This window comes from Streptomyces sp. NPDC002144 (assembly GCF_053593695.1).
In genome coordinates this window covers 1-43,830 of sequence record NZ_JBSFDB010000061.1, presented here as the reverse complement: position 1 = coordinate 43,830, position 43,830 = coordinate 1, and the positions used below count along the sequence as shown (strand labels likewise).

The window sequence follows — 43,830 nt, the reverse complement described above, 5'->3', positions numbered from 1 at the left end:
CAGCGGTCGCCACGTGAGGCCGGCCGGTGATGTCGTGGCCGCGGCTTCACCGGCCGGGGCGAGGGTGAGCCCGTCGCGCAGGTCGCGCTGAGACATGTCGAAAGAGACTGCGGAGGTGTGCAATCGGAGGTCTGGCCGGGTGTCGCGGAACAGTGCGGACAGCTGATCGTGGATCACGGGGTTGGCCGTACGGTCGGGCAGCCGCAGCGGATACGCGGCCGCGTCGGCGATCTCGATCTCCGGGTGTTCGGCCAGCGGATGATGCTGTGCCAGTTGGACCCCGACGCGCTGACGCCGCAGCAGGAACCGGCGCACGCCACGCCCCGGCTGTTCACCGCGGGTGATCCCGGCATCGATGCGGCCGTCGGCGACCGCGGGGGAGATCTCCGGTGTCGCCATCGGGACCGCGCCGACCTCGAGTCCCGGGCTGCTGCGCATGAGCCTGTCCACCAGGGCCGGTGTCGTCTCGGCCCCCGTGCTGAGGCTGTATCCGATGCGTAGCGTGCCCAGTTCCCCGGCCCCCGCATTCCGGGCGGTGTCCCATGCCTGGTCCAGCGCCGCCAGTGCGGGCGGCGCGGACTCCGCCAAAGCCGCACCGGCCGGGGTCAATACGACGCTGCGCGTGTTGCGGACCAGCAGGGCCGTACCGAGTTCCGCCTCCAATCGGCGCATCCGGGCGCTGAGTGCGGGCTGCGCGATACCGATCCGTGCGGCCGCGCGGGTGAAGTTCAACTCCTGCGCCAGCACCAGGAAGTACCGCAGGCTCACCGTGTCCGGCGCCACGTGCCCTCCCTGCCGATTGATAACGATGCGTTCTGAGTCTATGTCGAACCGGTCTTTCCCTCGGCCACACATCCGGCCCTAGCCTGCGCATATGACGATCCAACCGACCGCATTACCCCTCGCCGGGATCGATCGATCTGAGTGTCGATTCGAAGTCGGACCTCTCCGGCCGAACACAGGAGGTTTCCATGGCTAAGGGCTACTGGGCCAGTGTCTATCCCGCAACCTCCGACCCTGAGAGCCTGACTGTCTACTTCGAGCTGGCCGGTCCGGCTGTCCGGGCTGGGGGCGGGCGCACCCTGTCCCGTGGGGGTCGAGTCGTCGCCCACGAGGCCGGAATCACGCAACGCGTCGTTCTGATCGAGTTCGACAGCTTTGAAAAGGCTGTCGCGGCATATGAGAGCGAGGCCTACCAGAAGGCGCTGGTGGCCCTCCCCGACGGCTTCGAGCGCGACTTCCGCATCATCGAAGGCGTCGACTGACCGGCGGGCCCAGCCGGCGGGTGGCCGCCGACCACCGGCTGAGGCAGGACGCCACGCCCCGGGACGCGTTCGGTCGGCCGCCTCGGCCAGGTCCGGTCATCGGCGGAACGCCACTCGTGGTTGCCAGTTTGGTTGAGCGTCAAAGGGGGGGGCCGATGTCCTGGCCGGATATCACGGTGGTTGAGGCGTGCGTGCGGCACGACGGCCGGGGTGGCAGCCCCACAGCCGTCACCGACGACGACCCGGCAGCGACCGACGCGGACCGGCGTGCGGTCGCCGCTGCGGCCGGCACCTCGCACACGGCGTTCCTCGGCCCGGGGCGGACGCCGGACGGCGGCTGCCCGGTCCGCTTCTTCACCGCCACCGCCGAACTGTCCGGCTGCGGCCACGGCACCGTCGCCGCGCAGGCCGTCCGGTTGACCCGCACCGCGCTGAGCGAGCTGAACGACCGCCAACACACCGGCGGGCGCACGTTCGACACCGTCGCGATCCGCCGCACCGCCGGCATCGAAGTGTGGTTCGACCAGGGCCTCGTCGCGCTACGTCACCCGGCACCGGACGAGCGCGCCGCGATCGTCGCCGCGCTCGGGCTCACCGCGGACGCCTTGCATCCGACCGACGCGCCACGGATCGCCTCGCCCGGCGCACCACGCATGCTGGTGCCGGTCCACGACCGGCCGGCGCTGCTCCGAGTCAACCCACACCTGGGCAGGCTGACAGCGGCGTGCCGGCGGTACGGGCTCCTCGGCTGTTTCGTGTACGCACCGCCGGTGGGCGACCGACCGGGTGCGGCCCGGATGTTCGCGCCGGCGATCGGTGTCGACGAGGACGTCGCCAATGCCAACAGCACCGGCTGCCTGGCCGCCCACCTGCTCGACACGACAGGGGCACTGACGGTCGCGATCGAGGTGGAGCAGGGTGACACCCTCGGCCGACCGGCCAGCGTGCTCGCTTCGGCCCGACGCGGGCCCGCGGGCATCACGACCCGGGTCGGCGGGTTGGCGGTGGTCCGCGACGGACACCGAGGCGACCACTAGACCGTCCTCTTATGCGATCCGCGCATGGGCTGGGGCTGTCCGCTGCCGTCAAGCGTTGGCACCCGGTGGCGACCGTCAGCGGGACGACACGGTGTCGAGGGCGCGGCTGAGGGTCCATCGGCAGACGCGCAGCTTGGCGGCGACGGCAGTTCTGGTTTGGCGGGCACCGAGCAGCATGCGGGCGTCGGCGATCCGTTCGCAGGCCAGGGCGCGAGGACGACCGCCGACGCGGCCTTGAGGGCACATCGCCCAGTTGGCAGGACAAGGGGTGGTAGGGACACGCCTGTTCGCCCGCCGCCCGGAGGTCTTCGGGCTGTGCGGCAGGCGGGTAAGTGCTGGAGTCCGCGCTGGAGGGCGAGCTCACGGATCACCACCTGGGACAGGAGCCCGGTGAGCGGGCCGAGAGCAGCCGTGAGAACCGCCGTAGCGGGCACCGGACCCAGGATCGTGCAGTGGCTGAAGGCGTTGCGCGCGCGTGCCCTCGCGTCCCCTTGATCCCGCCTACAGCGATCGACTCGGCGCTGGGGTATGGACCCGGTGGCAGGTGGTCCATAGTGTCCGGGGAAAGCCAGCGGGCGGTCGGCCAGGGGGCGGGCGTGACGGATCCGGAGCGGCACGAGCACCAGAGCGAGCGGGCGGCATCCGCGACAGGCGCGGTCGCGCCCGGCGACGCGGTGACGGCATCCCCGGTCTGCCCGCCCGCACCAGCAGCACCGCCCGGCGGTAGTTCACCGCCCCTGCCCGCCTTCGCACCCCTTCCGGTTGCCACTGTGTGCGTCGCCCTCGCGGCTGTGCTCACCCTCTTGTCCGGCCGGTACGGCTACCACCGCGACGAGCTGTACTTTCTGGCAGCGGGACACCATCCGGCCTGGGGCTATGTGGACCAGCCGCCGCTCACCCCGCTCATCGCCCGCACGGCGAGCGCGCTGTTCGGGAACACACCCGCGGCGCTGCGGGTCCCGGCCACGCTTGCCTGTGCGGCCACGGTGTTGGTGGCCGCTCTGCTGGCCCGGGAGTTGGGCGCAGGGCGCCGCGCTCAGGTACTCGCCGCGGCGCTGACCGCCGTGAGCGCCCAAGTGCTGGCGGTGGGGCACATGGTGTCGACGGCCACGTTCGACCTGCTGGCCTGGCTGGTGCTGAGCCTGTGCACCCTACGGCTGCTGCGCACCGGCGAGGGACGCTGGTGGCTGGCTGTCGGCGCCGCGCTCGGGGTCGGGCTGCTCAACAAGTATCTGGTGGCGGCGCTGCTCGTGGCCCTGCTCGCCGGGATCGCAGCCGTCGGCCCACGGCGAGTCCTGCGCGGTGCATGGCCCCTCGCCGGCGCCGCCGTCGCGCTCACGGTGGCCGGCGGCAACCTGTGGTGGCAGGCCCAGCACGGCTGGCCCGAACTCACCGTGGCGCACGGCATCAGCGCGGACGACGGTGCGGACAACCGGATCGCCTTCATACCCGAGCAACTCGTCTTCCTCTCCCCGCTGTTCGTGCCGGTTTGCGTGGCCGGCTGGCGCCGCCTGTGGCGAGAGCCCGCCCTGCGCTGGGCCCGCCCGGCGGCGGTCGCGTATCCGTTGCTGTGCCTTCTTGTGCTGGCCGCCGGCGGCAAGGGCTACTACACGGTCCCGCTGCTGATCGTGCTGCTCGCGGCGGGCTGCGAACCGCTCGCCGCGTGGCTGCACGTGCACCGCCCGCTGGTGTGGGTGCCGGCGCTCGTCTTCGCGGCGGCGATCAGCGCGGTCGTGGCCTTGCCGCTGCTGCCGCCGAGCGCGTTGGCGCTGCCCATGGCGGTGAACAAGGAGCAGGGTGAGCAGATCGGCTGGCCCGCCCTGGCGGACGCGGCCCGCCAGGGCTGGTTACTGATCCCCCAGGACGAGCGAGCCCACGCTGTCGTCCTCGCCCAGAACTACGGCGAGGCCGGCGCCCTCGACCGCTACGGCCCTGCCCGCGGTCTGCCCCGGTCCTACTCCGGCCACATGAGCTACGCGGACTGGGGCCGGCCCCCGGACTCGGCCGACGGCCCCGTCCTCCTCGTACGGCAGCGGGACGCCACGGACATCGAACGGCACTTCACCGGCTGCCGCGAGGTCGCCCGCGTCGACAATGGACACAACGTCGAGAACGAGGAACAGGGCGCGTCGATCGACCTGTGCTCGGGGACGGCACAGCCGTGGTCAAAGCTGTGGCCACAGCTGCGACGCTACTACTGACGGCCTACGACAAGTCCTCCCTGCCGATGCGTGGGTGGCCGAAGACGTGGGCAGCGTCGTCGAAGGCGCGGCCCGCGTACAGGACCGGGGTCACGGGCTTGGCGGTGAGATAGGTACCGCTGGGCTGAGAACCGGTCGACGCAGCTGAAACCGGCGCGTCCCGTGGGTGACAGCGGCCTGATCAGTGCCCGTTGTGCCGTCCACGATCAGGACAGTGTCCCGGCGGAATCGCTTGCGTGGCTGGATCGCGAGCGCCGGGCCGAGGCCGTCGACCAAGCGGTCGGCCGTGGACTTCGACTCCCCGAACAGCGGCGCCCGTTGGCGCGGTGTGAGGTTGGTGCGCCAGTACCCAGCGAACCAGCAGAACACGGTCCTCCAGCGGCAGGCTCCACGGCCTGCCCCCTGCAGCTTTGCATCGAGAAGAACGTCGACCTCCTCTTCCGCTGACGTCGGCCGGCACCACCGGCGCACTGTGACCAGCCGGCTCGCACGGACCTGCCTGCGGGAGGTACAGCGACCCAACTCTGGGCCCAGCCAGGATCGATCTCGTCCAGTGCCTCCCTGCGCTCTGCGGAGAGCTCTCCGGCACCCTGGGTCATCCGGGGCAGGGCTACGGCTGCTGCGGCCTGATCCGGCAGATGATCAAGGCGCAGCCGATCGCCGCGCCCGCGGCGCCCGCACGAGCGGTGGCTGCTGCTGGACCCGGCACCCCTGAAGCGTGGTCCCCCGTTCTACGCCACCGGATCGCGCCAGGCGGCGACGAGATCGTGGAAGCGTGCGAAACGGGTGCCGGGTACGGTCTCACCGGTGAGCGTCTTGCCGTTGAGCCAGCAGATGTCGAAGATGTCGGTCTCGGTGTCGAGGAGGCAGCACACGCCACCGGTGGTGGCGGTGAGGTCGGTGAACGTCTTCCTGACGCTCGTGGACTGCACGAACATCCGGCTCATGCTCGAAGTGGCCGCCGTGAACTGCAGCGATGCGAAGTTCGGGTGCCATGCGGGCGAGAATCTCACCGTCAGATAGATGTACCCGACGGCCGCGCGCCCCTCCTCATCGATACCGTCGCGGGCGAACTCGCGCAGGGCGTCGTCGACGCCGATGAGGATCGAGGTGTCCAGTTCGAGCGGGCCGCCTGCTGAACAGTCGACCGGTTCGGTCTCGTAGGCCGAGGTGAACGGCAGGATCAGTTGTTCTCCGCCCGGCAAGGTCACCGGAAGCCGGGGCATGTCGCGGCGTGGGGAAGCGAGTTCGGCCAGCCGGGTCAGTGCCCTCGGGACGTTCTGAGGGGGCATGAAGATCTCGTAGCTGTAGTCCAGTCCCATACCGCCCCGCCTCCCCTGACCTGGACCGGCATCCTTTCACGGTGTGGACCGGTGGCTCAGTTCTTTCCGGGGCGGCCGGCTCATCCGGGCGCGGTCGGCGGACGGGCGTGGACGTCGGCTCTTCTTCGAGGAGGCCAGGTCCAAGCGGACACCGCCCCCTGGGTGGTCACCGAGGACCTGGCAGCGGATGGTGACGCCGATGTCGCGACCGGAGGCTGAGGCGGGGAGTCCGGCCTGCGCGGAGTTCTGTTCGTGGGCGTGCCGGTCCGGGCGGTGGTGTCGGGAGCGGGGGTAGCGCCGGTGTGTGGCGGTTGTCCGGGGCGGTAGAGGCGACGCGGCGGGTCCGGAGTGCGGGACTCCTTGCGGCGGGTGCGTACGTGTGTGTTGGGACGGGCGGTGCTTTGCCGTTGGCCTGTCAGCCCGCGATGGCTATGCCGGCGATCGCCACGGCCAGGCCTAGAATGATCATTGGCCAGCGGTTGTGCGGTGAGTGGCCGCCGTACGCCTCGCCCCTGAAGTGGATCATTAGGCCTATCCCGAGGCTCGTGACGGCGAGACCCGCCGTCAAACGCAAGATCGCTACGGTCATGGCCCCTCCTGCAGCACGGTGACACGGTTTCGGCGCCCAGTTGTCTGCTGTCCGGGCTTGGGCTTGGCCCGGACAGTGTCGTAGACCGTACCGGGTGATCTGCGGCTGCCGGCCGCCAGCCGCCGGTGCCCCACGCGCGTGAAACTGGCGTGCGGCACAGATGGTGACGGCCCACTGGTTGGCCTGCTGCTGGCGAGGGCGGTGTCCAGGCGTTTGGGGTCCTGGATCGTGCACCTGCGGGAGAGGGCCGGCGAGGTGGTGTTCGGGGGCCGGGTCCTGTCGTCCTGACGGGGCTGGGCGGGCGTGTGCTGGCTGATGTGGTGGCATGGGGGTGGGGCTGCTGGTGTCGCGGGTGGGGTGACGTCGCGTCAGTGCCTGCAGATCTGCTGTACAGCGTGGTCGATGTCGGCGGACTGGGCCGCGGTGGGGAGGACCGGGGCCTGGCCCTCTCGGCGGGTGTTGCGCACGGTGACGAACAGCAGGGGCGTTCCGGTCGGGGGGAGGGGCAGCTGGCAGTAGACGTTGATACGTGCGTGCAGGAAGAGAGCTTGGCCGGGCCGGAGCGCGGCGCCCGGGGCGGGCCGGGTCTGCAGGAAGCCGTCGTAGCCCTGTCTCGTTCCGGTGAACGTCACGGGGGAGGCGGAGGCGATGCGGACGGTGATGCCGAAGTCCAGGCTGTACCGGTGCGGCATCTCGACGCCGGTGATCCGGACGCTCGTGGCGGCGACCGGGTCGGGCGGTCCGGGCTGGGGGCGGGTGGCCGCGGCGTAGCCGAGGAGCATGCCCAGGGCGAGTGCGCCGGACGACACGGCGATCGTCGCCTGGGCGCGGCGCGAGAGCGCCTGCCAGCGCTCCCGGAGCAGCGGACGGTCCGCGCCCATGTTCTCGACGACGTCGCTGTCCTGGCCCTCGGACGGAGTCACCATGTCCGCAGCGTAGAGCCGCGTGCCGGCGATGGGTACCGGCCGGACAGCCCTTCTCAGCCCTTGCTCGGTCCTGCCCCCGCACGGCCGGGGGCTGGGGTTCTGCGGCGTACCGGTAAGCCGCCAGGCGGAAGCGACCGCCAGGGCAGCGCGGACGGCGATGCGCCTCGCTGGGCGGCGCGAGGCGGCCACAGGCATACCCCTGTCGGCTGCGGCCCGCGTGGCTCGTGCCGTGTTGAGTTCCCGGCGTCGTCTGCCCAGTTGCCCACTGTATTGACATGAGTCTCTGCGAGCACCTGGTCCACAGTCGCCCTTTCCCGGCGATGCCCCCGCAACAGATACGCAGGTGCCATCTTCTCGAGCGGGCACCGAGCAGCGCATGGACTGTGTTCCGCCACCGGCCTGTCACGACCTCGGAAACTTCGGCGGAGGCATTCAAGAAGGCAGCCCCTTCCTTGGCAGTGGAAGGGGCTGCTTGTGTCGTCAGCGCTCAGCAATGCACTTGCACTCGCTCGACGTAGTTGTTGCCGTCCAGGGTCCGCTGTCCTCCTGCCCAGACGTAATCCCAGGTGCCGTTCACGTAATACACCGTGAAGCTGTTGCCGTGGGCCCTGGCATAGTTGAAACGGCCGTAGATCCAGTTGTCTCCGCAGCCGTCCATGTTCCAGACGCCACCGGAAGTGTCGTACACGCAGGCCCGCCCGGCATCGCACTTGTAGGTCACGTACTGGGGATGGACGTCGGCAGCTGAGGCAGTGCTGGAGCCCCCGATGAGCGCGCCGGCTCCAAGGGCGAGTGCCACAGCTGTACGGGTGACGTGCTTTGTGAGCAACTGCATCCAGAAGTCTCCCTGCCTGGGGCCTCACCGTGACGCCAGTTCGAGCAGACGCCCGTGAGGACCTGCCACTCGGTCGACCGGTACAACTCGCCGTGATCGACCTCTTTGCGTCACACGGTAGGCGCCGCCCGTAAAGACCAGCCATCCTTTCGAACGCCATCGAAACGCCCTGCAAGCTGGCAGATCGTCAAGGTCTTGCTCCCCGTGCTGAGGCTCGTTGGGGTGGAATGCGCATGCGGGACGAGGTTCGCGCCCACATCGCAGGCCACCGCCGATCTCGATAAGGCACGCCTGCGCCAGATCCTGCCCGACCTCCTCGACGACGCCCTGCGCCATTGCGGCCCCGGGCGCTACCGCGGTGTGCGCGAAGCGCACCACATGGTCAGCCGCTCCTCGGCCGCGGCGCTCGTCACCGTAAGGGTGTCTGTACTGCATGGCCCCGCATCACAGGGACGAGGCGGGATGCTGCGGTGCGCGCGGGGGAGACGGGACGGGGCTCCTGACGTGTCAGCAGTACGGTGCACGTCCGGCGGAGCGGCTTTCCAGGCCGGCCGTCCTGTGCCGACGTCGAATGGCGACTTGATCGTTTTCCGTCGGCGCCCTTCAGGAAAAAAATCACCGACCCCTCCATCAGTGGCGGGCTTTCGTGTATCTTCACGACCGTCACACAAATTACAGAATGGCGTATTCGTTCATTTGTGCGCTTTTTCGGTAGCGATGGAGCGTCATTCGTTCGATTTATGTGAGGTAAGGGCCGTGATACGAGTGTCGTGGTCCTTTCCTGGGGGGCATGTGAGAACGCAGCACGACGACGGGGTGTTTGACCGTGACGACATTCTGGCGGCCGCTGCCCGTGTGGTGCATGTACTGGGCAACACTGCGGCAGGTGACCTCGAGCGGGGTTCCGAGCGGGCGTTTGAGCAGTTCGAACATATGGTCAGGGATCGTCTGACCGAGGTCGGCCGTCATCCGGCCGAGCGATGGCAGGCGGCGCTGCGGGAAATCCGTGACCAAGAGCGGCGGCACCTCTTTCCGGCAGGACGGGGTTGGCTCGCCACGGCACTCGCCGGCGGGGAGATGGCAGTGGCGACGTTCTTGGAATTCGGCTGCGAGAGAATTCGGCTCAGTCGCGTCACGGGTGACACTGGTGACGCTTTTCCGAGCAGTGACGTCCTTTTCGAAGCCGAGTGGAACACCTTCGCCGGAGAGGCGGACCGTACCTTCGGTCGAATACCACGTCTGTTCGACCTGGCGACCGGGAAAATCAAAGCCGAGGAATTCGACAGGACTCTGGGCCAGGTGCTGGCGCGGGGCCTGCGGCGGCTGCCCGAATCGCAGGCCGGCGACGCACCGCTCGTGATCGCGGTGCGCGCGGCCGGCTGGAGCTGCCTGGAACAGGCCGTCGAACGGCTCGCCCCGCGCACGGCCCTGCTGCGACTGCGTCTGCCGGCGGGGTGGCCGGACAGTCCGGACGACCTGCTCGCCCCGACACCACTGCGCCGTACCCTGTGGTTCGCCGCCGTGCGGGTCCGGCCGTCCACCGGCGCCGTGCAGCTGGTACGCCAGCCGCTGTTCTGGGCGGGCAGTACGGCATCGGTGCCGGGGCGGGGGTCCGCGGAACAACTGGCCGAGGTACGGGTAGGGGTCCACCCCGACGACCGGGAACAGCCGCATGCCTGTGCCGTCGTGGTCACCGGGCCCACCGAGGACGCCCCCGCCGACTGGCATGCCGTCCGAGCCGACCATGTGGTGCTCCCGGCCGGGGGACAGGCGACGCTGCGCTACCAGCTCGACGGTCCCGGGCGGGTGCGGCTTCTGTACGAGGGCGGTCAGTGGCCGGAGAGCATCGCCTGGACCTCGATCGTCGACAGACTGCCGCGCAGGCTCGCGCCTCCACGGCCCGTCGACCTGGTCCTCGCCGTGGAGACGGCGGTTCGGCGTCGTCAGGGAGCTGCCCAGCTGGCCGCGCGCGTCCGCCGGGCGCAGGCCGTGGTCGAGGCAGTGCGGGACGGCACCCGCCATCCGGAGTCGCTGCGGGTTGCTCTCATCGGCTACCGGGACCACGTGCCGCTGGCCGGTCCCGGCGACGTAACTCCCATCCAGTACCGCACCGGATTCTGCCCCGCCTCCTCAGCGCTGCGGATCCTGGAGGAGTGGACGCCGAGTCCGCTGCACCATGACTTCGCCACCGGCCTCGAACACGTCCCGTACGAACTGGACGCCCGGCAGGGCTGGTGGCGCCCGGGCAGCCGGCGTGCCCTGATCGTCGTCGGATCACGTCCGCCCCATCCCTATGGCCGGCCACCACAGGCGGTGCGCCGACGGGCGCCCGTACGGGTGTGTCCCGACCGGCTGGACTGGCTGACCGCGTTGCAGCGACTGCGTCACGAGCAGCAGCTCGTGTGTCTGGCGGTGGTGGACGAGCCGGACTGGATGGACGACGACGGCGAGCCTTTCGTGGCCCGATGGGCCCGCCAGGCATGGGCCTACGTCGGTGCTCAGGGCTGTTTCGACGCGCAGGAGGACCCGGAGCGGGTGGTGACGGGCCTGCTGGCCGACACCGGCCAAGGCAGCCGTGAGGCCGGGCATCCGGTGCTCGCGCTGGCGGCGGGCCGAGCGGAGCGTTGGCTGCCGTAAGCGCCGCCCAGGCGTACCGACGGGAGGTCGGGCGCCGTAACGGGCTTCCGTGCCGCGCGGAGGCCACTGACCGAGGGGGGAACATGAACGACCGAGACGAGGCCACGGAGTCCGAGGTGCAGCAGGCGGGGCGCAGCCGCGCCGACAGCGGCCGCAAGAGCCCGTATGCCGCCTTCGAGCAGCACCTCGCCCTGCCAGGCTCCGCACCCTCGCCCGCCCCGCCGTTGACGTTCCCCGTGCAGGAGGACGTGGCGGTGGCCGAGGGTGTGGAACAACTGTCGCCGCCGCTGCCCCGTACCCGGCCGGGGCCGGGCAAGGAGCCGCCGGCGAAGTGGTCCACGGCGGAGGAGGATTCCCTCGCCCCGGCCCCGTCCGTCGAGGGGGACGAGCAGGTCGCGTCCACGATCACGCTGTGGGGCGGCATGGGCAGCGGCAAGTCGACCCTGCTGGCCGCGCTCACCCGAGCGCTGATGGATCCCGCGTACGGCTCATGGAACGTGTTTCCCGAGGACCACGCCTCCAAGCAGTACCTCAGCGATCTCGCCCACACCTTCTACCGCGAACGTGTCTTTCCGAGCGCCACCCAGGACGAGCAGTTGCCCGTCGGGCTGACGTTGGTCGGAGATGTCGGCGGAACTCCCTACTCCCGCAGAACCGGTGGCAAGCGGCGGTGGCGCCGCGGCGTCCAGCCGGGGGCGGACGTCCTCGAGTTCCGGGTCTCCCTGCGGGACATGCCCGGTGAGGCCTTCGACCTGCGCTCGGAGATGGGTGCGCTGATGGGGCCGCGGCTGGTCACCGACCTGGCCGACTCACGGGCGATGGTGTACGTCCTCGACGTGGCCCGGGAGTGGCGGGTCAACGGCGAGAACGGGCCCGTGGACGAGGACGAGCGGCAGAGTGCCGACTTCTTCACGGAGGTCCTGGACGGGGTGGCGACCGAGATCGCCATGCGCGGGCACCGCGAAGGGCACCGGCTGCCGCACAGCATCGCCGTCTGCCTGGCCAAGTTCGACGACGACGACGTGTTCCGGTTCGCCTGCGAACACGGCAACGTGCGGCTCAACCCGCGCACCGGCCAGCCGGAGGCCATCGATGCCAAACGGCTCTTCGACGACCTGTGCGACCGCTTCCCGCACGGCAGTCTGGGCGAGATCAGGAACCAGATCAGCCGCTACTTCGTGCCTGAGCGCGTCGGCTACTTCGTGTGCAGTGCCGTCGGCTTCTGGGTCGATCCGGACCGGGGCTTCGACTTCGACAACCCCTCGCTGGTCAACGCCGTCGACGACAAAGTCAGGTTCGTGGCTCCGCCCCGACCGGTCAACGTCATGGAACCCTTCCTCTTTCTGCGCGGCCTTTCCGGTCAGCGATGACGTCCCGAGCGAGAGAGGAAGGTCCGCTCATGTCCTCCGACGGCGCCGGACTGACCGCGGGCTGGGCGGTCTGGGGCAAGCGTCCCCACAGCACGGCGGGTTTCCACGTGATGGCGGCCTGGCCGCCGGAGTGGAGCAGTGACTACACCAAGGCGATCCAGCACTGGTCTCCGGGCACACCCTCACCCGCCGACCAGCTGCCGTGGGTCACGGTCGGCCCGGGCAGGACCCCGGACAACCGGCTGTCCTTCGGGGTCTTCGTCCTCGACCGGACCGCGACGGCCGACGTGCACAGCCGGCCGATCAACCACGTCACACACTTCTGGGTCTCCTATGAGCAGGCGGCCTCGCACGGTCTGGGCTGGAGCTCCCTGGCCCGGGCGGCGCTGGCAGGGCGGAGCGGACTGTCCAGGATCGCCGCCGGTGGCGAGTCCGGCGCGCTCCACGGCCCCGTGCACCTGCCGCTGTCCACGGGCGGACACCTGATGAACGGCTTCGACGAGGAGTTCGTCTCCGCGAGCGACACACTGCTGCACTGGCATGCGGCGGTCGCCGCCCTGCTGCTGGACGGGCCGGTGGTGGTGACCGGGGCGCCGGAGGACGATCCGTTGGAACGCCTGCGGCTGCTGGACAACATCGCCGCCATGTTGCCGTACGTCCTGCGCACCCGTCTGTCGGCCGCCACCGCGACGTCCTCCGGTGCCAACCACCGCATCTGCTTGTCCTGGGGGCGTCCTGCCCCCGGGCGGGCCTGTGCTCCCTGGGGTGGCGCCGTCGGCATCGAGGGGCTGTCCGCCATGGCGCGCCATTACCACGACCTGCTGATCCATGCCTGGGAGTCGCGCGGGGGCCGTCTGGTCCTCGACCATCTGGCGCGGTGCACGGCCCTGCCCGACAGCGCCCACGCCGGACTGTCCGCGGCGCATCATGCGCACGGGCTGCTGTCCGCGATGGACGGTGAACTGCACGTCGAGGCGGAGGTGTTGCGCGGCGGGCCGGTGGCCGACGACGTGGTCGACGGCTTCCTGAGCAATCCGCACACCAGCCACAGGACCGCCAGAATGATGGCCCGGGCCAAGCTGTCCGGCGCCTCCACCGACCTGTCGCTGCTGCCCCCGCACCTGAGCGATCCCCAGGTGGCGGCCTCGCTGCAGCAGCGTCTGCGCGAGGACCTGCGCGCCGGACGCCTTGCGTCCGCGCAGGAGAAGGTCAGCAGCCTGCTGCGGGCCACCCGCGTGGAGGGCACCAACCTCGACGTCGTCGACCAGGCCCTCGCCTACCTCGTGGACCCCGCCGACGGCTCGGGCGAGGACATCGACATCACGGCCACCTTGAACCTCCTGCCGTCGCTGGAGCCGTTCGTTCCCGGCACCATGCCCCTCGCGCGTGGCGCGGTGGCCGCCCGCCCCGAGCTGACCTGGATCCTGTTGGACGGTGCAGCCGGCACCCCCGAGCCGGCCGGCTCGGTCCGCCGCTGGCTGGAGTGGCTGGGAAGCGGCGCCGGTGACGAACTGGCCCGGGTGTACGAGGTGTTGCTGCCGCAGGTAACTGTGTGGCGGCCGCAGCCCGCACGGTGGGCCGTCAAGCATCCCGACGAGGCCGCGCGCCTGCTGGGCCTGGCCGTCGCCTGCGGACGGGGCGACGTCGTGCTGAGCGCGTCCTTCTTCGAGGAGCTGAGCGAGGCACTGGGAGCGAGCGGGCCGGGCCGCGTCCTGCGCCTGCGCGGGGCGCGCACCGAATCCCAAGGGCTGCGGGCCACCCTGGCCGCCGGGCCGCGCGGTGCCCTCGGACTGGCGCCGCGAGCCCGCTGGGACCTGTTGTGCGCGCTGTCCGGCGAGGCGCCGAGCGCGCTGCCCCGCGATGCAGAGGAGCTGACCAGAGCGGAGAGGGACCGCTACGCCGACACGCTGAAGCACCACTTGGACGCGCTGCCCCAGCATCGGCGCAGGACCGCTGCGAAGACCCTGCTGCGTTGTCTGCTGCGGTTCGACCCCACCACCGGACAGCGTCCGGCCGCGGCGGCCCGGGCCGTGACCGAACGGATGGTGCAGGAGCCGACGGACCCCGTGACGCGCCGCATCACCGCCGAGGCGGTCTCCGACCTGCTGACGGCGCCCGGCTGGCGGCCGCAGGGCGAGGAGGCGGACTGGCTGGAGCGGCTGGCGCAGTCCGTACCGCAGATCGGCGACACACTGCGCCTGTACGCACTGGGCGAAGCCGCTCGCGACGGGACGTTGAGCGCCGAGGAGTTCGGTCGGCGGCTGCGCTCGGCGCGGCGCGCCGGAGCGACCCGGGCGGAGCTCTGCGGCCCCCTGGCCGCGTGGGCGGAGCGCCGGTCGCGCCCCGGAACGGCGGTGCTGGAGCTGCTGGACGCCTACCGGGAGGCCCACCGAGAGCAGGGCGACCCGGCAGGACCGGAACAACGGGCCCTGTTGGAGCAGGAGGCCTGCGAGCGCCTCGGCGAGCGGCTGTGGACCGAGTACTTCGAGGCCGCCGAGGCCCGACTGCTGGCCCAGGAGGATCAGGCGACGCAAACCATCCGCCGCAACGAGCAACTGCGCGAGGAGGCCCGGCACCGCCGGGAGCTGCTCAGAACGCTGCACTTCACCCGCCGCTGAGCGACCGACCCCGTACTCCCCGTCCATCCGTGAACCGCCCGCCCGCGGGGGTGTTCATCACCCGCGGATCTCGACCGGGCCACGCCCAGGAAGAGTTGGCACCCCATGCTCACATCCACCTCGTCCGCGCTGCGCGTTCGCGCGAGTGCCACCGCCCTGTTCCTCTCCGCCGCGCTGCTCCTCGGTGCCTCGGCGCCCCGGGCCGACGATCTGCCCGCGGCTCCGTCCCCCGACGAGATCTGCCGTTCCCTGCACGTCGACGACGTACCCGCCTCCTACGTCGTCTTGGTCGACACCTCCTCCTCGATGGAGGACCGCGGCCCCGACGGCGCCACCCAGTACGACACCGTGAAGAAGCGGCTGCGGACGTTCCTCGCTGGTCTCGCGCCCTCGGACCAGGTCGCGCTCGTCTCCTTCGGGCGCTCCGTCGGAGTGGTCCATCCGCTCGGCCCGGCGGCCCGGGCACGACACGCGGTCGACGACCTGCCGGCGCGGGCAACGGAGAGCGCGAGCGATCCCGGTAGCGCCCTGGAGGCCGCGGCCGACCAGCTGCGCGACAGCCGTACCCCGGTGGCGGCGGTGCTGTTGCTCACCGACGGCGCGATCAACGCCCCCGACAGCGATTACGCCAAGCTGGGCTCACCGAGCTGGCGCAAGCTCGCCGAACGCTACCGGGCGCTCGGTCAGGACCGCACCGTGGTCGGCTACGGGCTGCCGCTCGCCGACGACACGCATGTCTCCGACATCCTGGGCGCGGTCGTGGCCACGCCACGCATCCTGCCCGTAGGGGCGGCAGCCCTGGGAACACAGCTGAACAGCGCCAAGGACCGGGTGCGGACCGACAAGGCGGTACGCACCCTGCGCGACGACGCCGACGCGGGAGTGCGGCTGTCCCTGACCGAGGGCACCTCCGGCAATGGCTCAGGCGTGCTCGACCTCGCCACCGGCGACCGCCAAGGCGCACGGCGGCAGACGGTACGGCTCACCGTCACCTCCACCGCCCACCACGTACCGCTGCAGGTCGTGCTGCACGCCCGCACCGACGGGGGCGGCCCGTCCGTGGCCTCGGCCGGGCTGCCCGAGCGGGCCGTCGTCCTGGGACCGGGAGCACGGCGGACCTACCGCCTCACCCTTGTCTGGCACCAGGACGCGGTACCTGCCCTCACCACGTCGACCGAGCCCTTCGAGACGCGACTGGCCGTCTCCGCCGACGTGACGTCGTCCTGGACGCCCACGGTCCACGGGGCACTGGGCTACCCGGAATTCCGGCTCGCCGCCCCCGCCGTGGCGCGGGTGCGACTGCACGGTCAGGTGCCCGGGGAGCCACCTGTGTGGCTGTACCCGTTGCTGCTCGTGCTGGTGCTCGGTGGAGCGCTGGCGGGGTGGACGGCGTACCGGAGGCGCAATCCATTGCTGCACGGGACCCTCGTCATCACGGACCTGCGCTCCGGCGACCGGGTCCACCACCCGCTGGGCGGGCGTCTGTTCACGAAGGACGTCGAGGTCGCCCAGGTACGCGCCCGCGTCAGGGTCCGGGGACGCGGCTCCTCCGGACGCAGGGTGCTGGCCGTGGAGTGTGTGCGCGAGCCCGTACGCGCCAACGCTCCCCGTCTCGCCGACCGCGGGGAGTGCGAACTCGGCAAGTCGACCGTCCTGTGCGGGATCGGCTTCTCCCACACGTCCGACCGGTGACGGGAGCGCAGGTGAAGCAGCCCTCCGCCTCGCACCCCGCCCCGATCGTCCCCCTGGAGCCGTCCGACCCCGCCGAGGCCGCAGGCTTCCGGCTGGTGGGCCGGCTGGCCACCGGCGGCTTCGGCCACATCTACCTGGGCAGACGGCCCGTTGACCATGCCGTTGCGGCAGGCGCCGAACCGTACACCCTGGCGGCCGTGAAACTGCTCAAACAGGAGTACTCCGGCAACGACCAGCACCTGCAGCGCTTCCGCCAGGAGAGCAAGGCGCTCCTACGAGGGGCGGGCGTCCGTATCCCGGAACTGCTGTCCGTCGACTTCGACGCGGACAGGCCGCCCGCCATCGCCACCCGGTTCATCCCGGGCCCCTCGCTGTACCGGGTGGTGGCGGCACACGGCGGGGCGCTGCCGGCCACGACCGCTCACGCGCTGGGTGCCGACCTGGTGGACACCCTCCTCGCGGCACACGACCAAGGAGTGCTGCATCGCGATCTGCACCCGGGAAACGTCCTGCTGACGGCGGACGGGCCGTGGATCATCGACTTCGGCCTGACCCGGATCCGCGGCCAGCAACTGACCCGGCCCCTCGACCAGGCCTTCGGCAATCCCCACTATTGCGCGCCCGAGCAACTGGAGGGCCTGGCCGAGACGGACGCCGCCACCGACGTCTTCGGGATCGCCGCGGTGCTGCTGTACATGCTGACCGGCCACGCGCCCTATCCGGGGCCGCGCACTCCCTCCCGGCGGGCGGCGGATGTGTCCGCGCTTGCGTCGGACCCGGCGGCGCGGACGCTCGCCGCCTGTCTCGCCGAGCGTGCCACCGACCGGCCCTCGCTCGGGGAACTGCGCTCGGCGCTCGGCGAGCCCGGCGATGTCACCTTGCCGGCCGGTGTGCGGCAGGCACTGGACACACACCGCGCCCTCCTGGCGGAATACCTGCGCGGCGCGGACAACGAGGCCGACATCACCGTGCCGTTCCGGCCGGGCCGGCACAGCTGGAGCAGACGTGTGGGGGAGTGGGCGCACGCCGTGGCGGCCGTCGGGAACGACACCGTGGTCACCGCCGACGGAGCCGGCCGACTGCACTGGATGCACCCCGGGACGGGCGAGGCCCAGCGCACCGATGTCGGATTCCGGCCGCCGGTGCGGCTGCGCGCGGGAGAGGGGCTGATCCTCGTCCAGGACGCCGCCGGGCGGCTGGAGGCCTGGGACAGCGCGTCCCGGACGCGCCGCTGGGCGGTACCCGAGCCGCAAGGCAGCGGTCCGGCTCCGGCGCTGCTCAACGGACGCAGTGTTCTGTTCGGCGACACGGAGGGAAAGGTGCACCATTTCGACGCCGACACCCGCCGCCTGTGGTGGCAGGGCGAACTGCGCCCGGGCATCACCGCGTTGGTGGCCGGCCGGCAGCGGGTGTACGTGCTCACCGATCAAGGACGGACTCTGCACGCTCTCGACGACGCCGACGGCAGGGCGGTCTGGACGGTGCCGGTAGCTCTGCAGGCGCCGGTGCGGGCGGCGCCGCTGCCGGTGCGGGACGCTGTGTACCTCGCCGACATGCGAGGAGCGTTGCACTGCGTGGCGGCGGCCGATGGTGCGGTGCGGTGGACGGTACGGCTGGGGGCGCCGATCGTCGCCGCGCCGGTGCGGATGGGTGACACGGTCGTCGTCGGCGACACAGCCGGGGTGCTGCACGCACGGGCCCTCGCCACAGGAGCGGAGAAGTGGCGCAGCACCGGCGGAGGAGGCGACGAGATCTTCGCGCTGCACGCAACCGGATCCAGCGTGGTGTGGGGTGGGTGGCAGGGCCGGCTGCATGTCGTCGACGGGATCAAGGGCATTGCAGGGCAGAGTTTCGACCTGCGCGGCCAGGTGCTCGCCGTGGCCGGTAACCCGACGCAAGAGGCCGTGTACGCGGCGACCGCGAGCGGCGAGGTGCACGGCGTACCGCTGTGACCGAGTACAGGCCTCCCGCGGCCGCCGGCACCTCTGGCCCGTATGAAGATCCACAACTGCGGACGGGGATGTGTCGACCGTCCTCAGAAGGAACCGACCGAAGCCAGTCCGGCCCCAGGGCCGCTCAGGCTGCCGTCAGCGCTGCCAGGGCACGGTCCATCGCGGCGTTGAACTCTTCCGGCGTCAGCGGCAGCCGGGACTTGACGTCCCGGCTCCACTGATCGGCGAGGACTTCGGCGGAACCCGACTCGACACCGTCGAGCGCCGCGTCGGCCAGGTCCGAGGGCGCCAGCTTGTCCACGGGCCAGCCCGCGGCCATGTCGGTGTCGGCCAGGCCGAGGTGCACCGCTGTCACGAGTGTGCCCTGCTCGGCGAGTTCCAGGCGGACGCCGTTGGTCATGGCCCAGGCGGCGGCCTTGGTCAGGTGGTAGGCATTGGCGCCCTTGCCTCCGAACCACGACATGGCGGAGAGGACGTTGACGATCGCGCCCCCGCCGTTCCTGGCGAGCGTCGGCGCGAACTCCCGGATCATTCCCAGGTGGCCGAACATGTTGGTCTCCAGCTCGTGCCGTACCGCCTCCAGCGAACCGGTCACCAGGTCGGTCCCTGTACTGATTCCCGCGTTGTTGATGAGCAGCGAGACGTCCGGGGCGGCCTCGGCGGCGGTCCTCACGGATGCGGGATCGGTGATGTCGAGGGGCAGTACCACGGCCCCGGGCAGGTCCACGGTCTCCGGCCGGCGGGCCGTCGCGTAGACCTTGCGGGCGCCCCGTTCGAGCAGGCGCTGGGCGAAGGCGCGGCCCAGGCCGCGGTTGGCTCCGGTGACAAGGGCGACTGAGTTGTTGATGTCCATGCCCGGTACGCTAAAACCTGACGCTGACGTCAGAGGCAAGTGCCGGCCGTCAGGACCGGGGTGAGAGGACCACCATGACCGTCACAGAGGCCGCGACCGAGCGGCTGATCCGCATCGGCGAGGTGGCGCGCGGTGCCGGCGTCTCGGTCCGCGCCGTGCGCTACTACGAGCAGCAGGGGCTGCTCGTCGCGGAGCGCAGCCCGTCCGGCCAGCGCCTCTACCGGCAAGACGTCATCTCCCGGATTCGCTTCTTCCAGCAGATGTACGCCGCCGGCCTGACCAGCCGAAGGATCACAGAACTCCTTCCTTGCTGGGACACCGGGCACACCGACGCCGAGCAACGCGCCATGCTTCGCGCCGAGCGCGATCGCATCCAGGCCAAGGTCGACGAGCTGCAGGCTGCCCTGGACCGCCTCGACGAGGTCATCGCGATCACGGACACGCACCCGTAGACGCAATGCCGTGACGCTGTTGGTGATCTCTGTCGGTCAGGTGATCGTGGAGGTGGCCGCGACTGCCGCCGCGGTCATCTGCCGAGCGGTGGTCGCGAGGCTGGCGATCGCGTCGTCCGGGGTCAGGCCGCAGAGGTCGATCAGGGCGAACAGCGACTCGGCGCTGATCACGAGGGCGAGGCCGCGGACCAGTTGTTCCACCTCCGCGCGCTGCGCGGAGCCGCACCGGGCGGTCCACGGGGCGAGAGCGTGCTCGATGAGTCCGAAGCGGTGGGCGGGACGGTCCTTGGACGTCGAGGGTTTCGCGATGGTCGAGGCGACGACCACCCGGACGGCACCCTGCCTGCGCAGCACTGCCCGGCCGAGGATCTCCGCGGCCTGACCGACCCGTTCGACCGGGTCGTCGCTGCGCGTCGCCGATCGCAGGACCGCGACCAGATCTTCCGTCATCACGGCGGCACGCAGGAGCGAGAGGAGGTCGGGGAAGTAGCGGTAGGCGGTCGCTTCGGAGACCCGTGCCTCGGCCGCGACCGCCGGCATCGTGATCTCCGCTCCGCTGTCGGCGAGCTCGCGGGCGGCCGCGACGATCGCCGACCTGGTGCGTTCCGTCTGGTTGCCGAGCCCGTTCGGGCGACTCCGCTCGGCCGTGATCATCCTTCCGTGCCGAGCGAAAGGCACGACGACTACGACGCCGGAGCCGGTACGTGGGTCATGGTCCCGCCGGGCGCACCGCACACCTTCGCCAACGTCACCGACGACACGGCGGTCATGCTCAACACCTTCACTCCGGACCTGTACGGGCAGTACTTCCGCGACCTCAAGGCCATGGTCGAGTCCGGGCAGCCGTTGTCCCGCGACGCCGTCGCGGAGGTCTGGACGAAGTACGGCACCGAACCGTCGACCGAGAACGCCTCGTGAATCTTCTCCTCGGGGCCAACACCGTCGCCGCGGTCGCCGGCATCGGTTTCGCGCTGGTGGGGGGTGTACGCCCGGCGGCGCTCAGTGAGAGCGGTACGCCAACCGCCGGGGAACGCTTCTACGGCTGGATGTACGCGACCAGGGGAGTGCCACTGGGGGTGGCGGCCCTTGTCGCACCGCTTGCGTGGCCGGGTCTTGCCGGCTCGCTCATCCTGTCCGCGGCCGCCGCGGCCCAGGTGGGCGACGCCGCCATCGGAGTCGCCACTCGGAAATGGACGATGATCGCGGGCGCCTCGCTCCTGACCGCCATATACGTCGCAACGGCCGTCGCCACCGCGTGAGCGCGGCCGGGCTGGCGCGCTTGCGGTGGCGCCGGGCGGGACTGCCTGGCCGATGTCGGGATGCTCCGGGCCGAGCAGGCCGTGTTCGTCCGGCGCGAAGTACGCGAACGCGTAGGGCGGTTGGCCGGTGACACGGCACCGGACCGCGCCATCCTCCAGCACCGGCATGAGGTAGAAGAGGGGGGGATCACAGATCTATGAATTGCCAAGTTTCGCAATTCATTAGATGCTGAAGGCTGTGGTCCCGTGGTAGCCGCGGGCACAGCCTTTCGCATCGGCTCCGGGCGGGGCGTGTAAGGAAGCAGAGGGATCGTGACCGTTCCACCGAACCAGGCCAACCTGCTCGTACGTGCCTGGGCTCGCACCGCTTCCCTGCTCCCCTCCCGTACAGACATGGCAGAACTGCGACGCGACCCGCGCCGGGATCTGCTCGCGGGCCTGACCGTGGCGATCGTCGCCCTGCCGCTCGCGCTCGGCTTCGGCGTCTCCTCCGGACTGGGCGCGGCAGCGGGCTTGGCGACCGCCGTGGTCGCGGGAGCGCTCGCAGCGGTCTTCGGCGGGTCGAACCTGCAGGTGTCCGGACCGACGGGCGCCATGACGGTGGTGCTGGTGCCCATCGTCGGCCGGTACGGTCCCACCGGCGTGCTCACCGTGGGGTTGATGGCGGGTGTGATGCTCGTGGCGCTGGCCGCGGCGCGGGCGGGCAGGTACATGCGCTACGTGCCCGCGCCCGTCGTGGAGGGATTCACTCTGGGCATCGCCTGTGTGATCGGGTTGCAGCAGATCCCCAACGCTCTCGGCGTACCCAAGCCTGAGGGCGACCGCGTCCTGGTCGTCGCCTGGCGTGCGGCGGAGGAGTTCGCCACGTCCCCCAACTGGACGGCCGTAAGTCTCACTGTCGCTGTGGCGGCCGTCATGCTGGCCGGCGCCCGATGGCGTCCCACGGTGCCGTTCTCCATCCTGGCCGTGATCGCGGCGACGATCACGGCGCAGGCGGCCGGTCTTGACGCAGCCAAGCCCATCGGTGATCTGCCCGCAGGTCTGCCCGCACCCTCGCTGGGCTTCTTCGAGCCCGGTGCGCTGGGCACGCTCCTTGCTCCCGCTGCGGCGGTCGCGGCACTGGCCGCGCTGGAGTCCCTGCTCTCCGCCTCGGTCGCCGACGGTATGACGGTCGGCCAGAAACACGACCCCGACCGGGAGTTGTTCGGCCAGGGCCTGGCGAACATCGCCGCCCCGCTGTTCGGCGGCGTTCCGGCGACCGGTGCGATCGCCCGCACCGCGGTCAACGTCCGGACCGGTGCGAGCTCCCGGCTCGCCGCCCTCACCCACGCCGTCGTTCTCGCGGCGATCGTCTTCACCGCCGCGCCCCTCGTGTCGAAGATCCCGCTCGCGGCGCTGGCGGGCGTGCTGCTGGCCACGGCGATCCGCATGGTCGAGGTCGGTTCCCTGCGAGCGATGGTGAAGGCCACCCGCTCCGACGCGCTGATCCTCGTCCTCACGGCCCTTGCCACGCTGGCACTGGATCTCGTCTACGCGGTCGTCATCGGACTGCTGGTCGCCGGCGCCCTCGCTCTGCGTGCCGTCGCACAGCAGGCCCGCCTCGATCAGGTACCGCTGGACGAGGGTGACCACACCGCCGAGGAACACGCGCTGCTCGCCGAACACATCGTGGCGTACCGGATCGACGGACCGCTGTTCTTCGCCGCCGCCCACCGGTTCCTGCTGGAGCTGACCGACGTGGCGGACGTGCGCGTGGTCATCCTGCGCATGTCCCGCGTGTCGACCATGGACGCCAGCGGCGCCCTGGTCCTCAAGGACGCGGTGGAGAAACTGAACCGGCGCGGCATCCTCGTCCTGGCCTCCGGCATACGGGCGGACCAACGACAGGTCCTCGACTCTGTCGGCGCGCTGGAACTGCTGCGGCACGAGGGCCGGGAGTACGACACCACTCCCGAGGCCATCCAGGGCGCCCGCGAGCATCTGGAAGGAGCCGGAGTCCTCCCTGCCGCCTCCGCTCAGCCGCAGACGGGTTCTTCCTCCGAGAGCGCCCTTCGGTGAGCAATGCCCCACCGACACGTGCTCTGTGCACCCCGGTCCGGGGCCGGGCCAGGGCGTCCGGGTGATCCACCGAGTTGCTAATCTCGGCAATTGATGAGGTCGTCACTGGTTGTCATCGTGGGATCCGATGCCCCGGTCCCAGTTGTGCGGTTCGGACCTAACTGACGTCGCGGGTGAGGATGGGCGCATGTCTTTGACCAGTGAGTGGCTGCGGAGTACGGCGGGCATCCGGGCGTGCCCGGCGCGGGCGCGGTCGCTTCCTCGTGCCGAGCAAGGGTCGCCTCGATGACCGCGCCGCTGTACCAGCTCAAGGCCGAGTTCTTCAAGACGCTGGGCCACCCTGCACGCATCCGGGTACTGGAGTTGCTGAGCGAGCGCGAACACGCGGTGGCGGAGATGCTTCCCGAGGTCGGCATCGAACCGGCACATCTGTCCCAGCAACTGGCGGTGTTGCGCCGGGCCAATCTGGTCGTGACCCGCAAGGAGGGGTCGACGGTCTACTACTCGTTGACCAGCCCGCACATCGCGGAACTCCTCAGGGTCGCACGCACCATCCTGTCCGGCGTCCTGGCCGGCCAAGCAGAACTCCTCGCCGACCTACAAGCCACCCAGCCGTCGGCGAAGCCCCCTTCCTAGGCTCCGCGCCGTACGCTTCCCGCACAGCCGCGTCCCGGACCGCGGACGTCAGCGGACGCTCGATGCTGTACGGGCTGGTGCTGCGGTCCATGGTGAGCCGTCGCCAACGAATGGCGCACCACCGGGGGTGTCGCCCAGCCCGCCCGGATCTTCCGCTACGACCTCGCCGCTCCCGGCGGTGCCATGCCGGGGGTGCACGCCATCATGTGGAAGATGAGCACCGGCGGCGCCGTCACAACGCACACCTGTAGCGGACAGGTCCAGGCGAACGCATGCTGGGCCAGCACAGCGAGGGCATGGCGCTGTGGGAATCAACCGGCCATTCCCGAAGGGATGTTGCCCCGGAAGACACCCGCCGTGACCCGTGTTTCCGGCGTCCATCCGGCGCGTGAGGAGCCGGTTTCGAAGAGTTCACCACGGTCCTGGGCGAGGCGGAGTGCCTTCTGACACCCCCGAAACCGTCTGCTCACGGTCCGGCAAGACGGCGGCGCAACGCTGACACCATGACCGACACCACCTCCGGCACGCCGTCCGCGGCCACTTCCCCGACTCTCTTCGAGCAGCTCGGGGGAGAGGACGCCGTCGGGGCCGTCGTCGACATCTTCTACGACAAGGTCCTCGGTGATCCCGACCTCCAGCCGTACTTCACCGGAGTGGACCTGGACCGTCTCAAGGAGCACCAGCGGCGCTTCATCGGCCAGGCCTTGGGCGCCACTCGTCCCTACTCCGGCCGTTCCATGCGCAAGGCCCACGAACGCCTGTCCATCACGGACGACGCCTTCGGCAAGGTCCTCGACCACCTGGCCGGCGCGCTCACGGAGGCCGGGGTGGACGAGGCGACCATCGGCACGATCGCCCAGGCCCTGCTGCCGCTCAAGGCGGACATCGCGGTGGCTTGGCCACCAGCTGCTCCGCCGGGACGGCGAGGTGCGTAGCGTGCGCGCGGTCACGACGACCCCGGCGAGGTCCCTGCCCTGGCCGGCGGGGAACTGCACCGGGACCAGATCCCGGATCACCCCGGAGCGGAGCATCGCGTCGAAGGGGTTGACGCCCGCAGCCCGAATCTTGACGTCGACTTGCCCCGGTCCGGGTTCGGGCGTCTGGAGCTCGGTGATGCGCAGTACGTCACGATCACCGTACTGGTCGAAACGAACGGCTCGAGCCTGGTGGTCCATGCCTCCTCGGTTATAATTCAAATTTGAATGTAGGCGTCAAGGTAGGGCTAAGTTCTAATTTGAACAACTGGTAAAGTGGTGATATGGGTCATACGCGATGGTTGAACGATGAGGAGAAGCGCGCCTGGAACGCCTTCACCAATGCGCACGCGCTGCTGTACCGGCGGCTGGAGCAGCGGCTGAAGCGGGACTTCGGCCTGTCCGGGCTGCAGTACGAGATCCTCGCCCGGCTCAGTGAAGCACCGAACCGGGAGTTGCGGATGGCCGAACTTGCCGGTGCCCTGGTCAACTCCAAAAGCGGGCTGACCTATCAGATCGGGCAGCTGGAGAAATCCGGGCTGGTGCGCCGGCGGTCCTGCCCGAGCGACGAACGCGCGGTCTACGCCGTACTCGAAGACGCTGGCATGGCGCTGCTGGAGCGGGCAGCGCCCGGACATGTGGAGCTGGTGCGGGAGCTGCTCTTCGACGCGCTCAACCCCGAGCAGGTGCGAGCGCTGGCCGACGGGCTCGGCGAGGCGAGCCGTCGCATGTCCGGGGCTGCGGGCGATGTGGACCCTGTCGCGACGGACGGCGGTGACTGCGCGGGCGCTGCCGAGGATGCCGCTGCCGGAGCCCTCGCCTGAACGCGGATCGAGGCCTCGCCGTCCTCTGGGCGGGCTCAGCGCGCCGTGCCGGCAGGCTGTGGCCGCTCGGCTCGGTCACCGTGGCGCTCTCGCCGTCCCGTCAGGGATGCAGCCAAGGCCAGAAGCGCGGCGACGGCGATGAGTGCGCACACGGCACCCCGGCCCACTGCGGCACAAGCGCGGGCGCCGAGGAACGCGCGGGTGATGTAGCCGGTATTGAGGCGGCTGCGGGCCTCGGGCCGGAGAGCGAAGATGCGGGCCTGGCTGACGCCCAGGGCGTTGTCCCAACCCTCCGGGGTGTGCGTCGCCAGGGACGACCAGGGTGCGGTTCTTCAGCGTGAGCACCTGGAAAGATACCTTCTCGCCTCCCTCGGCCATCTCCAGACCGGACCGTTCACGCGGCAGCCCAGCACCGAGGACGACACGATCGCCGGTGAGCAGGGTGACTTCGCGAGGTGTCGGTCCCGTTCTCGGAACCGGCTGATGCCGGACCCCTCATGCCTGCCGCGAGGGTCACCGGGGTCGCCGTGGCGACCACGGCCGCGCATCTTCTCCATCGGGGTTGGGTTCCCGGGTCGTTGCTCACCCCGTGGTGTATGCGGGCAGGGGCCCTGGCAGTGGCTGCTCCGTCCAAATGCACTTGCCGTCCGGCGTGTAGCGCACACCCCAGCGCTGGCTGAGCATGGCGACCAGTTGCAGCCCGCGCCCCCCTTCGTCGGTGTCCCGGGCGCGGCGGATGCGGGGAGTGGTGAGGCTTCCGTCGGAGACCTCGCAGATGAGGCTGCGGCTGCGGATCAGGCGCAGTCGCAGGGGACCTCTGGCATGGCGTACGACGTTGCCCACCAGCTCGCTGGCAAGCAGTTCCGTCGTCATCGTCAGCTCGTCCAGCTGCCATTCGGCCAGCCGTCGACGGATGTGGGAGCGGGCCTGCCCGGCCGCGACAGGATCTTCGGGGAGCGTCCAGACCGCCACGTCCTCGTCACCCAGGGCGTGGACCCGACCGACGAGCACGGCCGCGTCGTCGCCGGTCTGCTCGCCCTGAGGCAGCAGGGCGTCGGTGAGCGAGGCGCACATCCGGTCCAGGCGGCGCGCCTCCTCCGTCTGCGCCCGATGGTCCCGCCGGCTGCCCGGTCCGGTCGAGAGAATCGGGGGCGCAGTGGCGCCCGCGATGGTGGCGAGGAGGGTGGTCAGCTGCGCGATGCCCGTGTCGATGTCGCGGCGGGCGGACTCGACGAGCCCGTCGGTGTAGAGCACCAACAGGCTCCCCTCGGGCAACACAAGCTCCGTGGTGTCGAAGGGGGGCGTGGCCGCCCCCAGAGGCGGGTCGGCCACCAGATCGAGGAGACGGACCGTACCGTCGGGACCGACCACGGCCGGCGGCGGGTGCCCCGCGCTGGAGACAGTGCAGCTACCGGTCGCCGGGTCGTACAGGGCGTACAGACAGGTGGCGTAGAACTCGTCCCCGAGATCGCTGACCAGATCGTTGAGGTGCGAGAGCAGCTCGTCGGGTGGGAACTCCAGTCCGGCGAGGGTGTGTACCGCGGTACGCAGCCGTCCCATGGTGGCGGCCTCGGACAGGCCGTGACCCATGACGTCTCCGATCACCAGCGCGACACGGTCGCCGGACAGCGGAATGACGTCGTACCAGTCGCCGCCGAGCGTGCCCTCACTGGCCGGGAGATAACGGGCGGCGGCCGTGACCGCCGGCACCAACGGCAGCGCCCTCGGCAGCAGACCACGCTGCAGTTCCTGTGCGCGGTGATGCTCGGCGTCGTACAGCCTGGCGCGCTCCAGGGTCTGCGCGATGAGTCCGCTCAGCGCGATCAGCAGTCCGCGCTCGGTGTCCGCGAGGCGGCGCGGCCGTTCGAAGGAAATGATGCAACCGCCGACGACGCGCCCGGAGACCGTCAGCGGGAGAAACGCCCAGGCCCGCTTTCCTCCGATGGCAGCGAACGAGGCGAGTCCCGGATAGCGGGCCTCCAGGTCCTGCGGCGAGTCGACGAATCGCGGCACACCGTCGCTGAGCACCTGGTCGAGAGGGTTGTTCCCGGGCCGGTCGGGGAGCTGGGCGATGTAGGAGTGTGGGTAGCCGACCGACTGGAGCGTCCGTCCGCCACCGGGGCCGGAGGCGTGCACGATCAGCCCGGTGGCTCCGACCAGCGGCAGCAACCGCTCGGCCACGGCGTCGATCACGTCCTTCACCGTGAGCGCCTCGGCGAGTGCCCTCGTCAGGTCCCCGATACGGGCGGTTCGCTCGGCGGCCGCCCGCTCCTCGGCGGCGCGTCTGGCCTGCATCTCCCGCTTGTCGGTGACGTCGGTCAGATAGACCGTCAGTCCGTCGGGCACCGGGATGATCCTCAGGTGGTACCAGCGCCCGTCGGTGGGCGACCGTACATCGAGACCGGTGGCCACGCGGTCCGCCATCGCGGTGTGGCACCGTGCTTCGAGGGCGGGCACGGCGACCGCCGGCAGTTCCCACAGCGCGCGGCCGATGAGGTCGTCCGAGGGGCCGAGGAGGTTTTGGGCCCGCTCGTTGACGTACATGATCCGCCCACCGGAGTCGACGGCGAGGAAGCCGTCGCTCATGTGCTGCAGGGCCCGTCCGACCGAGTCCATCGCGGCCCGCGTCTCGGTGGTCTCCCACAGGCGGCCGACCATACGGGCCGGACGGCCGTCGTCCCCGTCCAGGACCTTGCCCCTGGCCTCCACCCATCCGACGGTGCCGTCGGGGCGGAGCACCCGGTGCCTCACCCCGTACTCGCCGTCCTTGCGCAGGGACTGCTCCGCTTTGGTCACCACGGCCGGCAGATCCTCGGGATGGATCAGTCCGCGCCAGGTCTCGATCCGCCCGTCGAAATAGTCAGAGGGTATGCCGAGTACGAGTGGCATCTCGTCGTCCCAGACGATGTCGCCCGTGCGGATGTTCCAGTCCCACGCGCCGATCCGCACGGCTTCCCGAGCCGACCGGAGGGGCGCTGCCGTGTGCGGGTTCGCGGCTCCGGCCGCCAGCAGGTCGGCGATCCACCGTGCGGCCACCTCGAGCAGGGCTCGCTGCGCGGCACCGAGTGGCTCCGGTCGACCGGTCACGACGGACAGCGCACCGAGCGTGCCGCCGTCGCGGCACAGCGCAACGGCCGCCACGCCGGAGTGCGAGGCGGACGCCTGACTGGGAGATGTCGGCAGCCACACCACCGTGCGTGTACGTACCGCCCGAGCGGCCGCCGCCGCAGCATCGGCTTCGACCTGCTCCTCAGCGAGACCGAATCCCTCCGGATTTCCGCAGGTCAGCGCTGGTTGCAGTGGCAGACAACCGCCGGGCCCGTCGAAGAGGTACACCATGCCGACCAGGGCGTCGAGCGAGGCCACCGTCTGCTGCAGGGCTGATCGCAGTGGAGCGGTTTCCGATGCTTCGTGCACTTTCATATCCTCGCACCGGCGGGTTGATGTGGCGGTGTGGTCCTCGGTCTTGCGCGACGGCATCGGGTGGCGCCCGGCGGCTGCTCGGCGGGGAGGAGCGCGTTGGCCACGGTCGGAGACGTTGCCGATAGGCCGGTGCCCGGGCCGAGACGGGCGCGACTGGGACCGGCACGCGGCTGCCGGGACGGCCCGCGGACGGACACCGGCGGCCCGAGGACGGACAGAAGCCCAAGTCCTCCCTTCGGCAACCATCCCGTCCGGCTCGACGACTCCCGCGTCCTCGGCCACAGAGCACAACCTGCTCATGGCCATACGTGTGGCGCAACCTCACCCACCTCACGGTGGAGACCGTCAAGGCCGCGTGTCCTGCCGTGTGAGAACGCCTCCGGTGGCGCCGCCTACTCGCGCGGCGCCACCGCCTACGTCGCGGTCGACGGTGCCGGGAGGAGCGTATCCCCGCGGCCCGACGCCGCTGCCGTCTGGTCCCGTGGGCTCCGTAGGTTGCCTGGTTCGGGTTGGGCCGGTGTGGGTTGGTCAGAGGTCGCCGTAGTCCTGCCAGCCGCACGCACCGCAGATGACGAGGCGCAGGGCACGGTCGTCGTGGTGGTCGACGGTGACGTAGGGGCGCAGCCGGTCACTGCCGACACCGCACTGCGGGCACGTCTCGTACTGGCCCAGGGAGCCGAAGTCGCTGATGACCAGAGGGTGTTCGGGTTCGGTTCCCTGGTCGCCGGAGGGCGTGTCGATCAGGGCGAGGCGCACGATCGCGGCCGCTGCCGCGTCCGTCACGCCGACGGCCAGGCGTACCTGGGGCAGTCGGTTCAGCGGGGGCGGCAGGGGGCAGTCGTCGAGGCGGACGGGTATGACGCGTTCGCTGTCCGCCTGGGCGGCGACCCAGGCGGCCTTGGCGGCGTATGACCACAGCAGGACGACGGCGTCGGTCCCGGCCGCGTCGGCGTGGGCATCGGGCACGACATCGGCGCCGGCCCGCCCGAGTGCGGAGGCGAGGGACGCTGCCTGCCGCTCGTCCTTGGGCTGGTACGAAAGGTGAGTACGCACGATCTCATAATGCGACAGGGCGGTACGCCGTTGTGCAGCGACAGGTTGGTGCGTTATGAGGCTGCAGTTGCGCTCACTGCGAGCGAACCGCTCCTGCGAGCCGTGCGGGGCGTGAGCCCTCGGGGGTGCGTGCCGAAGGCCTTATCGCCGGGCCGCCCGGCGGCGTGCGAGCAGTACCGTGCCCGCACCGGCGGCTACGACCGCGGCCGCAGTGCCCGCGAGGGGCAGCGCAGGAGCGGAACCGGTGGCGGCGAGGTCACCGCCGGTGGTGGAGGCGCTCCCCGAAGAGCCGGTGGCCGAGGAGCTGACGGTGGTCCCGGATCCCCCTGTCGTCCCGCTGCCGCCGCTGGAAGGCGAACCGCCCGCCGACCCGCTGCCCAGGACGTCGAGCGGGATGTCGGCTTTGTCGTTTGCCTTGTTCACGTCGTACGGGCGGGATTCGGCAGTGAGGGCCACCGAGCCCTTGGCCCCCACGACCGCCTTGTCGATCTTCAGTCTGAAGGAGTAGGTGTTCACCTGGTCCTCCTCCACCCAGCCCTGCGCGATGTAGCAGTCGTAGGTCCCGGCTGCCGGCTTGTTGCAGTTGGGTGCCTTGACCGCGGTCGTACCCGAGGGAAGCTTGATCAGGACTCGTGTCGGCACCGGAGGGCCGGGTTCCACCAGCACCCAGGCGGGGCCGGCGTTGATGAACTTCACCTGCAGGTCGATCATGTCTCCGACCCGGCCCTTCAGCCGGGCTCCCGACACCTGGAAGTCGGCCGTGTTCGCCGTGTTCACCCGCACCCGGGCCTCGGCATAGCCCCCCGAGCCACTGCCAGGGAGAACGGAGCCGGACCGCTCCACCAGCTTCGCCGCGGGAGCGGTTCCGCGCACGGGCCCGCGGGCGCCTTCGTCGGGGCCGAAGTCATAGTCCCCGACGGCGACATCGAGATCGTCGTACAGTGCCCGGTCGAGAGCCTTGAGGTTCAGCTTCTCGGGCGCGTAGACGACACCCGGCTCTACGGCCTGGTCGAACTCGCACATCATCTGCGATCTGGCCGGCAGCTCGTCGTAGGGGTGGATGTCCCACCGCACGCAGTTCGAGGGCACGTCGGCGTAATCCAACCCCTTGGTGACGGTGTACCGCAGCCAGACCTTCTCCAGCGTCTTGGTGCCCTTGTTGCCGAAGGTGACCGGCGCCTCGAAGGTGCTCCCCGGCTGAACTCCGCTGACCGGTGAGCTGGTCCCCAGCACCAGCTCGGTCCCGGAGCCATCGGCCACGGCGCAGGGAGCGGTGCTCAACGTGATCAGGGCGCCGACGCCGATGGTTCCGACGGTCCTGCGGAGTGTACGAAAGCTGTGATCGGAGCGGAGCATGCAATAACCCCTGGGAGAAGTGACGAAGATGGGCGGTGAGCCGGGAAAGAAAAGTTCCCTGCATCAGACACACGCCGACGTCAAACAGTTGTACCGGCGTCCGTCGAATCGGGCGCAGGGGCGCCCAGTGGTGAGCGTGATTTCCGCGGGCCTGCGGGCGACCCTCCTCTCCGCCGCAGCGGTGCAGTGTGCTTTCCGGCCACAGGGGCTCCGCAGTGAGTGGTGAGGCGCTCGGACGGGACTTGCTCCGCGGCGGTGTGCTGGAAGGAGCACGAGACAGATACGCCGACGGGCCGGGTTCACCCTGCACCGCCACCGCATCGTCTGGTTCGTCCTGCAGGTGCTGCCGGGCCCCTTTCCCTGCTGCAGGGCCCGGGTGGGCATGCTGTCCTGGGCGTGGCGGCGGAAGCCGGTCTCCTACGTCGTGATGCAGTCGCGGCCCCCGGTGGGGTCGGCATCAGCTGCTCGGTAATCGCCGGCGAGTGCGGGATCAAGGCGCACCACGTTCCCGGTGGTCCGTTCGCCGTGGCGTAGCGCCGCACCGCCGGGTCTTGTCGGGCCTCGGCCGGGTCACGTGGCGAAGTGGTGGTTTTCGCCAGGTGGGTCTTTGCGGTGAGCGGGGCTCAGGTCGTAGCGCGGGTCGTGAGTTTTGAAGCGGTAATGAACGATGTCCGCCATTTGCACGCATATGTACTTGTTGTTGCTCTATGTAGTGTCTAGCGTTCGTGGTGTAGAGAACGGCTGCGGGATCCGACTCTCGTAATCACCGACCCGGAAGCGAGGTGTGGAGCGCGTGGACGCGAGGCCCGGCTTTCGGCCCCTTCCGGTCTGGAGGCGCCCCAAGGGGAGGATGCGACGGCTGCGTGCGCTTGCCGTGCTGCCTCTGTTGGCGTCGGCACTCGCCGCGTGCGGCAGCGGGGAGGGGTCCGGCCGACCCACTTTGAACTGGTACAACTTCCCCGACGACTCCGGCGCGCTGCAGAAGGCGGCCGATCGGTGCAGCCAGGCGTCCCATGGCCGCTACAAGATCAGCTACAACAAGCTCCCACGTGCCGCCGACGGCCAGCGCCAGCAACTCGTCCGCAGGCTTGCGGCCCACGACAACTCGCTCGACATCCTGGGACTGGACGTCACCTGGGCGGCGGAGTTCGCCGAGGCGGGCTGGATCCGCGAGTGGACCGGCGCGGCGAAGCAGCATGCCATCGAGGGCACCCTGCGCGTACCGCTGCAGACCTCGACCTGGAAGAACAAGCTGTACGCCGTCCCGTACAACACCAACACCCAGCTCCTGTGGTACCGCAAGGACCTGGTGCCCACCCCGCCCAAGACCTGGGCAGAGATGCTGGACATGGCCCGTAATCTCTCCCGGCAGGGCAAGCCCCACTATGTGGAGATCCAGGGTGCTCAGTACGAGGGCCTGACCGTCTGGTTCAACACCCTGATCAACAGCGCGGGCGGCTCCATCCTCAACGCGACAGCGACAAAGCCCTCCCTCGGTGCGCCCGCCGTGCGGGCCGCCACGATCATGCGTGACCTGGCGCACTCCGTGGCGGCGGACCCCTCCCTGTCCAACCAGATGGAAGACCAGAACCGTCTCGCCATGGAGGCCGGGGATGCAGCGTTCGAAATCAACTATCCGTTCGTCTATCCGTCGATGAAGGCGAACAATCCGGCACTGTTCAAGAACTTCCGCTGGGCGCCGTATCCGAGGGTCGATGCGAACCGCCCAGCACGGCCGACCATCGGCGGCATCGACCTGGCCGTGAGCGCCTACTCGCGCCACCCGCAACTGGCCTTCGAGGCAGCCCTGTGTCTGCGCAACAGGGAGAACCAGCTCACCGCCGCGCTCCTGGGCGGCCTGCCGCCCACCCTGCGTGGCCTGTACGACGAGCGGCCGTTCGTCAAGGCGTATCCCTTCGCCAAGGAGGTGCTGGCCTCCCTGGAGTTGGCGAGCGTGCGCCCGCTCACCCCCGCCTACCAGAACGTGTCGATCGCCGTGTCCCACACCCTGTCCCCGCCCTCCGGGATCAAGCCCGTAAGTTCGGTCGCCACCATCAGGGGCGAGATCGACGATGCTCTGCAATCCAAGGGAGTGATCCCATGAACCACTACCCCCTCGGCCGGCGCTCCCGAGTGCTGGTCCCATCCTCAGGCGGCCCCCGATGAGCATGCAGGCGGAACCGGCCGGAGCCCCGCCGCCTCCTGAGGCGAAGCAGGCCAGGCAGGACCGGGCGGCGCTCTCGGCCGGCGCCAGGCAGGAGCGGAGGCTCGGCTGGCTGCTCTGCTCGCCGGCCGTGGTCGTCATGCTCGCCGTGACCGCGTACCCGATCGGATACGCCGTCTACCTGTCCCTGCAGCGCTACGACCTGCGCTTCCCGGGACAGGCGAAGTTCGTGGGCCTGAGCAACTACGGTGCGGTCCTGTCCTCCACGTTCTGGTGGGAGGCCTTCTGGGTGACGCTGTTCATCACCGGCGTGTCCGTGGCCATCGAACTGGTCCTCGGCATGGGCCTCGCTCTGGTGATGCACCGCACGATCTTCGGTCGCGGATCCGTACGCACCGCCGTCCTGATCCCCTACGGCATCGTCACCGTCGTCGCCGCCTTCTCCTGGCAGTACGCCTGGACCCCGCAACTCGGTTACCTCGCGGAGCTGCTGCCCAGCGGATCGGCCCCGCTGACCCATCAGTGGTCCGCCCTGTGGCTGATCGTGCTCGCCGAGGTGTGGAAGACCACCCCGTTCATGGCCCTCCTGCTGCTCGCGGGGCTCGCGCTGGTCCCCGAGGAAACGCTGAAGGCGGCCATGGTGGACGGCGCCACCGCCCGGCAGCGGTTCTTCAAGGTCGTGCTGCCACTGATGAAACCGGCCATCCTGGTGGCGCTGCTCTTCCGCACGCTGGACGCGTTCCGGATCTTCGACAACATCTACATCCTGACCTCGGGCGCCCACGAGACAGGCTCCGTGTCCATCCTCGGTTACGACAATCTGTTCACCGCGCTGAACCTGGGCATCGGTTCGACGATCTCGGTCCTGATCTTCATCTCCGTCGGGATCATCGCCTTCGCCTTTGTCAAGCTCTTCGGTGCGGCCGCACCTGGCGCGGAGGTGAAGCGCTGATGGCCGCCGTGGGAAAGACGCACGCCACCCGCTGGGGTGTCATCAACGTGGTGGTGGTGCTGTACGCCCTGTTCCCGGTGTGGTGGATCGCCGCGCTGTCGTTCAAGAAGCCCAGCACCCTCACCGACGGCAACTACATTCCCAGGGAATGGACCTGGGAGAACTACCGGGGCATCTTCAAGACCTCCGAATTCACCCGCGCACTGATCAACTCGATCGGTATCGCCCTGATCTCGACGGTCATCGCGGTGGTGTTGGGCACCATGGCCGCCTACGCGGTGGCAAGGCTCCGGTTCCCGGGCAAGCGGGTCCTCATCGGCATGTCGCTGCTCATCGCCATGTTCCCCCCGATCTCCCTGGTGTCCCCGCTGTTCAACATCGAGCGCATCGTGGGGATCTTCGACACCTGGGTGGGGCTGATCATCCCGTACATGACCTTCTCCTTGCCGCTGGCGATCTACACCCTGTCGGCGTTCTTCCGGGAGATCCCGTGGGACCTGGAGAAGGCCGCCAAGGTGGACGGGGCCACGCCAGCGCAGGCCTTCCGGCTGGTCATCGCGCCGCTGGCCGCCCCGGGCGTGTTCACCACAGCCATCCTCGTCTTCATCTTCTGCTGGAACGACTTCCTGTTCGCCATCTCGCTGACCTCCACCCGGGCCGCGCGCACGGTGCCCGCCGCCATCGCGTTCTTCACCGGAAGCTCGCAGTTCCAGCAGCCCACCGGGTCGATCGCCGCCGCCGCCGTCGTGATCACCGTTCCGATCATCATCTTCGTTCTGTTCTTCCAACGGCGGATCGTCGCCGGACTGACCTCCGGCGCGGTCAAGGGGTGACCGGGCCGACCACACAGGCAGGCCACCGCTAGGGCACACCGACCGCGGCACCCGGACCGCAAGGCATGAAGGCAAGGAGGCACCAGCATGGCCGAGATCACCCTCGAGGGAGTCACCAAGCGTTTTCCCGACGGATCCCTTGCCGTGAAGGGCGTGGATCTCGACATCGCCGACGGCGAGTTCGTGATCCTGGTCGGACCTTCCGGTTGCGGCAAGTCCACCACCCTGAACATGATCGCCGGACTCGAGGACATCACCGAAGGCACCCTGCGCATCGGTGACCAGGTCGTCAACCAACTCGCTCCCAAGGAGCGCGACGTTGCCATGGTGTTCCAGAGCTACGCCCTGTACCCGCACATGAGCGTGCGGGAGAACATGGGCTTCCCGCTGAGGTTGGCCAAGGTGGACAAGGCCACCATCAACTCCAAGGTGGAGGAGGCGGCCCGGATTCTCGACCTCACCGAGCACCTGGACCGCAAACCCGCGAATCTCTCCGGTGGCCAGCGTCAGCGGGTGGCCATGGGCCGGGCGATCGTCCGCGATCCCAAGGCGTTCTTGATGGACGAGCCACTGTCCAACCTGGACGCGAAACTCCGGGTGCAGATGCGCACCCAGATCTCCCGCCTGCAACGGCGCCTGGGCACCACGACCGTGTACGTCACCCACGACCAGACCGAGGCGATGACCCTCGGCGACCGGGTTGTCGTGATGCGGCAGGGCGTGGTCCAGCAGATCGGCACGCCCGCCCAGCTCTACGACCTGCCGCGCAATCTCTTCGTCGCGGGCTTCATCGGCTCGCCGGCGATGAACTTCCTGAACGCCACCCTGGAGGGCGGTGTGCTGCGCTCGCCCTTGGGCGACCTGCCCCTCGAGGACCGTACGAGGCAGGCACTGGAACGGCAGAACGCACCCCGCGAGGTCATCGTCGGCCTACGGCCCGAGGCCTTCGAGGACGCAGCGCTGTCGGCTCGACCAAGCCAGGGCGGCCCTGTTTTCACCGCCAACGTGGACGTACTGGAGTCGCTGGGCTCCGACGCATACGTGTACTTCACCGCAGAGGGCGGGTCCGCGACGACCGCGGAACTGGAGGAACTGGCGGCCGACTCCGGTCTGCGCGACACCGGCTCGGAGGTCCAGCAGATCGTGGCACGCCTGGACGCCGCCACGCGCGCCCGCGAGGGCGCACCGGTGGAGCTGCTCGTCGACATGACCAAGGCGCACGTATTCGACCCGGCGACCGGAGCGAACCTCACCCATCCCGAGCGCCAATCCTGACGATGCCGCAGGGCCGGACGGAGACAACACGGGACCAGGTCGTGCCTCCGCCCAGAACCGACAGCGGTCCTTTACTCCGTGGCACGGAGGGAGCGAAACCGACCTGGCACTCGCAAGCTGGCGGAAGCGGCGGTCGTCGCGGACGGCCAGTTCCTCGGACAGGACGAGGGGCAACTGCTCGGCGTCCAGCGATGTGGCGTCGAAGAGAATGACGAGATGGACCATCGTTTCGTCGGTATTCCGCAGATGGCTGGCGTGCCGCGTGTTGCGGTCGTCATCGACGTGATGCGGGCCTTCACTGTGGCTGCCTGGGTGTTCTCGCGTGGTGCAGAGAAGATTGTTCTGGCCTCGTCCGATGCTGAGGCACTGGCGTTGAAGGAGCGTCGTTCGGGTTGGCTGGCTCTGAAGGACGGTGCCCCGGCGTCGGGCTTCGACGCGGTGAACTCGCCCGGTGTGATCAGGGCGCTCGATCTGGCCGGTCGCACGGTGGTGCAGAAGACGACGGCGGGAACCGTCGGTGCGCTGGCTGTCGCGAGCGCGCCGCTCGTCCTGTGCGCGAGTTTCGTCGTGGCCGGCGCGACTGCGCGGTTCCTCAAGACCGATGGTTCCGGGCCGGTGACGTTCGTTGTCACGGGCGACGACGGCCAGGCGGCTGAGGACCTGGCCTGCGCGGAATACATCGGTGAGCATCTCGCCGGAGGTGATGCCGAGGTGGGCCCGTATCTCCACCGTGCGAGGAGTTCCCGGGCAGCCGCCAACCTTGCTGACGGGGTGAGACACGGATACAAGGGTGTTCATCCCGACGACGTCGACCTGTGCCTGGAGGTGGACAGGTTCACCTTCGCGATGGTCGCTCGTCAGGAAGGCACTCTGACCGTGTTGCGTCCCGTCGCGGCGCCTGACGAATCCGCCGAGGCTCGCTGACAAGCTAAGTCCCGCACGGTGGCGCCGTCGACTGACGGGCTGGTGTCCTGCGTCCTCACAGTTGAGTCGCATGGGTCACCGAAGGTCACTGGCGTCGCGCCAGGAAGACGAACTCCCTTCCTGGGCGGTCGGGCGCATCGCGAATGCCCTCCACCACGTATCCGTGTGCGTCCAAGTCCTCCTCGACTTCGTCCCGTTCTCGAAAGCGCAGCGTCGAATCCGATGTCAGCACCTGTCCGTCCGCTGCAAACCGGTAGGTCCAACGGAACGTCACCAAAGGCATGCTCACCGCGATGAGTTCAACCCAGCTCGCGACGGAGCCGACGCCTGGAATCTCGGTCACGCGGTAGGACTTCTCTCGGGTCCACTCCTCCCAGGCCCGTCTGGACGGATCGCGCGTCTCGAAGATCAGACGCCCGCCAGGCCGCAGTGCTCCATGGGTTCCTCGTAGGGTCTCCTGCCACGTCTGCGGGTCGGCGATGGCTTGAGCGACGTTCGCTGTCATCGTCGCAATGTCAACCTGCAGCGGTGGAAGGGTTGTCGCATCGCCGCTGATCCATCGCACTCGTCCACTTCCCGGTTTGGTCCGGGCGACGTCGATGGATGCCTGAGCGGGATCCACACCCACGACCTCGATTCCGCGGTCGGCCAGGAGGAGGGCGAACACCCCGGTGCCGCAACCGATGTCCAGTACTCGTTGAGCCTCGAACTCGTCTGCCATCTGCAGATATGCAGTGAGGTCGCTGCGGTCGGGGTCGAGCGGATCGTAGATCGCGGCGAGTCGTGGATGCGCGAAGCAGTCGTCAGCCATGCGGCCGAACGTATGCAGACCTGGTCCGAACAGCTACTCAGTTTCGCGCGGTCCCGGGTCCGGCGCGCCCGGCATGCGCTACACCTGGGTGCGGGCGGAGGTCCGTGTCGAGAGTGGCACCGGAGGACTGGAACGGCGCATTGGACCCGCGGCACGCGCTGCGACTGGAGATCGCGGACGGGAGAGTACAGGCCACCGCGCCGGCCGGTTCCCTGCACTCGCTCCTGGCCCTTCGCCGAACTCGGCTGTACGGACGGGCGGTACTTCTTGACGGAGGTCGAGGTCGGCAGGACCGGACGGCTCATCGGCGTGTTCTGCGAGGGCGACGGGATGTCGGTGCGGTCGCTCACGTGCGAGAGCTGCGACGACGCGGACGAGTTGGCGCTGGCACCGAGTCGCTGCCTCCTGCGACTGCTGGCTCGGCGCCCTGACGGAGCAAGCGGGGTGCGACATGTGACATCCCGGATGCCCGTTCCAAAGGTGCCTTCGCGGACCGTTGACGGCTCGTCGTCGGCTGCCTACCGTCCAAGCGCAGCGATGCCGAACAAAGTTCGGAATATCGATCGAAGGAAGGTCCGGATGGATGGCATGGAAAGGTCACGGCGGTCGCTGTCCGCACTCGGTCTGCCGGAGCGGGACCTCGGGGAACTGCCCGACTCGGACAAGCGATTCCCGGACGGCGCGCAGTACCGGGTGGAGATCCCGTCGGTCGAAGGCCCAGGGCCGTTCCAGGCGGTCATGGATGAGGCCGAGCGGCGCGGGATCCGGATACATCGCATCAGCCAGGGCAGTGGCATGATGCTCCTCGCCGACCCGGAGATCGAGCAGATGGTGGCTCTCGGCCGCGAACGCGAGGTGGAGGTCTGCCTCTTCGTTGGACCACGCGGCGGCTGGGACATCGGCATCCAGGCCACGTCCGCCGCGGGTGGCGGTGCAGCCGCGGTGCTGCGCGGCGCCGACCAGCTCGCGTACGGGGTCGAGGACGTCATCCGGGGCTGCGACCTCGGCGTGCGCAGCGTCCTGGTGGCAGACATCGGCCAGCTGTGGGTGCTCGGCCGCATGCGGCAGTCCGGCGACCTGCCGCCGGACCTGGGGATCAAGGCGTCGATATCGATGCCGACGGCCAATCCTGCGGCGGCACGGGTGCTCGAGGACCTCGGGGTCACCACGATCAACCTGCCGATCGATCTCACTCTTGCCCAGATAGCGGCGATCCGGGCGGCAGTCGACGCGCCTCTGGACGTCTATGTGGAGGGCGCCGACGACTTCGGCGGCGTGGTCCGCTATTACGAGATCCCGGCCCTCGTGCGCGTGGCGGCTCCTGTCCACCTCAAGTTCACGGTACGGAACGCGCCGTCCCTGTATCCCTCCGGAGCGCACCTTGCCGACCTGGCCGTGGCGACCGCACGCGAGCGCGTACGGCGGGCGGCGCTCGGGTTGTCCGTGCTCCGCCGGTACTATCCGGAGGCCGAAGCCAGTCCCGGACCGCTGACGACGTAGGTCCGGCGCAAGCGTGGCGGGATGGACGATCCAGGCACAAATATTGACGAAACCGTAGTCTTCTCAAGGCCTTGACGACCTATCAGGCCAGTTCTACGTTCAGCCCCACCAAATGTGCCGAACGTCGTTCGAAATACCGGGCATCATGGGCCGAACACGCCGGAGTGATCATGAAGAAGATCGATCCGCAGGTGGAAAGGGCCGTCGACACGCTCAGCCTGAACGGGCTGACCAGGCGGCGACTGCTGAGCGGCACGGGAATGGTCAGCGCCTCGGCCGCCGCGGCGGCCTTGCTGTCCGCCTGCTCGGCCAGCAACAAGAGCGACGACAACAAGACGGGCGACGGCGTCGGCGACTTCCCGAAGACACCGAAGTGGAAGTTCGTGTTCGTCAACCACGTCACGACCAACCCGTTCTTCACCCCGACGCAGTACGGCGCAGCCGACGCCTGCGCGCTCCTGGACGCCTCGTTCCAGTGGACCGGCTCGAAGGACTCGAGCGTGCCTGAAATGGTCAGCGCCATGACCTCGGCCATCTCCGCGAAGGCCGACGGCATCGGGGTGGCGGTCGTCGACAAGAACGCCTTCTCGTCACCCGTCGACAAAGCCCTCAGCGCCGGCATCCCCACCATCTCGTACAACGCGGACGGGGCCAAAGGGGATCCGGGGACGAGCCGGCTCTGCTACGTCGGGCAGGACCTTTACCAGTCAGGGGTCGAACTGGGCCGCCGCATCGCCTCGCTGATGCCCTCCGGCGGGGACGCGGTCGGGTTCATCGCCACGCCGGGAGCGCTCAACATCCAGCCGCGCATCGATGGGGCCACCGATGCGATCAAGGCATCCGGCAAGTCGATCAACTTCAAGTCGGTCGCCAGTGGCGCGGAACTTCCTCAGGAGTTGTCGACCATCGATGCGTATGTCAGCGGACACAAGGACCTGAAGGGCTTGTTCGCGGTCGACGCGGGCTCCACGGAGAGCATCGGCAAGGTCATGAAAAAGTACGGCCTCAAGAAGAAGGGTGTGGTCGCGGGTGGCTTCGACCTGAATCCGAACACCCTCACCGCGATCAAAGCGGGCGACCTTGATTTCACCATCGACCAACAACCCTATCTGCAGGGCTTCCTGAGCGTGCTCTACCTGTGGCTGTACAAACTGTCCGGCGGACTGGTGATCCCGAGTGTCACCGACACCGGCCTGCTCTTCGTGACCAAGGACAATGTCGACCCCTATCTGGAGACCAGGACCCGGTTCGAGGGCTCCAGCACGAAACAGCAGTGGGTCAAGCGCTCCGGCCCCATAGCACACGCATGAGTTTCCTGAGTCGACCGCTGTGCCGCGAGGGGCGTCTCGGTGACCGGTTTGACCTTGTTGTTCGCCTGGTGGACGGCGGGGGTGTGGCAGGCGCCGTCGCGCCAGCAGGACCACATCACGCGGAGCCAGGCGCGGGCAAGGATCCGGACGGCTTGCGCGTGGCGCTTCTTGCGTGCCTGGGCAGCGGTGCAGATCTTCGCGGCCCAGTCAGCGCCGTGTCGGCTGTTGTCGGCGAACGCCGTGATCGCCACGCGGGCGGGCCGGCTGGTCGCGTAGCGGAAAATCACCGCGTGGGTCGGCACCACCGGGTGACTGGCAGCCAACAGCCGGTCCACGACCAGGCCGCGGATGGTCGCGATGTCCACCGGCAGGCCGGCCGGGTCGCCGTACCGGCCCAGCCGGGCCGGCGTCACGTCGATGCCCTGCATCGGCCCTCTGCGGGGCGGGTCCCCGGAGCCGAACAGACGGCCTCGGCCCGGCGGGGCCGACATAACTCATGCCGGCCATCGCGTAGAACGCGAGCGCGGCCGCACACTCGCCGGGACCGAGAGGTCACAACCCCACCCGTGAGGGCTGCAGAAGGGATGGTCCTCCAATGAGCGAGCGAGCCGTGCAGGACACGACCGGAGGGAAGACCATCACGGCCGGCACCCCGCCGGTGCGGCGGCACGGTCCGCTGCGCCTGGCCTTCGAGGCGTTCGTCATCCGCCGCGAGGCCACCATCTTCATCGTCGCGGTGGGCCTGCTGCTGTACTTCTGGTCCAACAACTCCGACTTCCTGGCCCGCAACAACCTGGTCAACCTCTCCCAGCAGACGGCACCGTACGCGATCATCGCGGCGGGCATGGTGCTGCTGCTGGTCAGCGGGGAGATCGATCTGTCGGTGGGCGCCGTCTTCGCACTGTCGCCGTTCCTGATGCACTACATGATCGACTACTACGGCACGTACCCCATCATCGCGATCATCGGCTCGATACTGGCCGGCGCTGTCATCGGACTCGTCAACGGCTTCGTGGTGGTCGTGCTCAAGGTACCGTCGTTCGTCGCCACGCTCGGCATGCTCTTCCTCATCCTCGGCATCATGCTGACCACGTCGCACGCCTACCCGGCACAGATCCCCGAGGCAGCACACGGGGTGCGCGGCTGGTTCGGGCAGTCGGACTGGTCGGAACTGATCTGGTGCCTGATCATCGTCGCGTACTTCCACGTGGTACTCACCCGCTCGCGCTGGGGCCTGCACACGATCGCCACCGGCGGCAACCCGCTGGGCGCGAGCGAGGCCGGGATCAAAACCGGTCGCATCAAGTTCGGCAACTTCATGGCCACCAGCGCACTTGGGGCCTTCGCCGGCCTCCTCGAGGCCTTCCGCGTCGACTCGATCGACCCGACCGCTGCGGGTGCGGATGGCGCGTCCCCGATGTTCACCGCCGTCTCCGCCGCGGTCATCGGCGGTACGGCGCTGGCCGGCGGCTCGGGGACGGTCGTCGGCGCGCTGCTCGGCGCGCTCGTCCTCGCGGAGTTGCGCAACGGGTTCAACCTCATCGGTATCAACGCCAACCCGTTCAACATCATCCTCGGTGCGGCGATCATCCTCTCCATGGTGCTCAACGTGCACCTGGCCAGACTGCGAAGGGCAGGCCGCCGATGAGCGGGTCGACCGGGCCGACACCGACACCCGCGCTCTCCGTGGAGCATATTGCCAAGGGCTTCGGCGCGGTCACCGCGCTGCGGGACGTGAACCTGCGCCTGAACAAGGGCGAGGTACTCGCCCTCGTCGGTGACAACGGGGCTGGAAAGTCAACCCTGTTGAAGATCCTCTGCGGCTTCCACCGGCCCGACGCGGGCCGCATCCTCCTCAACGGCGAGGAGGTGACGCTCAAGTCGGTCGACCATGCCCGCTCGCTCGGCATCGACGCGGTGTACCAGGACCTGGCGCTGGTCAACGAGCTGACGGTCTACCACAACATGTTCCTGAACCGGGAGATGATCCGCCCCACTCGGCTGCTGCACAATCGCGCGATGCGTAAAATCGCCCAGGAGCACCTGGACGAGATGGGAGTCAACATTCCATCGGTCGACGTCGAGGTCGCCAAGCTCTCCGGCGGCCAGCGCCAGGCCATCGCCGTGGCCCGCTCGGTCTATTCCGAGGCCAGGGTCCTCCTTCTCGACGAGCCCCTGGCCGCGATGGGCGCCAAGGAAGGCGCCCTCATCCTCGACCTGGTCAACGACCTCAAGGCCCGCGGCGAGGTCTCCGTCATCATCATCGCTCACAACTACGCCCAGGTCTTCGAGGTCTGCGACCGGGTCAACCTGCTCCAGCACGGCGAGATCACCTTCGACAAGCGCACGTCGGAGACATCGGTGGCCGAGCTCACCGACCTGGTGGTTGAGGAGTACCGGAGGTCGCGAAGCACATAGGCGTCTTTCTGCGCGAGCGCGGCCTCGATGGCGGCGCGGCTTGCGTAACCGCGCCGCCCTCCCTCTTCTTCGGAGGGAATCCCCGCCTTGCGCCCGGACCACGGGCTGCGGCCGTGCCCGCCTCTTCCCGCCCTGACGGCCACCCAGCGGATGTTGCGTCAGGTACCTGCGAGGCCGCCGACCGTCTGTGGGGGAGGGGCGGTGGCCCATGGGACTCGTTAGTCCACGTACCACTTGCCGCACAGGGTGGTGCCGTCGATTTCGGCGCAGGCGCGTGCGGCGTAGTCGGCGTTGAAGACGGACTGGGTGCG

At 69.5% G+C, this 43,830-nt stretch carries 36 protein-coding genes and 2 pseudogenes; 24 read left to right on the top strand and 14 right to left on the bottom strand.

What is annotated here, in order from left to right; genetic code table 11:
- A partial coding sequence (locus ACWCQ1_RS45180) for a LysR family transcriptional regulator (protein WP_451029239.1) occupies positions 1-783 on the bottom strand: 783 nt, incomplete at its 3' end.
- A gap of 188 nt (positions 784-971) precedes the next feature.
- Here ACWCQ1_RS45180 and ACWCQ1_RS45175 point away from each other — a divergent pair.
- The 3 genes from ACWCQ1_RS45175 (at position 972) to ACWCQ1_RS45165 (ending at position 4,503) form a co-directional block, all read left to right on the top strand.
- Positions 972-1,265: a DUF1330 domain-containing protein gene (locus ACWCQ1_RS45175; RefSeq protein ID WP_133042329.1), complete on the top strand. Its 294-nt coding sequence runs from the start codon at positions 972-974 to the stop codon at positions 1,263-1,265.
- Between the two features lie 155 nt (positions 1,266-1,420).
- Positions 1,421-2,302, top strand: coding sequence for a PhzF family phenazine biosynthesis protein (locus tag ACWCQ1_RS45170; protein ID WP_451029238.1), 882 nt, complete (start codon positions 1,421-1,423; stop codon positions 2,300-2,302).
- A gap of 596 nt (positions 2,303-2,898) precedes the next feature.
- Positions 2,899-4,503 carry a glycosyltransferase family 39 protein gene (locus ACWCQ1_RS45165; RefSeq protein WP_451029237.1) on the top strand — a complete coding sequence of 535 codons (1,605 nt, stop codon included), beginning with the start codon at positions 2,899-2,901 and terminating at the stop codon, positions 4,501-4,503.
- 192 nt (positions 4,504-4,695) lie between these two features.
- Here ACWCQ1_RS45165 and ACWCQ1_RS45160 read toward each other — a convergent pair.
- The 5 genes and pseudogenes from ACWCQ1_RS45160 to ACWCQ1_RS45140 all read right to left on the bottom strand — a co-directional run.
- Positions 4,696-4,903: pseudogene (locus tag ACWCQ1_RS45160) on the bottom strand (helix-turn-helix domain-containing protein); the annotation flags it as partial.
- 331 nt (positions 4,904-5,234) lie between these two features.
- Positions 5,235-5,825, bottom strand: a complete 591-nt coding sequence (locus tag ACWCQ1_RS45155; RefSeq protein WP_451029236.1) for a hypothetical protein — start codon at positions 5,823-5,825, stop codon at positions 5,235-5,237.
- Positions 5,826-6,240: 415 nt separating this feature from the next.
- On the bottom strand, positions 6,241-6,414 hold the full coding sequence (locus ACWCQ1_RS45150) for a hypothetical protein (protein ID WP_358607453.1): 174 nt from the start codon (positions 6,412-6,414) through the stop codon (positions 6,241-6,243).
- Positions 6,415-6,782: 368 nt separating this feature from the next.
- Entirely contained in the window at positions 6,783-7,340 is a 558-nt protein-coding gene (locus ACWCQ1_RS45145) for a hypothetical protein (protein WP_133042324.1), read from the bottom strand.
- 487 nt (positions 7,341-7,827) lie between these two features.
- Positions 7,828-8,175, bottom strand: a complete 348-nt coding sequence (locus ACWCQ1_RS45140; RefSeq protein ID WP_358607456.1) for a hypothetical protein — start codon at positions 8,173-8,175, stop codon at positions 7,828-7,830.
- A gap of 1,299 nt (positions 8,176-9,474) precedes the next feature.
- Between ACWCQ1_RS45140 and ACWCQ1_RS45135 the strand changes: the two genes are divergently transcribed.
- From ACWCQ1_RS45135 to ACWCQ1_RS45115, 5 genes are all read left to right on the top strand, one after another.
- On the top strand, positions 9,475-10,812 hold the full coding sequence (locus tag ACWCQ1_RS45135) for a hypothetical protein (RefSeq protein ID WP_358607459.1): 1,338 nt from the start codon (positions 9,475-9,477) through the stop codon (positions 10,810-10,812).
- An 83-nt stretch (positions 10,813-10,895) separates the two neighbouring features.
- A complete protein-coding gene (locus tag ACWCQ1_RS45130; protein WP_358607462.1) occupies positions 10,896-12,182 on the top strand; it encodes a hypothetical protein in 1,287 nt (428 codons plus the stop codon).
- A gap of 29 nt (positions 12,183-12,211) precedes the next feature.
- Positions 12,212-14,800, top strand: coding sequence for a hypothetical protein (locus ACWCQ1_RS45125; protein ID WP_358607465.1), 2,589 nt, complete (start codon positions 12,212-12,214; stop codon positions 14,798-14,800).
- Between the two features lie 105 nt (positions 14,801-14,905).
- Positions 14,906-16,492, top strand: a complete 1,587-nt coding sequence (locus tag ACWCQ1_RS45120; RefSeq protein ID WP_358607467.1) for a vWA domain-containing protein — start codon at positions 14,906-14,908, stop codon at positions 16,490-16,492.
- A gap of 11 nt (positions 16,493-16,503) precedes the next feature.
- Positions 16,504-18,444 (top strand): outer membrane protein assembly factor BamB family protein, encoded by a 1,941-nt coding sequence (locus ACWCQ1_RS45115; protein ID WP_451029235.1) that lies wholly within the window; start codon positions 16,504-16,506, stop codon positions 18,442-18,444.
- A 124-nt stretch (positions 18,445-18,568) separates the two neighbouring features.
- Here the strand turns inward: ACWCQ1_RS45115 and ACWCQ1_RS45110 are convergent, their stop codons facing one another.
- Complete coding sequence (locus ACWCQ1_RS45110) at positions 18,569-19,297, bottom strand: SDR family oxidoreductase (protein WP_133042316.1); 729 nt, start codon at positions 19,295-19,297, stop codon at positions 18,569-18,571.
- Positions 19,298-19,371: 74 nt separating this feature from the next.
- Here ACWCQ1_RS45110 and ACWCQ1_RS45105 point away from each other — a divergent pair, with 74 nt between their 5' ends.
- Positions 19,372-19,749, top strand: a complete 378-nt coding sequence (locus ACWCQ1_RS45105) for a MerR family transcriptional regulator (protein WP_133042315.1) — start codon at positions 19,372-19,374, stop codon at positions 19,747-19,749.
- A gap of 36 nt (positions 19,750-19,785) precedes the next feature.
- Here the strand turns inward: ACWCQ1_RS45105 and ACWCQ1_RS45100 are convergent, their stop codons facing one another.
- Positions 19,786-20,403: a TetR/AcrR family transcriptional regulator gene (locus tag ACWCQ1_RS45100; RefSeq protein WP_451029234.1), complete on the bottom strand. Its 618-nt coding sequence runs from the start codon at positions 20,401-20,403 to the stop codon at positions 19,786-19,788.
- A gap of 6 nt (positions 20,404-20,409) precedes the next feature.
- On the opposite strand from ACWCQ1_RS45100, the gene ACWCQ1_RS45095 reads away from it, so the two are divergent.
- The 5 genes from ACWCQ1_RS45095 to ACWCQ1_RS45075 all read left to right on the top strand — a co-directional run bounded on the left by ACWCQ1_RS45095 (position 20,410) and on the right by ACWCQ1_RS45075 (position 24,637).
- Positions 20,410-20,667, top strand: a complete 258-nt coding sequence (locus tag ACWCQ1_RS45095) for a hypothetical protein (protein ID WP_451029233.1) — start codon at positions 20,410-20,412, stop codon at positions 20,665-20,667.
- Positions 20,664-21,008, top strand: a complete 345-nt coding sequence (locus ACWCQ1_RS45090; RefSeq protein WP_451029232.1) for a hypothetical protein — start codon at positions 20,664-20,666, stop codon at positions 21,006-21,008. The genes ACWCQ1_RS45095 and ACWCQ1_RS45090 overlap by 4 nt, the downstream gene beginning before the upstream one ends.
- A gap of 393 nt (positions 21,009-21,401) precedes the next feature.
- Entirely contained in the window at positions 21,402-23,066 is a 1,665-nt protein-coding gene (locus tag ACWCQ1_RS45085; RefSeq protein ID WP_451029231.1) for a SulP family inorganic anion transporter, read from the top strand.
- 285 nt (positions 23,067-23,351) lie between these two features.
- Positions 23,352-23,702, top strand: a complete 351-nt coding sequence (locus tag ACWCQ1_RS45080; RefSeq protein ID WP_133042310.1) for an ArsR/SmtB family transcription factor — start codon at positions 23,352-23,354, stop codon at positions 23,700-23,702.
- A gap of 503 nt (positions 23,703-24,205) precedes the next feature.
- Positions 24,206-24,637 (top strand): group I truncated hemoglobin, encoded by a 432-nt coding sequence (locus tag ACWCQ1_RS45075; RefSeq protein ID WP_451029230.1) that lies wholly within the window; start codon positions 24,206-24,208, stop codon positions 24,635-24,637.
- Positions 24,638-24,655: 18 nt separating this feature from the next.
- Here the strand turns inward: ACWCQ1_RS45075 and ACWCQ1_RS45070 are convergent.
- Positions 24,656-24,877, bottom strand: a pseudogene (locus ACWCQ1_RS45070) (alcohol dehydrogenase catalytic domain-containing protein); the annotation flags it as partial.
- A 101-nt stretch (positions 24,878-24,978) separates the two neighbouring features.
- Between ACWCQ1_RS45070 and ACWCQ1_RS45065 the strand changes: the two are divergent.
- On the top strand, positions 24,979-25,500 hold the full coding sequence (locus tag ACWCQ1_RS45065; RefSeq protein ID WP_451029229.1) for a MarR family winged helix-turn-helix transcriptional regulator: 522 nt from the start codon (positions 24,979-24,981) through the stop codon (positions 25,498-25,500).
- Between the two features lie 582 nt (positions 25,501-26,082).
- Here the strand turns inward: ACWCQ1_RS45065 and ACWCQ1_RS45060 are convergent.
- The 3 genes from ACWCQ1_RS45060 to ACWCQ1_RS45050 form a co-directional block, all read right to left on the bottom strand.
- The gene (locus tag ACWCQ1_RS45060; RefSeq protein WP_451029228.1) at positions 26,083-28,917 is read right to left on the bottom strand and encodes a SpoIIE family protein phosphatase; all 2,835 of its coding nucleotides are present in this window, start codon (positions 28,915-28,917) and stop codon (positions 26,083-26,085) included.
- A gap of 534 nt (positions 28,918-29,451) precedes the next feature.
- Complete coding sequence (locus ACWCQ1_RS45055; protein WP_451029227.1) at positions 29,452-29,976, bottom strand: hypothetical protein; 525 nt, start codon at positions 29,974-29,976, stop codon at positions 29,452-29,454.
- A gap of 141 nt (positions 29,977-30,117) precedes the next feature.
- Positions 30,118-31,257, bottom strand: coding sequence for a hypothetical protein (locus tag ACWCQ1_RS45050; RefSeq protein ID WP_451029226.1), 1,140 nt, complete (start codon positions 31,255-31,257; stop codon positions 30,118-30,120).
- A 925-nt stretch (positions 31,258-32,182) separates the two neighbouring features.
- Here ACWCQ1_RS45050 and ACWCQ1_RS45045 point away from each other — a divergent pair.
- The 5 genes from ACWCQ1_RS45045 to ACWCQ1_RS45025 all read left to right on the top strand — a co-directional run bounded on the left by ACWCQ1_RS45045 (position 32,183) and on the right by ACWCQ1_RS45025 (position 37,480).
- A complete protein-coding gene (locus tag ACWCQ1_RS45045) occupies positions 32,183-33,436 on the top strand; it encodes an ABC transporter substrate-binding protein (RefSeq protein ID WP_358607521.1) in 1,254 nt (417 codons plus the stop codon).
- 58 nt (positions 33,437-33,494) lie between these two features.
- Complete coding sequence (locus tag ACWCQ1_RS45040) at positions 33,495-34,448, top strand: carbohydrate ABC transporter permease (protein WP_133042300.1); 954 nt, start codon at positions 33,495-33,497, stop codon at positions 34,446-34,448.
- Complete coding sequence (locus tag ACWCQ1_RS45035; RefSeq protein WP_133042299.1) at positions 34,448-35,281, top strand: carbohydrate ABC transporter permease; 834 nt, start codon at positions 34,448-34,450, stop codon at positions 35,279-35,281. Before ACWCQ1_RS45040 ends, ACWCQ1_RS45035 begins: the two co-directional genes overlap by 1 nt.
- Positions 35,282-35,368: 87 nt before the next feature.
- Complete coding sequence (locus ACWCQ1_RS45030) at positions 35,369-36,556, top strand: ABC transporter ATP-binding protein (RefSeq protein WP_133042298.1); 1,188 nt, start codon at positions 35,369-35,371, stop codon at positions 36,554-36,556.
- Between the two features lie 216 nt (positions 36,557-36,772).
- Positions 36,773-37,480, top strand: a complete 708-nt coding sequence (locus tag ACWCQ1_RS45025; protein WP_451029240.1) for a 2-phosphosulfolactate phosphatase — start codon at positions 36,773-36,775, stop codon at positions 37,478-37,480.
- An 85-nt stretch (positions 37,481-37,565) separates the two neighbouring features.
- Here ACWCQ1_RS45025 and ACWCQ1_RS45020 read toward each other — a convergent pair whose 3' ends face one another.
- On the bottom strand, positions 37,566-38,291 hold the full coding sequence (locus tag ACWCQ1_RS45020) for a class I SAM-dependent methyltransferase (protein ID WP_451029225.1): 726 nt from the start codon (positions 38,289-38,291) through the stop codon (positions 37,566-37,568).
- Between the two features lie 579 nt (positions 38,292-38,870).
- Here ACWCQ1_RS45020 and ACWCQ1_RS45015 point away from each other — a divergent pair.
- The gene (locus ACWCQ1_RS45015; protein ID WP_451029224.1) at positions 38,871-39,791 is read left to right on the top strand and encodes a U32 family peptidase; all 921 of its coding nucleotides are present in this window, start codon (positions 38,871-38,873) and stop codon (positions 39,789-39,791) included.
- A 71-nt stretch (positions 39,792-39,862) separates the two neighbouring features.
- Entirely contained in the window at positions 39,863-41,101 is a 1,239-nt protein-coding gene (locus ACWCQ1_RS45010) for a substrate-binding domain-containing protein (RefSeq protein WP_451029223.1), read from the top strand.
- On the opposite strand, the gene ACWCQ1_RS45005 is transcribed toward ACWCQ1_RS45010, so the two are convergent.
- Positions 41,017-41,529: a hypothetical protein gene (locus ACWCQ1_RS45005; protein ID WP_451029222.1), complete on the bottom strand. Its 513-nt coding sequence runs from the start codon at positions 41,527-41,529 to the stop codon at positions 41,017-41,019. The genes ACWCQ1_RS45010 and ACWCQ1_RS45005 overlap by 85 nt on opposite strands.
- A 167-nt stretch (positions 41,530-41,696) precedes the next feature.
- On the opposite strand from ACWCQ1_RS45005, the gene ACWCQ1_RS45000 reads away from it, so the two are divergent.
- Positions 41,697-42,749 carry an ABC transporter permease gene (locus ACWCQ1_RS45000; protein ID WP_133042294.1) on the top strand — a complete coding sequence of 351 codons (1,053 nt, stop codon included), beginning with the start codon at positions 41,697-41,699 and terminating at the stop codon, positions 42,747-42,749.
- Positions 42,746-43,519 carry an ATP-binding cassette domain-containing protein gene (locus ACWCQ1_RS44995; protein ID WP_133042293.1) on the top strand — a complete coding sequence of 258 codons (774 nt, stop codon included), beginning with the start codon at positions 42,746-42,748 and terminating at the stop codon, positions 43,517-43,519. The genes ACWCQ1_RS45000 and ACWCQ1_RS44995 overlap by 4 nt, the downstream gene beginning before the upstream one ends.
- The last annotated feature ends 311 nt before the right edge of the window (positions 43,520-43,830 follow it).

Bases quoted from the DNA above. Each gene is read 5' to 3' on its own strand.
- ACWCQ1_RS45175 (WP_133042329.1), top strand. From the start codon at position 972: ATGGCTAAGGGCTACTGGGCCAGTGTCTATCCCGCAACCTCCGACCCT.
- ACWCQ1_RS45170 (WP_451029238.1), top strand. From the start codon at position 1,421: ATGTCCTGGCCGGATATCACGGTGGTTGAGGCGTGCGTGCGGCACGAC.
- ACWCQ1_RS45155 (WP_451029236.1), bottom strand. From the start codon at position 5,825: ATGGGACTGGACTACAGCTACGAGATCTTCATGCCCCCTCAGAACGTC.
- ACWCQ1_RS45150 (WP_358607453.1), bottom strand. From the start codon at position 6,414: ATGACCGTAGCGATCTTGCGTTTGACGGCGGGTCTCGCCGTCACGAGC.
- ACWCQ1_RS45145 (WP_133042324.1), bottom strand. From the start codon at position 7,340: ATGGTGACTCCGTCCGAGGGCCAGGACAGCGACGTCGTCGAGAACATG.
- ACWCQ1_RS45140 (WP_358607456.1), bottom strand. From the start codon at position 8,175: ATGCAGTTGCTCACAAAGCACGTCACCCGTACAGCTGTGGCACTCGCC.
- ACWCQ1_RS45130 (WP_358607462.1), top strand. From the start codon at position 10,896: ATGAACGACCGAGACGAGGCCACGGAGTCCGAGGTGCAGCAGGCGGGG.
- ACWCQ1_RS45125 (WP_358607465.1), top strand. From the start codon at position 12,212: ATGTCCTCCGACGGCGCCGGACTGACCGCGGGCTGGGCGGTCTGGGGC.
- ACWCQ1_RS45120 (WP_358607467.1), top strand. From the start codon at position 14,906: ATGCTCACATCCACCTCGTCCGCGCTGCGCGTTCGCGCGAGTGCCACC.
- ACWCQ1_RS45110 (WP_133042316.1), bottom strand. From the start codon at position 19,297: ATGGACATCAACAACTCAGTCGCCCTTGTCACCGGAGCCAACCGCGGC.
- ACWCQ1_RS45105 (WP_133042315.1), top strand. From the start codon at position 19,372: ATGACCGTCACAGAGGCCGCGACCGAGCGGCTGATCCGCATCGGCGAG.
- ACWCQ1_RS45100 (WP_451029234.1), bottom strand. From the start codon at position 20,403: ATGATCACGGCCGAGCGGAGTCGCCCGAACGGGCTCGGCAACCAGACG.
- ACWCQ1_RS45085 (WP_451029231.1), top strand. From the start codon at position 21,402: ATGGCAGAACTGCGACGCGACCCGCGCCGGGATCTGCTCGCGGGCCTG.
- ACWCQ1_RS45080 (WP_133042310.1), top strand. From the start codon at position 23,352: ATGACCGCGCCGCTGTACCAGCTCAAGGCCGAGTTCTTCAAGACGCTG.
- ACWCQ1_RS45075 (WP_451029230.1), top strand. From the start codon at position 24,206: ATGACCGACACCACCTCCGGCACGCCGTCCGCGGCCACTTCCCCGACT.
- ACWCQ1_RS45045 (WP_358607521.1), top strand. From the start codon at position 32,183: ATGCGACGGCTGCGTGCGCTTGCCGTGCTGCCTCTGTTGGCGTCGGCA.
- ACWCQ1_RS45040 (WP_133042300.1), top strand. From the start codon at position 33,495: ATGAGCATGCAGGCGGAACCGGCCGGAGCCCCGCCGCCTCCTGAGGCG.
- ACWCQ1_RS45035 (WP_133042299.1), top strand. From the start codon at position 34,448: ATGGCCGCCGTGGGAAAGACGCACGCCACCCGCTGGGGTGTCATCAAC.
- ACWCQ1_RS45030 (WP_133042298.1), top strand. From the start codon at position 35,369: ATGGCCGAGATCACCCTCGAGGGAGTCACCAAGCGTTTTCCCGACGGA.
- ACWCQ1_RS45025 (WP_451029240.1), top strand. From the start codon at position 36,773: ATGGACCATCGTTTCGTCGGTATTCCGCAGATGGCTGGCGTGCCGCGT.
- ACWCQ1_RS45020 (WP_451029225.1), bottom strand. From the start codon at position 38,291: ATGGCTGACGACTGCTTCGCGCATCCACGACTCGCCGCGATCTACGAT.
- ACWCQ1_RS45015 (WP_451029224.1), top strand. From the start codon at position 38,871: ATGGATGGCATGGAAAGGTCACGGCGGTCGCTGTCCGCACTCGGTCTG.
- ACWCQ1_RS45005 (WP_451029222.1), bottom strand. From the start codon at position 41,529: ATGCAGGGCATCGACGTGACGCCGGCCCGGCTGGGCCGGTACGGCGAC.
- ACWCQ1_RS45000 (WP_133042294.1), top strand. From the start codon at position 41,697: ATGAGCGAGCGAGCCGTGCAGGACACGACCGGAGGGAAGACCATCACG.
- ACWCQ1_RS44995 (WP_133042293.1), top strand. From the start codon at position 42,746: ATGAGCGGGTCGACCGGGCCGACACCGACACCCGCGCTCTCCGTGGAG.